At 44.7% G+C, this 57,671-nt stretch carries 46 protein-coding genes and 1 tRNA gene (2 of these 47 only partly in view); 10 read left to right on the top strand and 37 right to left on the bottom strand.

Annotated elements, in window-relative coordinates; genetic code table 11:
- From HXT46_RS04855 to HXT46_RS04935, 17 genes are all read right to left on the bottom strand, one after another.
- Nucleotides 1-925 carry the 5' portion of a CTP synthase gene (locus HXT46_RS04855; RefSeq protein WP_004114673.1) on the bottom strand. 743 nt of this gene lie to the left of the window's left edge, so only the first 925 of its 1,668 coding nucleotides appear in the window; it begins with the start codon at nucleotides 923-925; the stop codon falls past the left edge of the window.
- 60 nt (nucleotides 926-985) lie between these two features.
- Nucleotides 986-1,453 (bottom strand): type II 3-dehydroquinate dehydratase, encoded by a 468-nt coding sequence (aroQ, locus tag HXT46_RS04860; protein WP_004113352.1) that lies wholly within the window; start codon nucleotides 1,451-1,453, stop codon nucleotides 986-988.
- Nucleotides 1,454-1,456: 3 nt separating this feature from the next.
- Nucleotides 1,457-3,199 carry a bifunctional shikimate kinase/3-dehydroquinate synthase gene (locus HXT46_RS04865; protein ID WP_004113354.1) on the bottom strand — a complete coding sequence of 581 codons (1,743 nt, stop codon included), beginning with the start codon at nucleotides 3,197-3,199 and terminating at the stop codon, nucleotides 1,457-1,459.
- Nucleotides 3,196-4,383: a chorismate synthase gene (gene aroC / locus HXT46_RS04870; protein WP_421786341.1), complete on the bottom strand. Its 1,188-nt coding sequence runs from the start codon at nucleotides 4,381-4,383 to the stop codon at nucleotides 3,196-3,198. Before aroC ends, HXT46_RS04865 begins: the two co-directional genes overlap by 4 nt.
- Before the next feature lie 534 nt (nucleotides 4,384-4,917).
- Nucleotides 4,918-5,433: a peptidase A24 gene (locus HXT46_RS04875; protein ID WP_421785788.1), complete on the bottom strand. Its 516-nt coding sequence runs from the start codon at nucleotides 5,431-5,433 to the stop codon at nucleotides 4,918-4,920.
- 362 nt (nucleotides 5,434-5,795) lie between these two features.
- Nucleotides 5,796-6,953 (bottom strand): endolytic transglycosylase MltG, encoded by a 1,158-nt coding sequence (gene mltG / locus HXT46_RS04880; RefSeq protein WP_116437713.1) that lies wholly within the window; start codon nucleotides 6,951-6,953, stop codon nucleotides 5,796-5,798.
- A 98-nt stretch (nucleotides 6,954-7,051) separates the two neighbouring features.
- Complete coding sequence (gene ruvX / locus HXT46_RS04885; protein ID WP_004113362.1) at nucleotides 7,052-7,522, bottom strand: Holliday junction resolvase RuvX; 471 nt, start codon at nucleotides 7,520-7,522, stop codon at nucleotides 7,052-7,054.
- Nucleotides 7,523-7,579: 57 nt separating this feature from the next.
- The gene (gene alaS, locus HXT46_RS04890) at nucleotides 7,580-10,264 is read right to left on the bottom strand and encodes an alanine--tRNA ligase (RefSeq protein ID WP_421785790.1); all 2,685 of its coding nucleotides are present in this window, start codon (nucleotides 10,262-10,264) and stop codon (nucleotides 7,580-7,582) included.
- Nucleotides 10,265-10,451: 187 nt separating this feature from the next.
- Nucleotides 10,452-10,691: a hypothetical protein gene (locus HXT46_RS04895; protein ID WP_004121066.1), complete on the bottom strand. Its 240-nt coding sequence runs from the start codon at nucleotides 10,689-10,691 to the stop codon at nucleotides 10,452-10,454.
- Nucleotides 10,691-11,125 carry a DUF948 domain-containing protein gene (locus HXT46_RS04900; RefSeq protein ID WP_004113368.1) on the bottom strand — a complete coding sequence of 145 codons (435 nt, stop codon included), beginning with the start codon at nucleotides 11,123-11,125 and terminating at the stop codon, nucleotides 10,691-10,693. The genes HXT46_RS04895 and HXT46_RS04900 overlap by 1 nt, the downstream gene beginning before the upstream one ends.
- 160 nt (nucleotides 11,126-11,285) lie before the next feature.
- Nucleotides 11,286-11,960 carry a histidine phosphatase family protein gene (locus HXT46_RS04905; protein WP_048730128.1) on the bottom strand — a complete coding sequence of 225 codons (675 nt, stop codon included), beginning with the start codon at nucleotides 11,958-11,960 and terminating at the stop codon, nucleotides 11,286-11,288.
- A 117-nt stretch (nucleotides 11,961-12,077) separates the two neighbouring features.
- Nucleotides 12,078-13,472: a galactose-1-phosphate uridylyltransferase gene (galT, locus tag HXT46_RS04910; protein ID WP_410311462.1), complete on the bottom strand. Its 1,395-nt coding sequence runs from the start codon at nucleotides 13,470-13,472 to the stop codon at nucleotides 12,078-12,080.
- Nucleotides 13,473-14,527: 1,055 nt separating this feature from the next.
- Nucleotides 14,528-15,154: a 30S ribosomal protein S4 gene (rpsD, locus tag HXT46_RS04915; protein WP_004113375.1), complete on the bottom strand. Its 627-nt coding sequence runs from the start codon at nucleotides 15,152-15,154 to the stop codon at nucleotides 14,528-14,530.
- Between the two features lie 627 nt (nucleotides 15,155-15,781).
- Nucleotides 15,782-16,534, bottom strand: coding sequence for an ABC transporter ATP-binding protein (locus HXT46_RS04920; protein WP_244897398.1), 753 nt, complete (start codon nucleotides 16,532-16,534; stop codon nucleotides 15,782-15,784).
- Between the two features lies 1 nt (nucleotide 16,535).
- Nucleotides 16,536-17,747, bottom strand: a complete 1,212-nt coding sequence (locus HXT46_RS04925) for an FtsX-like permease family protein (RefSeq protein ID WP_421785794.1) — start codon at nucleotides 17,745-17,747, stop codon at nucleotides 16,536-16,538.
- A 21-nt stretch (nucleotides 17,748-17,768) separates the two neighbouring features.
- Nucleotides 17,769-18,194, bottom strand: a complete 426-nt coding sequence (locus HXT46_RS04930; RefSeq protein WP_004117420.1) for a DUF4418 family protein — start codon at nucleotides 18,192-18,194, stop codon at nucleotides 17,769-17,771.
- 378 nt (nucleotides 18,195-18,572) lie between these two features.
- Complete coding sequence (locus HXT46_RS04935; protein WP_162860830.1) at nucleotides 18,573-21,428, bottom strand: ATP-dependent helicase; 2,856 nt, start codon at nucleotides 21,426-21,428, stop codon at nucleotides 18,573-18,575.
- 449 nt (nucleotides 21,429-21,877) lie between these two features.
- On the opposite strand from HXT46_RS04935, the gene HXT46_RS04940 reads away from it, so the two are divergent.
- The 6 genes from HXT46_RS04940 (at nucleotide 21,878) to HXT46_RS04965 (ending at nucleotide 28,011) form a co-directional block, all read left to right on the top strand.
- Nucleotides 21,878-22,459, top strand: coding sequence for a xanthine phosphoribosyltransferase (locus HXT46_RS04940; RefSeq protein WP_004113391.1), 582 nt, complete (start codon nucleotides 21,878-21,880; stop codon nucleotides 22,457-22,459).
- 222 nt (nucleotides 22,460-22,681) lie between these two features.
- Nucleotides 22,682-23,932, top strand: a complete 1,251-nt coding sequence (locus tag HXT46_RS04945) for a thiolase family protein (protein ID WP_009994898.1) — start codon at nucleotides 22,682-22,684, stop codon at nucleotides 23,930-23,932.
- A gap of 191 nt (nucleotides 23,933-24,123) precedes the next feature.
- On the top strand, nucleotides 24,124-25,449 hold the full coding sequence (locus HXT46_RS04950) for a hydroxymethylglutaryl-CoA reductase, degradative (RefSeq protein WP_415681855.1): 1,326 nt from the start codon (nucleotides 24,124-24,126) through the stop codon (nucleotides 25,447-25,449).
- 141 nt (nucleotides 25,450-25,590) lie between these two features.
- Complete coding sequence (locus tag HXT46_RS04955) at nucleotides 25,591-26,898, top strand: hydroxymethylglutaryl-CoA synthase (protein ID WP_421785797.1); 1,308 nt, start codon at nucleotides 25,591-25,593, stop codon at nucleotides 26,896-26,898.
- 182 nt (nucleotides 26,899-27,080) lie between these two features.
- Nucleotides 27,081-27,842: a Bax inhibitor-1/YccA family protein gene (locus HXT46_RS04960; protein ID WP_101887666.1), complete on the top strand. Its 762-nt coding sequence runs from the start codon at nucleotides 27,081-27,083 to the stop codon at nucleotides 27,840-27,842.
- Nucleotides 27,843-27,926: 84 nt separating this feature from the next.
- A tRNA-Ser gene (locus tag HXT46_RS04965) sits at nucleotides 27,927-28,011 on the top strand.
- A gap of 148 nt (nucleotides 28,012-28,159) precedes the next feature.
- Here HXT46_RS04965 and HXT46_RS04970 read toward each other — a convergent pair.
- The 5 genes from HXT46_RS04970 to HXT46_RS04990 form a co-directional block, all read right to left on the bottom strand.
- Nucleotides 28,160-29,437 (bottom strand): hypothetical protein, encoded by a 1,278-nt coding sequence (locus HXT46_RS04970; RefSeq protein WP_421786343.1) that lies wholly within the window; start codon nucleotides 29,435-29,437, stop codon nucleotides 28,160-28,162.
- Between the two features lie 397 nt (nucleotides 29,438-29,834).
- Nucleotides 29,835-30,641: a GTP pyrophosphokinase gene (locus HXT46_RS04975; RefSeq protein WP_004574898.1), complete on the bottom strand. Its 807-nt coding sequence runs from the start codon at nucleotides 30,639-30,641 to the stop codon at nucleotides 29,835-29,837.
- Between the two features lie 237 nt (nucleotides 30,642-30,878).
- Nucleotides 30,879-32,009, bottom strand: a complete 1,131-nt coding sequence (locus tag HXT46_RS04980; protein ID WP_421785800.1) for a class C sortase — start codon at nucleotides 32,007-32,009, stop codon at nucleotides 30,879-30,881.
- 317 nt (nucleotides 32,010-32,326) lie between these two features.
- Entirely contained in the window at nucleotides 32,327-33,946 is a 1,620-nt protein-coding gene (locus HXT46_RS04985) for a SpaH/EbpB family LPXTG-anchored major pilin (RefSeq protein WP_421785802.1), read from the bottom strand.
- Nucleotides 33,947-34,240: 294 nt separating this feature from the next.
- Nucleotides 34,241-39,376 carry a Rib/alpha-like domain-containing protein gene (locus HXT46_RS04990; RefSeq protein WP_421785804.1) on the bottom strand — a complete coding sequence of 1,712 codons (5,136 nt, stop codon included), beginning with the start codon at nucleotides 39,374-39,376 and terminating at the stop codon, nucleotides 34,241-34,243.
- Nucleotides 39,377-40,148: 772 nt separating this feature from the next.
- Between HXT46_RS04990 and HXT46_RS04995 the strand changes: the two genes are divergently transcribed.
- Complete coding sequence (locus tag HXT46_RS04995) at nucleotides 40,149-40,430, top strand: DUF6725 family protein (protein WP_032836342.1); 282 nt, start codon at nucleotides 40,149-40,151, stop codon at nucleotides 40,428-40,430.
- Between the two features lie 301 nt (nucleotides 40,431-40,731).
- Here HXT46_RS04995 and HXT46_RS05000 read toward each other — a convergent pair whose 3' ends face one another.
- The 9 genes from HXT46_RS05000 to sufB form a co-directional block, all read right to left on the bottom strand.
- The gene (locus HXT46_RS05000) at nucleotides 40,732-41,571 is read right to left on the bottom strand and encodes a ParA family protein (RefSeq protein WP_004121099.1); all 840 of its coding nucleotides are present in this window, start codon (nucleotides 41,569-41,571) and stop codon (nucleotides 40,732-40,734) included.
- A gap of 53 nt (nucleotides 41,572-41,624) precedes the next feature.
- The gene (locus HXT46_RS05005) at nucleotides 41,625-42,632 is read right to left on the bottom strand and encodes a site-specific tyrosine recombinase (protein ID WP_192381950.1); all 1,008 of its coding nucleotides are present in this window, start codon (nucleotides 42,630-42,632) and stop codon (nucleotides 41,625-41,627) included.
- A 24-nt stretch (nucleotides 42,633-42,656) separates the two neighbouring features.
- On the bottom strand, nucleotides 42,657-43,742 hold the full coding sequence (locus tag HXT46_RS05010; RefSeq protein ID WP_421785807.1) for a prephenate dehydrogenase: 1,086 nt from the start codon (nucleotides 43,740-43,742) through the stop codon (nucleotides 42,657-42,659).
- A complete protein-coding gene (locus HXT46_RS05015; protein WP_421785809.1) occupies nucleotides 43,736-44,764 on the bottom strand; it encodes a prephenate dehydratase in 1,029 nt (342 codons plus the stop codon). The genes HXT46_RS05010 and HXT46_RS05015 overlap by 7 nt, the downstream gene beginning before the upstream one ends.
- 151 nt (nucleotides 44,765-44,915) lie before the next feature.
- Nucleotides 44,916-45,350, bottom strand: a complete 435-nt coding sequence (locus tag HXT46_RS05020) for a hypothetical protein (protein WP_004574855.1) — start codon at nucleotides 45,348-45,350, stop codon at nucleotides 44,916-44,918.
- Between the two features lie 9 nt (nucleotides 45,351-45,359).
- Nucleotides 45,360-47,282: a translational GTPase TypA gene (gene typA, locus HXT46_RS05025; protein ID WP_004114597.1), complete on the bottom strand. Its 1,923-nt coding sequence runs from the start codon at nucleotides 47,280-47,282 to the stop codon at nucleotides 45,360-45,362.
- A gap of 82 nt (nucleotides 47,283-47,364) precedes the next feature.
- Nucleotides 47,365-48,141 (bottom strand): Fe-S cluster assembly ATPase SufC, encoded by a 777-nt coding sequence (gene sufC / locus HXT46_RS05030; RefSeq protein ID WP_004113429.1) that lies wholly within the window; start codon nucleotides 48,139-48,141, stop codon nucleotides 47,365-47,367.
- Between the two features lie 9 nt (nucleotides 48,142-48,150).
- Nucleotides 48,151-49,452 (bottom strand): Fe-S cluster assembly protein SufD, encoded by a 1,302-nt coding sequence (gene sufD, locus HXT46_RS05035; protein ID WP_421785812.1) that lies wholly within the window; start codon nucleotides 49,450-49,452, stop codon nucleotides 48,151-48,153.
- Entirely contained in the window at nucleotides 49,452-51,011 is a 1,560-nt protein-coding gene (gene sufB, locus HXT46_RS05040) for a Fe-S cluster assembly protein SufB (RefSeq protein WP_004117361.1), read from the bottom strand. Before sufB ends, sufD begins: the two co-directional genes overlap by 1 nt.
- 232 nt (nucleotides 51,012-51,243) lie before the next feature.
- Here sufB and HXT46_RS05045 point away from each other — a divergent pair, with 232 nt between their 5' ends.
- On the top strand, nucleotides 51,244-51,507 hold the full coding sequence (locus HXT46_RS05045; protein ID WP_004113434.1) for a type II toxin-antitoxin system RelB/DinJ family antitoxin: 264 nt from the start codon (nucleotides 51,244-51,246) through the stop codon (nucleotides 51,505-51,507).
- Nucleotides 51,500-51,760: a Txe/YoeB family addiction module toxin gene (locus HXT46_RS05050; protein WP_004113436.1), complete on the top strand. Its 261-nt coding sequence runs from the start codon at nucleotides 51,500-51,502 to the stop codon at nucleotides 51,758-51,760. The genes HXT46_RS05045 and HXT46_RS05050 overlap by 8 nt, the downstream gene beginning before the upstream one ends.
- 9 nt (nucleotides 51,761-51,769) lie before the next feature.
- Here the strand turns inward: HXT46_RS05050 and HXT46_RS05055 are convergent, their stop codons facing one another.
- From HXT46_RS05055 to coaD, 6 genes are all read right to left on the bottom strand, one after another.
- The gene (locus HXT46_RS05055) at nucleotides 51,770-52,843 is read right to left on the bottom strand and encodes a tyrosine recombinase XerC (RefSeq protein WP_009994874.1); all 1,074 of its coding nucleotides are present in this window, start codon (nucleotides 52,841-52,843) and stop codon (nucleotides 51,770-51,772) included.
- A 42-nt stretch (nucleotides 52,844-52,885) separates the two neighbouring features.
- Nucleotides 52,886-53,782: a ribonuclease III gene (gene rnc, locus HXT46_RS05060; protein ID WP_004117354.1), complete on the bottom strand. Its 897-nt coding sequence runs from the start codon at nucleotides 53,780-53,782 to the stop codon at nucleotides 52,886-52,888.
- A 110-nt stretch (nucleotides 53,783-53,892) separates the two neighbouring features.
- Complete coding sequence (gene rpmF / locus HXT46_RS05065; RefSeq protein WP_004113441.1) at nucleotides 53,893-54,087, bottom strand: 50S ribosomal protein L32; 195 nt, start codon at nucleotides 54,085-54,087, stop codon at nucleotides 53,893-53,895.
- Between the two features lie 250 nt (nucleotides 54,088-54,337).
- Complete coding sequence (locus HXT46_RS05070) at nucleotides 54,338-54,982, bottom strand: YceD family protein (protein ID WP_421785814.1); 645 nt, start codon at nucleotides 54,980-54,982, stop codon at nucleotides 54,338-54,340.
- A gap of 2 nt (nucleotides 54,983-54,984) precedes the next feature.
- Nucleotides 54,985-55,914, bottom strand: a complete 930-nt coding sequence (locus HXT46_RS05075) for a hypothetical protein (protein WP_020760605.1) — start codon at nucleotides 55,912-55,914, stop codon at nucleotides 54,985-54,987.
- 73 nt (nucleotides 55,915-55,987) lie between these two features.
- Nucleotides 55,988-56,557, bottom strand: a complete 570-nt coding sequence (gene coaD, locus HXT46_RS05080) for a pantetheine-phosphate adenylyltransferase (RefSeq protein WP_014554409.1) — start codon at nucleotides 56,555-56,557, stop codon at nucleotides 55,988-55,990.
- 336 nt (nucleotides 56,558-56,893) lie between these two features.
- Between coaD and HXT46_RS05085 the strand changes: the two genes are divergently transcribed.
- A protein-coding gene (locus tag HXT46_RS05085; RefSeq protein WP_174142901.1) for a nicotinate phosphoribosyltransferase crosses the window boundary here: on the top strand, nucleotides 56,894-57,671 show its 5' portion. It continues 632 nt past the right edge of the window; 778 of the gene's 1,410 nt are visible here — the first part of the coding sequence; its start codon is at nucleotides 56,894-56,896; its stop codon lies beyond the right edge, outside the window.

The raw sequence follows: 57,671 nt of genomic DNA on the forward strand, positions 1-57,671 counted from the left end.
TGCCAACAATTGCAATGTTTAGCTCATGCTTTGGATGATGCACGCGCTCAAGCAAATCTTCCCACTCGTTCCAATCAACATCGTGGAATGGAAGCTCAAGCTCACGAACAACGTAAGCATCCAAGCCCTCGTTGAACAAAATCTTCGGCACATCGTAAATGCTTGGAGCGTCAACGCAGTTCACAACGCCTTCAGCGTCAACATCGCACATAAGCGAAATTTTGTCTTTAATGCCTTGATTAAGCGGACGATCCGAACGCAAAACAAGCGCGTCTGGAGAAATACCAAGAGAGCGGAGCATCATCACAGAATGCTGAGTTGGCTTAGTCTTTAATTCGTGAGCTGCGGCTATATAAGGCACCAAAGAAACGTGCACAAACATGCAGTTTTCAGGACCTAAATCGCGACGAACTTCGCGAGCAGCCTCCAAAAATGGCTGGGACTCAATATCGCCAACAGTACCGCCGATTTCCGTAATAATCACGTCTACATCGTCGCTAGCCTGCGCGCGCATACGCGACTTAATTTCGCCAGTAATATGCGGAATAACCTGCACGCACTGACCCAAATATTCGCCAGCACGCTCCTTACGAAGCACAGACTGATAAATCTGACCAGTTGTAACATTCGCTTTTTGACTTAAGAAAACATCGAGGAATCGCTCGTAATGACCAATATCAAGATCTGTTTCTGCGCCGTCTTCTGTAACGTAAACCTCACCATGTTGGAATGGGTTCATTGTACCCGGGTCAACATTGATATAAGGATCGAGTTTTTGTTGTAAAACGTGAAGACCACGACTACGCAAAAGTCTGCCTAATGAAGATGCAGTAAGACCTTTTCCGAGGGACGAAACAACGCCACCAGTGACAAAAATATGCTTTGTAATATGCTCCTGAGAGTTACCATGTTTTCTTCTAACCATGGAACTCCATAGTATCTTCGAGCCTCGACTCGGAAGAATAATTGAAAAGTCAAATCAAAGTCAAATCAAATGAGCAACAGCCTCGAGCGCAAGCTTATAACCGTACAATCCCATGCCTGTAATAGTTCCAGTTGCAACAGGACTAATCACGCTTATTTTCCGGAAAGAATCGCGGGCAGAAGGATTAGAAATATGCACTTCCATTAGTGGCACTCCAGCATCTAAAACCATGTGCGCAGCATCCGCGAGCGCATAACTGTAGTGCGTAAAAGCAGCAGGATTCATAACTACTGGCGTATGAGTATCAGCAGCTTCGTGCATCCAATGAACCATTTGCGCTTCGTCGTCGCTTTGGCGAACTTCCACTTGTAAATTAAGCTCTTGTGCCCACTTTTTGCAAAGCGCGCACAACGTTTTAAAATCTTGACTGCCATAAACGTCTGGCTGACGAACGCCTAATCGCCCCAAATTTGGGCCATTTACTACTAAAACTTTACGGATGTTTATAGTGTTTTCTGCATCTACCATTTTCTAACCTCTAATCTTATTAAACGCTTCGCGAATCGCCTCCAGCGGCGGATTATCTAAGTGAATCGGGTTTCCAATCCCGTCTAAAACAACAAATCGTAAGGTGTTGCCTCTAGCTTTTTTATCTTTATGCATCAAGTCAAGAACCTTAGCAAAAGCATCGTCATTATTGCCGCCGCCATTCCAAGATATTGGCAATCCAAGTGATTTTAAAAGCGAGCGATGATACTCAACGTCTTCTGGACTTAAATAGCCCAAAATTTGCGCAAGGCTCGCCGCAAAAACCATTCCAACAGCAACCGCGTTTCCATGACGCCAAGAAAAATGCTCGATTTGCTCAATCGCATGCCCTAAAGTATGCCCATAATTCAAAAACTCGCGCAAACCTTGTTCTTTTAAGTCGTTAGAAACGTGGTATGCCTTAACGCGCACGCTTTTTTCTATTAGATCGCAAACCATATTATTTAAATCTGCATCATCTAAAATAGAAGGACCATCAACAGAGCGCAACTTGATAGCATTTTGAGGATTTTCCAGAATTTTTAAGATGCTAGAATCGCCAATAAACCCTGATTTTGCAACTTCTCCAAGTCCTTCAACAAAAATATCGTTAGGAAGAGTAGAAAACGCGCAAGTATCTGCCAAAACGCCAACAGGAGTGTAAAAACTACCAACCAAATTCTTGCCAGCTGCAGTATTTACACCAGTTTTTCCTCCAGTCGAAGCGTCTACCATTGCAAGAAGCGAAGTCGGGCAATTTACGTAGCGGATTCCACGCATCCAAGTAGAAGCAACAAATCCAGCTAAATCCGTAGCTGCTCCACCACCCAAACCAACAATCGCATCTGAACGCGTAAAACCAGCGTTTGCAAGGCGCGACCACACAAAATCCGCAACCTTAACAGTTTTACCAGCCTCTGCGTCTGGAATAAGAATATCGAAAACATCGTAGCCAGATGCGCGCAAAATAGATCTTGCTTTATCGCTATGTCTTTGAACAGGCTGAGTGTGAATTAAAGCTACTCGAACAGGCTGTTTTCCAAGCATTTGAGGTAAAAGACTCATAGCGCCTGCGCCAATATGAACATCGTAATCTTCAATACCTTTACCATCTACATGAACGATTCGTTGCATAATCATATCTTTTACCTTTCTTGCGGCAGGTTTTGGCGTTAATCCGTAAACGCGAGCGTGTAAATTCGCCACTTTGCAAAACACAGAATCACGCTTATCAAACAAATCCATCCATCGTTTTGCGCCATCTTCGCCGCTTAACATAGGACGATTAGAATTCCAGCTTACGCGCTCAATTGCATCACTTGCATTTACTTGCAAATACACAACACGACCGCCTAGCTTTGTATATTTTCTTAAGACATCTTGCGTCTCCTTACGCATTGGAGCACCGCCACCTAGGGCGACTATTGGGGCGGATTGCTCAAAATCTGGGAAAATAGCATCTCTAACAATTTGAGTTTCAATATCTCTAAAAGACTCTTCGCCAAAATCCTTAAAATATTGAGCAATCGGCATATTGATTTTTTGCTCAATTAAATCGTCTGTATCTATAAAAGGAACATTCAAAATATGCGCTAATTCCTTGCCAACACGCGTTTTTCCAGCTGCAGGCATGCCGATTATAACGGCTAACGGCATTTGAGTTTGCGATACATCTTGCGAAATGTCTTTCAAAGAATCTCTAAGCGAATCTGGCAAGGAATCATGCAAAGAATCTTCTTCGCTCATCTCATATGCTCTTTCCAAGATTGAACGTAATTTATAGCATTTCTAGCGGTTTCTTCTAGCGAATCTCCACCAAACTTTTCTAACGCATACTTTGCAAGCGTTAATCGAACCATTGCCTCTGCAACTACTGAAGCGGCTGGGACAGCCGTAAAATCGGAGCGCTGATTAATTGCCTGCGCTGGCTGGCCAGTAAGCACATCTACCGTTCGCAAAGCGCGAGGAATGGACGGAATTGGCTTCATTGCAGCGCGCACGCGAATTATCTCACCATTTGACATTCCACCTTCAATTCCTCCAGCACGATTGCTAAGGCGCGTGATTTTGCCATCTTCGCCTGTTACGATCTCGTCGTGAGCAACCGAGCCAGGGCGATTTGCTTCTTCGAAACCGTCTCCAATCTCCACGCCTTTAATAGCTTGGATTCCCATAAGCGCCGCAGCCAGTGCCGCATCCAAACGGCGATCCGACTCTACATACGTTCCAACTCCAGCAGGCATGCCGTATGTCAAAACCTCTACTACGCCGCCAAGCGTATCTGCATTTGCTTTTGCTTCATCAATACGAGCAACCATGCGAGCTTCGGCATCTTTATCTAGAGTACGAACTGGCGAAGCATCCAACGCATCAACATCGTCTGGAGTTGGTAGGGGTAAACTTTTGTTTATATATTCACCGCCAATTCCAATAACATGCGCAACTGTTCGCACACCCAACGCTTGGTGCAAAAACGCATCAGCTACAGCGCCTAAAGCCACGCGGGAAGCCGTTTCCCTAGCGCTCGAACGCTCCAAAATCTCGCGAGCATCACTAAAACCATATTTACGCATGCCCGTTAAATCCGCATGCCCTGGGCGAGGCCTAGAAAGCGGCGCGTTACGACCTTCCACACTTAAATCATGGTCTAACGGGTCTGCGCTCATCACTTCCACCCACTTTGGCCACTCGCTATTTGCGATTTCGATTGCAATTGGAGACCCAAGAGTAACACCGTGGCGAACGCCTGTAAGCAAACGCACTTTGTCTTGCTCAAACTTCATTCGCGCTCCGCGACCATATCCAAGTCGTCTACGCGCAAGAGCAGAAACAATGTCTGCGCTAGTAATCTTAACTCCTGCTGGCACGCCTTCAATCATTGCCACCAGTGCTTCACCATGCGACTCCCCTGCCGTTTGCCATCTAAGCATGCCTTCTCCAATCGCGTTGTGCGTCATATTTATTGTTATACTTCTTGCACTTAATACTGTACTTTATTTTAAATCAATACTCGATTCTAAATTCTTTATTCTACTAACCACTAAGTATTGCTAATAATCTATGAAATAAATCGCAAAAAGCCTTTAACCACATTGAGTAAAATTTGTTGCATGCTTTCCTATTTAGCGTTGCGCGAGGGCTGGGTAATTCTTGTCTCACAACGCTCCGCCTATTACGTGTAGTCTAGAGTTGCGGTTGTTCCGATTTGGTTTTGATTTTGTTTTTGAGTTGAAGTTTGTTTGTAGTGGTTGATCATTTGGATTATTTGGTATCGGCTGCCGCTCTTATATTGTTCGACCAAGAATCACACAGCCCTCTTACGTGCTTGAACAATTGCGTAGTTTTCATCACCGAGATTCTCGATTTTTTCTTGCTGCTTCAGCGAATCACCATTTCATGCTGAGGTTCGCTTCATTCGCTGCGAAAAATCTCGAATCTCTACCTAGCTTGGCGTATTTGTGTAATTACAAAAAACCGCAAAGCATAACGGCGATTATGGAAGATGCAGCTAATACGGGTACAAACGGGATTTTATTTTGTTCATTTTGCACAAGATGCCCGCGGAAAAATCGCAAGCAGACTTTAGAGCAGATTTTCCACACTAAAATCCAAATTAATCCAAATATTCCGATTGATGCAAACCAGTAGATTATGCAATCAAATCCAAATAGCGCCAAAGCTTGAGCGATCATAGAAGCGCACGTAACATCGCCAAATCCAAGTGCTCCGCGCACGCAAAGTTTTTGCGTCAAAACGTAGATTGCAAAAACTGATACTGCAAAAAGCCAGCCACGTAAAAGAAAATTAACATTATGAAAAGTAATAAGCGAAAAAATAAGGTTTGCGGCAGATTGTGCAAAAGCAGCTAGTACAACCCAAAGTCTAGGAACAACGCGGCTGATTAAATCCGTTGCGCACACTGCAATCATGCATATAAGCGTTGGTGTTGCAAATAAACAAGTAACAATAAACTGACTCATTTGATTATGCTAAATAAGCGAAAATTGCATTGCAACAAATTTCACTCAATGTGGTTAAAGGCTTGTGTGGTTATGCAGATTGCACCAAGTATGGTAGAGATTCGAGATTTTTCGCAGCTATTGAGGTGAGCCTCAGCGTCGCTAGATGGTGACTCGCCGAGAGAGCAAGAAAAATCGAGAATCTCGGTGATTAAGATATACGTAAAAGTTTTAGATATTCAGAAGGTTTGATGTATTTCTATACGAGCAATAAAAGAGGAGCGTAGCGACGGGACTTGCGAGGAGAGAAATACTCAAACCTCGCGCAACAACAAATAAGGGGAATCGTTCGCGCGGTCTAAGCGCGAAGGTAGGTCGTCGCGCTAGTTGGCGTTTTCGTTGGAACGCTTATACTCGTCGCGAATCTTCAAGAAATCATCGTAGTTATCCGCAAACTTAGTTTCGCCGGTCTTTAAGTTAGTGGTAACAAAATAAATCCATAATCCTTTTTCTGGATTAAGCGAAGCCAGAATAGCATTATCTCCAGGAATACTTATAGGAGTAGGCGGCAATCCTTTGCGAATCCTAGTGTTGTATGGATTACTTGCATCATCTAATTGTGCTTGCGTAAGGTTAATTGCCTTAATTCCAATACCGTAAGCAACCGTAGTGTCCATTCCCAAAGGCATGTCTTTAGCTAAACGGTTTAATATTACGCGCGAAACTTTACCATAGTATTCACGATTATTTACTTCCGCTTCCGCAATAGACGCAATTTTGAGAATATCTTGACGCAGTTTTCCTTTAGGAACTCCCAATGAATCAAGTTTCTGAATACGCTTATCTACCATTTTGGCAAGTATTTTAGTAGCAGATTTCATGGATTTTACGTTGTAAACTCCAGGCTCCAACCATCCTTCAAAACTTCCACCTGCTTCTGGCGGCAAAATCCCCGCTCCGTCTGTTTTTTGAATCGCGTTAAATTGAGCAATGTCAATTCCAGAGATTTGTGCAGCCTTACGAATAACGTCTGTTGATCGTTCTCCTGCTTTAACGTCTAAGAATCCGCCTGCTTTACTTTGATCTGAAAGAATATTTACAACATCAATTGAGTTCATATACTTTTTAAGCGCATAAATTCCTGGGTATAAAATCTTGTTGTTCGCAGCAACAATATTAGAAAAAGTTGATTGTGACTTTACAACTTGCGCTTTAACAAGATTGTTCCCAACTTCTACAGATCCTTGACCTGGCTCAATCGTAAACTCAACGAATCCGTTTCCAGGTCCTGGCCAATCGTCCATAATCGTAGACTGATTGTTGGTTTTTATGTAAACCGCAACCCTATATAAGCCATATCCAAGAACAAATAGTATTGCAAAAATTAGCGTAAGAATAAACGCTATTATACGTTTTCTCTTACTTTTACGTCGTTTTTGTGCTTTTAAATCTTTGCGCGATTTTGGAGGCACAGGTGGATTAGGAGTTTCGTGACTCCACTTAGCGTTTCGATCGAAAAAATCGTCGATATTCTCAGTCATTAAACGCTTCCTCCCGCTTGGACTGCTGGTTACTATTTCACAGTGACATTATTTCAGAATAACATTATTTCACAATATTGTCGTAGCTATTGTCTGCTTTAATTATTTTTGCAATCATTCTTATAATCGTCAATCGCAGATTGCAAAATTAACACTGCTGACTGCTGATCAACCATAGGACGATGCTTCCTAGTAGAAAAATCTGCATCTAACAGTTGTTTATGCGCCGTAACAGTTGTTAGTCTCTCATCTTTCCAAACAACTTCTGGAATAAAATCGAGAGACCAATCTCCATAATCAAAAAGCGACTTCATTCTTTTGACTAAATTAGTACCCCAACGACGCGCTTTTTTAGCAGATTTTCCTTCAGTTCCGTCTAATTGCAAAGGAAGACCTATTACAACACGACTAACACTATTATCTTCGATAATGTTTAAAACATCTTCAATCGCATTAAACGAATCACCATAGGATTGAACATTCCCAGCAGGATGAGCGAAAGTGAGCTCAGGGTCGGAAAGAGCTGTTCCGACCCTTGCATCACCTAAATCAATACCTAACCACACCATTTTTTGTGCCGCTTTTGGTAAAGATCGCATCGTTTTATTTAAGCTGATAGAAACACGCTAAGCAAGCTGCGCAACTTGCGCCTTAACAGCCTCAAGCGCTTCGTCAATCTTAGAAGCGTCTGTGCCGCCGCCTTGAGCGAAGTCTGGCTTGCCGCCGCCACCGCCACCAAGCACCTTGGAAGCAGTACGAACAAGATCGCCAGCCTTAGCACCAAGACCACGTGCGGCGTCGTTAGTCGCCACCGCCACCATTGGACGATCCTCCTCATTCACGCCACACAGCGCCACAATCACAGGAGCATCCTCACCTAAGCGAGAACGAACATCAAGTGTTGTTTTGCGCAATGCATCGAAGGAACCAAAGTTTCCAACATTCTTTACAGCAAGCTTAACCGTTGCGCCACTTTGTTTAGCCGCCTCAACCAATTCTGGAACAGCATCATTAAGCTGAGCCTCATACACCGAAGAAAGCTTGCGGTCTGAATCCTTCATCTTGTTGAGCAAGGACTCCAAGCGCTCAGCTAACTCATCTGGGCGTGCATTAATCATGCCAGCAAGTTGCGCCACCAAAGCGTGCTCACGAGCACCATATTCATACGCCTCTTCGCCGCACAATGCATCAATACGACGTACACCAGAGCCAATGGAAGATTCCGAAAGGATTGTAACCATACCAATCTTTCCAGTGCTCTTAGCGTGAGTACCACCGCAAAGCTCGCGGCTCCAACCGTCGCCAATCTCAACAACGCGCACAATATCGCCATACTTTTCGCCGAACAAGTGCATTGCTCCAAGCTTGAAAGCGTCGTCGATTGGCATTTCCTTTGGAACAACCTGCAAATCGTCACGAATACGCTCGTTTACGCGAGCTTCTACACGGAGCAGCGCATCTTTATCAACAGCCTTTGGCCACTGGAAGTCAAAGCGCAAGCGGTCTGGATCAACTACAGAACCGCGCTGAGTTGCCTGCGGACCAAGCTCTTCGCGCAAAGCCTTGTGAAGAGTGTGAGTAGCAGTGTGGCTTCTAGCCAAAGCAGCACGGCGAACCTGATCAATATTCGTGTTCACTGGAGCACCAACACTCAAAGTACCTTCAGTAAGTCGGCAGCTGTGAACAATCAAATCCTTAATTGGACGCTGAACATCGTCAACTTCCAAAATTGCGCCGTCGTCGGAAATAATCTCACCCTGATCAGCAATCTGACCGCCGCGCTCAGCATAGAATGGCGTGCGATCGAGAATAACTTCAACGTTTGCAGGAGCGGTAACGCTTTTAACAGAGCCCTTACCTGCTTCAACAATTGCTAAAACGTTTGAACGGCTTGAGAAGTCAGTGTAACCGAGGAAGTCGATTGGCTTTTCAAGCTCCTTCTTAATGTCGTCGTAAACACTAACGTCCACATTGTGACGCTTCTTCAAAGCATCAGCGCGAGCGCGACCTTTCTGCTCGCTCATAAGCTCACGGAACTTAGCTTCATCAACCTTAACACCCTGCTCAGCGGCCATCTCAAGAGTCAACTCGATTGGGAAGCCGTAAGTATCATGCAAAGTAAATGCGTCGGAACCACCAACAATAGGGTCATCCTTGTGTTCTTTCTTAGCTTTTTCAACAGCCAAGTCAAGAATAGTTGTGCCCTTTTCAAGAGTTCTGCGGAACGCGTCTTCTTCACCATATGCAGCTTCACTGACTTCATGGAAAGTATTATTAAGCTCTGGATAGCTTGGTTCCATTGCAGCCTTAGAAACTGGGAACAAGGTTGGAAGAACTGGGTCCTGAACGCCGAGCATGCGCATTGCGCGAACAGTTCTGCGGAGAAGACGACGAAGTACATAGCCGCGGCCAACATTACTTGGGCGCACGCCATCACTCATAATCATCAAAGCAGAACGCACGTGATCTGCTACAACGCGGAAACGCACATCAGCATCATTATTATCGCCGTACTTTACACCGCTAAGCTTTTCTGCAGCTTCAATAACTGGGTAAACTTCATCGGTTTCGTAAATATTTTCCTTACCTTGCATAAGGTAAGCCAAACGCTCCAAACCAGCGCCGGTATCGATATTCTTCTGGTCAAGCTCACCAACAATATGCAAATCAGTCTTAGACTTGACGTTATCTACCTGGAAGTTTTCGAAAACCAAATCCCAAATCTCAATAAAACGAGATTCATCAGCAGCAGGACCGCCATCCTTACCGTATTCTGGGCCGCGATCAACGTAAATCTCGGAGCATGGGCCGCCAGGACCAGGACCACCAGTAGTCCAGAAGTTATCTTCCATGCCGAAAACTTGCATGTGCTCTGGGTCGAAGCCTTCGTTCTTCCAAATTGCGCGAGCTTCATCGTCGTCTGTAAAAGTAGTTACCCAAAGCTTTTCCGGGTCAAATCCGTATCCGCCCTTATCTTGCGGAGTTGTTAAAAGCTCCCAAGCGTAGTGAATAGCTTCTTCCTTAAAATAATCACCAAACGAGAAGTTACCAACCATCTGGAAGAATGTGCCGTGACGAGTAGTCTTGCCGACTTCGTCAATATCAAGAGTACGAACGCACTTCTGGTTAGACGTCATTCTGCGAGAAGGAGGCGTTTGCTCTCCCAAAAGATAAGGTATGAATGGAACCATGCCTGCAATCGTGAAAAGCGTCGTTGGATTTGGTGAAATCAGCGATGCTGAAGGCACGACCATATGACCATGATTACCAAAGTAGTCAAGATAACGCTTTGCAATTTCTGCTGTGCGCATAGGTACGAACTCCTTGTGTTATATTAAAACGCCATGCAACAGGGCGGCACAAAAGAATATCATACCATCATGCTTTAAGGCGCGAGTCGCAGAATGATTAATCTGCAAGACCAATTTTTGATTATAAAACTTTACCTATAAAAACTTTAGTTATAAAAAACTTTCAAGACTTATTAGCAAGCTTATTTTATTTAGCATACTTATTAGCATACTTAGAATTAAGCTGCGACTCGTGAGTTTTTCTGCTGGAATTAAAATCCTTAAATAAAGACAAAATCGTGGTTAAAGTAAGATTCTTCGGATCTTTATCAAAGAAAAAATCTCCAACACTTTCTGGGAATTTTCCTTTAATATAAGCGCGAGCCTTAGTAACAGACATCACGCCTATTACTATTCCTATGCAAAGCCAGAATAAACGCTTAAACATCACTCCCCCTTGGACTCACTCGACTCACCAGAATTAGCTGCGTGGCGTGCAGAAGATTCTGAAAAATCCGTTGGAACTGTAGGCTTATTGAAGAATGCGTTAATAGTGTCCTTAAGAGCATATCCAGCTGCAGCAATCTTAATAATAGGTTTTCCAAGAAAAGCACCATACAAATCTGTAAGAGCACCAACATTAGTCGCAGTGGTGCGAGCAGCATCCGTAACAGCATTAACATCTTCTAAGGTTTTGTTTACTTGCTTTACTGTAGTAACAGACTCATCAATAGCAGGCAAAGCATGTTCACCTGATTCCTTAACGGTTTGAGCAATCTGATTAAACATCTTACCCAACCTAATCAGAGGATAAATCATAAAACCAGAAAGAACCGCAAACGAAATCGCGGCAATTAGAGCAGCTATGTCTCCAACGCTCATCGTAACCTCTTTCCTGCTGTTTTTACGCGCGACTAACCCACGCAATGTATTTAAAAGATTAACGAAGAGTAAAGACTCTTCGAGTAAACCACTAACACATATCTTTCTTAATATATCAACCTTAATATATCAATATATAAAAGTAGATTTACAGTACGCTCTACTCGTTGTAACCCTTAATAGTTATAGACTGATCAAGCGGCTTAGAAGTGTCAAAATCTAAACGAGTCACACTACCATTTTGCGGACGCTCACTCAAATCGTAACCAGCAGGCGCAAAACGATGCATAAGACTTAAAAGCGTGTTCCCGTGAGATATTTGCAAAACACTATCCCCATCTTTTAACACTGGATTGCTGGCGATTATTTTAAAACCGCCCTCAACACGCTTCCAATACTCAATATCCGACTCAGCATCATGGAATGGATCCGCCTCTTTGAGCATATCTCGGGTAGCCGAAAGCCCAAACTTTTCAACGATTTCATTATATGTTTTTGCTCCGTGAGGAGCACCTGCTGCCCACCAAGCCATATTCATGTCTTGGCCTTCAAAATAGCCGTAGCATTGCTCACGAAAATGCATATCGCTTATGAGTTGTGGTCGAGCATGAGTGTGTTTTTCGTTTTCGCTTAAAATACGCTCAGCAGTGATTTGAGCACGAGTTGTATCTGAACAATATGCTGCAGCAAAAATGACATTAGCTAATTTTTCTGCTGCACGATCTGCGTCTGCAAGTCCTTTATCGGTAAGAGGAGAATTTGACCAACCTTGAAGACGATTGTAGCAATTAAACATGGTTTGACCATGACGAACTAAATAAAGATGCAGCAACATAACTTAATCATCTCACTTTTAATAAATTGTTCTACACAATGTTTTATACAATGCTTTAAACAATGCTTCACACAAATTGACTTTGTTATTTGTTTAATCAGACTAATACAGGTAAGACTAATCCAAATCAACATCGCCTAATTCTTGGAATCTACTTGCAATCAGCTCTGGCGTTGTATCAGAAATCCAAGATGCCATCCCAGCTTCCGACCCAGCCAAATACTTGATTTTGTTAGCATCTCGCATAAACGAGAAGAATTGTAAATTAAGACGATAATGCGCACGACGAGAATCATGCACAGGAGCCTGATGCCATGCTGCAACATAAGGCAAATCAACAAATTCGCTAGAATTTGCAGCACTCATACCAGAAGATAAGTCGAAAGCAGCCGAACCTGCAAACGATTTAGTACTAGAGTCGCCATTAAAACCAAAGAACTTATTAGCACGTCTAAGAAGTGTTATATAAATTTGTGCCAAATCCCAACGCTCTTGGTCGTCAAGCTGATCCAAAGTAAGAACATCACGAACAGGAGCAACATGCACTTCTAGAGGCCAACGCGCTGCTGCTGGCACATACGCAACCCAACTATGATTATGCATAATCACACGCTTTTTAGCCTCAATCTCCGAATTCATCAAATCCTTAAGAAGATTACTGCCAGTGCGCTCAAAATAAGCCTCTGTGTGGCGCAACTCCTGCTCCAACCTAGGAGCAATAAACGGATAAGCGTAAATCTGACCGTGAGGATGATTCAAAGTCACACCAATTTGGCTGCCGTGATTTTCAAAAGGATAAATCTGCTTAATGCCATCAATTTGGCTAATTTCCGCGGTTCTAAACGCCCAGGCTTCAACAATCGTACGCATGCGCAAAACAGAAAGATTAGCTGGAAGCATGTTTTCGTTGGAACTAAAGCAAATCACCTCACAACGACCAGCTGCAGGAGCCTGCTTCCACAGCGGATTGCCGTCAACGTAGGTTGTTGTGTTTGGCACTCCTGCAACCTGAGCCATAGCTGGATAACGGTTTTCAAAAACAACAACGTCGTAGTCTTCGTCTGGAATTTCACCATCTTGATACTCAGATTCTGGCTTTCTACCAGCGAATGGGTCGATTCTTGATTGCTGATTACTATCACTATTTAAGCTATCGCTATTTGAACTCTCTCTAAGAACAGGGGCTGGTCGTTTTGCCCACAGCCTAGACATAGGAATCCAGTCTCCTGTAAGCGGATCCTGACGCATTTGCGGAACTTCGCTAGGAACCTCATTACCTTCGCTATCAAAATGAGATGTAAAGCGATACGCCAACTTTCTAGGGTCGATCAGCTCCCTTGTTTTGTGCCCGCTAACATATTCTGGGTTGTCGTCGATGTAGAAAAAGTCACGACCGTCGGAAAGCTTTGTTGCCGTAATACGAATATGCTCACGTGCGTATGTTCCTGGACGATACAACTTATACGGATACTCTCCACCGAAATCTCGAATAGGAGTTTGAACAGTCGGAATTTGTTGCGTTTGGTAGAAGGAATTATCTCCTATCGAAGAATGCATTGGTGACTGTAATCCTTGGTATGAGTCCGAATGCATAGTGGATTGCGCAGACTGCACGTTTTCAGCCGCCTCTTCTTCTGCTTGAGCTACAAGACTACTCAGCGAAGAATCTCCAACACCCGTGCTGGTTATTTTGTTAATAACCGAGTGGTTTGCGCCGCCAGCCTTGTTCCTAGCGCGAATTGCATTAATGTCTATTGCATCAAAAGCATCTGTGTCTTCCAAGCTTTTTTCAACTTGACGCTCATCTGCCTTCTTATGCGTAGTGCCGTCTTCATCAATTTCAAATCCTGCTGCAGCGCCACCTTCAAATCCACCACCAGGACCAGCGAAACCAGCTGTTGTTGGAATATTGTGAAGTCCTGCAACTTTTTTAGGCTTTTCCACAAAATCATCCCCTTCAAAAACGTTATTGCTTAACACGTCTTTTGCGTCTCTTACATCTTCTGCATCTTCTGCATACTGTGCGTTGTGCGCAGTCATATATTGCTGTGCTTCTTGCACCGCTTTCACATCTTCTTCATTGCTAATTTGAGACATCTTTGACTCCATCGTCTCTTTATTCTTCTTTATCTTCTTTTATTTTCGTATAACTTCTTATTCTTGTATCTTCTTACTTACAACGCTTACTAGACGCTCAGTTATCTATTATATATTTTCTGATTCAACACTCGCAGAATGTTATATTTTGTAATATAACGAATATTATTGTGAATAATTATATATGATTTTGTTTTTTTATTAAACTGTTTTGTTACAAAATGTACGGTTGCTGGCGACTAATCCCAAACAAAAGTTAATACATCACAACATATCACTATTTTTAGCATAATTCATATTGCTTTTTATACAAACACGCTATAACTTCCTGCTTTTGTTTACCATTTGACCCAATACGTAAACAAACACGGGAAAATTACAGCAAAAATCGCAAGCAAAACGCATTGACCCCCACTATGCAATGCACAGCAGGGGTCAAGCGGTATGTCCTTAAGAATGAAATCCAGAATTTAGCGAGCGTAGTACTCGACGACGTACTGGATGTTGACTTCAACTGGAATCTGATCGACTTCCGGCTTACGAGTCAAAGTAGCCTTCAAAGAGGCAAGATTCACATCGAGGTAACCAGGAACTGCTGGCAAAACGTCACGATGAACGCCTTCAGCAGCCATCTGGAATGGCACCATTGTCTGGCTCTTAGCGCGAACCTGAATGGTCTGGCCTGGCTTAACACGGTAGGATGGGCGATCAACAAGATTGCCATCTACCAAAATGTGACGATGCACAACAAACTGGCGAGCCTGAGCGGTTGTGCGAGCAAAACCTGCGCGCAAAACTAAAGCGTCAAGACGGGTTTCCAAATCGGTGAGCATTGCGTCACCAGTCTGACCTGCAGTGTGCGTACCCTTTTCGTAAGCTGCACGAAGCTGCTTCTCGGAAAGACCGTACTGAGCGCGAAGACGCTGCTTCTCGCGAAGACGTACTGCGTAATCGGACTCGGTACGACGACGAGTGCGGCCGTGCTCACCTGGAGCATATGGACGCTTCTCGAAAATACGCTGAGCCTTTGGGGTCAAAGCGATGCCGAGGGCGCGAGAAAGACGCACCTGACGGCGAGAACGCTGAATATTAGTCATTACTAATCCTTTATTCTGTCGTTATCTGAACGGAACGTGAACCAAACATTTACGATTGTTCACGCTGAGCCAGCCTCTCCAGTGCTTCTTCGTGCTAACACACGAACGCGAAAGCATTAAAACGCTGAAATAACGCCATAATTCTTGCGCGCCGACCCACTGATGGGCTAAGGCTCCAGATAATGCCTACAAAAAATAGGCATCGTTCCTTATACTACTCCGCGCCGTAGATACTCGCGCTCACATCAACGTCATCTTTTGCACGTATATTACACCAAGCTAGGTGAAGATTCGAGGTTTTTCGCCGTGAACGAGGTGAGCCTCAGCGCCGAAGGTGGTGACTCGCCGAGAGAGCAAGAAAAATCGAGAATCTCGGTGATAAAAACCACGCAATTGTTCAAGCACGTAAGAGGGCTGGGTGATTCTTGGTCGAACAGTATAAGAGCGGCAGCCGATACCAAATAATCCAAATGATCAACCACTACAAACAAACCTCAATCCAAAAACAAAATCAAAGACAAAACGGAACAACCGCAACAACAACCAACACGTAAGAGGCGGAGCGTTGTGAGACAAGAAACACCCAGCCCTCGAACAACATCAAATAGGAAAACCGCGCAACAAAGCTCAGTCACAGAGTGCACGAAGTATGCCAGAGTCCATTGTGTAAACACTGTTAGCGCTTGCAGCAACCGATTCATCGTGAGTAACGACTAAAACGGCCGCGCCAGAATCCGCACAATCGCGCAGCAGAGACACCACAGTTTGAGTGTTTTGCGAATCCAAATCGCCCGTAGGCTCATCCAACAGCAGTAAACGTGGGTTGTTAATCAAAGAGCGCGCAATCATAACGCGTCTCATTTCTCCGCCAGAAAGCTCACGTGGATAACAATGCGCAAGATCGTCCACGTTAAGTCGCTTAAGCAAATCCATAGCGAAGGAAGTCACATTCACACAATCTTCTGGATGAAGTTTTTCCGCTGAATCGCCTATTCGCTTAGAAGAAGCATCAAAAATCTTAACAGGCAAAATAACGTTATTTATCACATTCAAATTAGCAAGCAGCGTCTGCGATTGCGTAACAAAACCAATGTTTTTTGCGCGAATCGCAGAAATTTGCTCGTCGCTTATAGAAGGCAGTGAAATATTGCATCCAAAAATCGTAACGTTTCCACGCGTCGGCTTTAAAAGACCTGCAATCATGTTTAAAAGAGTAGATTTTCCATTGCCAGACTTGCCCACAATCGCAACAAAGTCGCCAGCTTTAAGCGAAAAATTAACATTGTCTACAGCAATAAACTTCCTATTTTTGCGTTTAAATTCGCGAGTGACATTTTTAAGATTTACTACTAAATCGTTGCTAACAACTTTATTCGCCATTTTATTCGCCATCTCTTAAAGTCAAATACGCTTCCCTGCTTGCGATTCGCCCCACAATAATCGCAGAAGTTACCAAAACACTAGCGAGAGAAAACGCTACAGAAACTGCCGCAATCGCGCACACAAACCAAACATTCGACTCCAAGTACGGTAGTTGCAGCTGTTGAGAAATAACAACATTATATGGGAACAAAATAAGCGAAGCAAAAGCAACGCCAATCACGCCTCCACCAAAACCAATCGCCGACGATTCACGCGCGACCATCTTTAGAAGCATGCTCTTATTGGCGCCCAAAATCCTAAGAGAAGCAAATTCTCTTTTGCGCTCCGATGTAGAAGACGCAAAAACGCACACAAGAATCAGCACACCCACAAGCCAAAACGCAAGAATGCCAAGAAAAATCGCCTTATTTAGCACCTCTAAGCTCTTTTTAGTCTGCTCGGTAATTCCGCTTGGAAAGACAACTCCAAGGCTTTTAATTCCGCTAGTTTTACGAATATTTTCCGCAACTTTTTGAGCGCTAAAACCCTTGCTCACTTTTACAAGAACAGCGCTAACTGCCTTGCGTGCGTATTTTGCAGGAATCGCAGTGTGCCCAACTTTAGAAGAATATTTAATAACCGCTGGAATCGTGTCTCTGTTTACAAACACTGAGTTGTCTAGGCTAGTGCCCGTTTTAGCAAGTTGCGCAACAATCGGCCATTCGTGCCCATACAAGCGAACCGTGTTTTTGTAAGACACAAGCACGTTTGCGCCTGCAATCATCTGCCCTTTTTTAAGCTCGCTTTTGTGTTGCGAATAAATCCATGGCGCGATTACAAAGTCACTCGTAGGGTCAAAACCTATGATTTGCAACTTTTCTGCGCAGCATCCAGCAGATAGAGAAGATATGTAAGTTTGTACGCTTGCTTTTTCAACGCCTTTTGATTTTCGCACAAAATCCTCAATATTGTTCGTAAAGTAAAACGTGCTCGATCCGCCATTAGTTAGCAACGCTTCCGCACGATTGTATGTGTTTTGCGGAATAACCATAATATCCGCGCCAAGGCGAGCGCGCATACTACTTAAACCATTAGAAAGATTAAGGGAGATTAGCGAGCCGCCAAAAAACACTGCAGCTAAGCACGCGGAGACCACGATTAACGCGGCGGTTCTAAGCGGCTTTTGCTTTAGGTTTTCTAGCGGCAATCGCTTTAATGTAATAGTGTGCATAGTAAATTACTTAGATGCGCACTAGCAAGCAGATTTAGTGTCAAGATACACGCTAACAGATGCAAACACCAACGCTAGTACAGATAGCACAATCAACGTTGGACGCATAACAGATGCGCAATGCATCATTGGACTTTTGCAAACACCAATAAGGAATGTTGTAGTAGCGATCATAAACAGAGAGTTAGCGATTACAGCAATATTTAAGCCAGCGCGAACGTGTTCTTTAACAAATAGCGCAATAATGCCTAGAATTGCAATAACTACGCCAATTCCAATAGCCACGCGGCTGGTGTAGTAGCATGCCATAGGTTGCATCATCATAGGCATTTTTTGCATTTTATGCATGCCTCCTGTTGAGCATGGTTTTGCAAATGTCAATGGCGCTATAGCAATAAGAATTCCAAAAATAATTGCATGAAGCGATGCGAATAATTTGTTTTTCATAATAAATACCTCATTAAATCTAGTTATTATTTTTTAGTGTTGCTTTTTGTTTAATGCAACACGCTTTACGGCACTTATGTTTGCAAGCGCCACGCCTTTTAAAATCTCTTTATAAATACAATCGCAATGTTTAAGAGCTTAATCGACTTACTCTTGAGTCACGAATCTTACACATTTGCGGTTTCGTTTACTTCTATATTTTTCCTACTTTTATATTTTTTCGTATAGCTTAATAGAAAACAAGTCTTGAATATTTTGTTTTAGTGTATATAATCGCGCACTAGTTATAACAATATTACAATTAACAATTTAAAGTAATCTCCAATAGCATTCCATTATTTTAAGTGCAACATTTATAAAACGAAAAATTTTACAATTTTACAATTTCTCAATTGGTGCAACTCTTAACATGAGTCTTTTTACACCATCCGAACCAAAGTCAACTGTAATAATTGAGTTTCTTCCCTTGTCTTGCGTTTTAAGAACAGTTCCAAGACCGTAAGTGTCGTGCGAAATTTTATCGCCTTCATGAAAATCGTTGATATTTAAGTGATTGTCCTTTTCTTGCAAACCCTGTTTTTTATAAGACAATGATGATGCAGATGACTGCAAATTTGAAGTGAACGATTGATGCTGGTATGATGCACTCGATTTTCTAGCGATACGAGTGGTGACTTTGCCAGACTTTGAACCATACGACTTGCCATATGAATTGCCATATGAATTAGAGCCATAAGACTTTGAGCTATACGACTTGCCATAATGCGATTTTCGGTAACTCGATCCGCCGTAAGTGGTGTACGAATCGTCGTCCCAACCACCATCGCTTCCAAAATCACTGTCAAAATCGCGGTCAAAAACACTGCCCGCTCCCCTAAGCCCAGCACGCATAACATCTGCTTCCTTGCGCTTCCAAGAAATCAAATCGGCAGGAATCTCGTCCAAAAACTGGCTTTGTATCATTTCCGCTGACTTGCCCCATTGCGATCTCTCAGCCGCCCAAGTGACGTACAAAATCTTCTTAGCGCGAGTTATGCCAACGTATGCAAGACGACGCTCCTCGCAAAGCTCCTTTTGATTGTCAACACAGCGCGAATGAGGAAAAGTGCCCTGCTCCATTCCAGTCAAAAACACAACAGGATATTCCAAACCTTTAGCCGTGTGAAGCGTCATAAGCGTAACTTTTCCAGTATCTTCGCCCTGGTCTGGAAGCTGATCAGAATCCGCAACCAAAGCCGTAGTCTCCAAAAAACCAGCAACATTAGCATCAGGCGTATTCTGCTCATACTCAGCTGCAACCGATTGTAATTGAGACAAGTTATCTACTCTAAATTCGTCTTGAGGGTCCTTAGACTCTCGCAAATCCTGCAACAATCCGCTCTCGTTAAGCACGTTCTCCACAACCTTAGAAGGCTTGGAATCGTTAGCTTTCATAAAGTCAATAAGCGAAGTCATAAGATCCCTAAAACTCTTAAGCGCATTAAAAGTTCGAGATGAAATACCAATTTGTTCTGCAATCTTATCTATTTGACTAAGAGCAGACCAAAAACTTATAGAATTTTCTTTTGCATAAGACGTAATCTGCGACTCAGCACGCGCACCAAGACCACGCTTTGGAACGTTTAAAATGCGGCGCATATTGACATCGTCATCAGGGTTTGCGATCGATTGCAAGTAAGCAAGCGCATCTTTGACTTCGCGGCGCTCGTAGAACTTAGTTCCGCCAACAAGCTGATAAGGCAAGCCCGACTTAATAAGCGCATCTTCTAAGCTTCGAGATTGCGAATTTGCGCGATACATAATCGCAATATCTGAATAGTTTACGCCATCTTCGCCTGCCAAACGCGCGATTTCTTGAGCAACCCAAGAAGCTTCACCTTGCGCGTTATCTGCTACATAACCGACAATCGGCGAGCCTTTGCCTAAAGATGTCCACAACTTTTTAGGTTTTCGATTAGCATTGTTGGAGATCACAGCATTTGCAGCATCCAAAATGGTTTGCGTAGAGCGATAATTCTGCTCCAACATAATTGTTGTAGCGCTTGAAAAATCCTGCTCAAAGTCTTGAATATTGCGAATATCTGCACCGCGGAAAGCGTAAATTGACTGGTCGGAATCGCCAACAACCGTGATTGAAGATTGCGGAAGTTGAGTGGAATCTGGTGAAACTGATGAAACAGTGGAATCAGTGGAATAATCATCCACACCTGCAAGCTCACGAATCAACACGTATTGCGCGTGATTGGTATCCTGATATTCGTCAACCAAAATGTAACGGAACTTTCGCTTGTAATACGCGCTAACTTGCGGATTTTGGCGCAAAAGCTTAACCGTTAACATAATCAAATCGTCAAAATCAACAGCATTCGAAACGCTAAGCCTATTTTGATACTCCGCGTAAACAGCAGCATAAAGCGCATCAGCATTGCCAGCAGCATTAAAGCTAGATGCACCAGATACAGACGCGCCTGGCTTATAATCTGGTGCGTAATTTTTAAGATTTTCCTGCCAAGTAACCAAATTATTTTTAAACTCAGATATCTTAGACAATAAAAGTTTAGGAGTAAACTTTTTAATATCAATATTCAATTCGGATGCGATTATTTTAACAAGACGCTCACAATCGGAAGAATCGTAGATAGAAAAACCTGATTTTAAGCCGATTGAATCGCCATGAGCGCGAAGAATTTTAACGCAAGCGGAATGGAAAGTGGAAACCCACATGCTATTTGCACTATTGCCTATTAAGCTCGCCAAGCGCTCGCGCATCTCCGCAGCCGCTTTATTTGTAAACGTGATTGCAAGAATTTGGCTCGGCCACGCCTTGCGATTAGCCAAAATCCACGCGATTCGGCGCGTAAGAACACGCGTTTTGCCGCTGCCTGCGCCAGCTCCGATTAAAAGCGCTGGGCCAGTGTATTGAACAGCCTTGGATTGCTGTGGATTTAAGCCTTCTAAAAGCGATTGTGGGTTGATTTCAGGAATGTTGGAAGATTGTGCGGATGTTTGAGCGTATTGGGCAGCGGCAGAAGATTGAGCTGTTTGGGAAGATTGTACGGAATTTGAATATTTTGCGGAAAAATCGCCAGCAACCGTAGAAGCAGAAACTTCGCTCGTCATATCTTTATTAATAGGTGCATCGCTAATAGAAGCATTGCTAATAGAAGCATCGCTCTGCTCGTCGGCATCTTCTGGATTGCCAAACAAATCAAAATCGTAACCGTACTTGCTCAAAAGCCCCTCACTCCCGTGTTCCAAATCGCAAAAATTAAACTCTAACCAATTTTAACGAACGGCAGCCAAACACAAATCGTGCGTTTTGCACTATACGCATTACGCAACTTACGCACTTTGTAGCACATTTGACCCAAATCACGTACAAAAAGCGGAAAAACTGACGCACTTTGTAGCTCTAAACAACGTTTTGCATCGTTCGCGCGCTACGCTCTAAGCGAAAAGGTAGGTCTTGTCGCTCGCGCGTTACAGCGCGCTCACGTCCTCGCTTGCGTTGAAAGCACACTGTGCTTTCAACCTTGAGCAAGCTCAGCGCTCCGAATTACCTTTTCGCGCTACGCTTCTCAAGCGAAAAGGTAGGTCGTCGCGCAAGTGAGTCAAAGCTGGGGGTAAGCTATACAAATACACGCTACACACGCAAAATGCGGCGCAATTTGAAAGGAATAATCGTGCAAGAACTTGAAGAACGTATCCAAAAAGAAGGCATTGTTAAGCCAGGAAATGTTTTGAAAGTTGACGCATTCCTTAACCACCAGTGCGATTGCGCGCTTTTTGACGCAATGGGAGCTGCATGGGCGCAGCATTTTAAAAACACGCAAATCAACAAAATCCTAACAATCGAGTCTTCGGGAATCGGAATCGCGTGCGTTGCTGCGCGTCATTTTGGCAACGTTCCAGTGGTTTTTGCAAAGAAAGCGCAATCAATCAACTTGGATGGTGATCAATACGTGTCTACCGTATTCTCGTTCACAAAGCAACGCGAATTCCCTGTAATTGTGTCTAGAAAATATTTGAGCGCAGACGACCGCGTTTTAATTTTGGACGATTTTTTGGCTAATGGCAAAGCTTTGCAAGGGTTGATTGACATTTGCGATCACGCTGGAGCCACGGTTGCTGGCATTGGCATTGCGATTGAAAAAGGCTTCCAAGGCGGCGGAGATGCGTTGCGCGAAGCTGGATATGACTTGGATTCGCTGGCGATTGTGGAGTCGATGGATCCTAACGATGGGTCAATCACCTTCCGCCAATAGCCAAGTCAATATGATTGTGCGCAAATTGTGAAAAAATTAAACATAATTCTTCACAAATCGCAATTTTGCGTAAAAATACGATAAAGTAGTTCGGTTGGTGTTTGAAACCTATTACTCTAAATGTGCTAGCTTTCAACATGCAATTTTTAATAATTTTCAATAAGATAGCTTGATCAAGATAGCTTTAATCGGCTAGTTTTCAACTGATTGGCGGCTAAACGTATGAGTGATGTTGTGATTGTAAGCGCAGCGCGCACACCGATAGGAAAATTCGGAGGCGCGTTGAAATCGCTCACATCTGTTGAGTTAGGAACAATCGCAGCAAAAGCCGCAATCGAACGCGCAAAAATCAGTCCAAAATCTGTAGATCAAGCGATTTTTGGCAACGTACTTCAAGCAGGCAGCGGTCAAAACGTTGCGCGCCAAATCGCCCTTAGCTCGGGGCTTGACGAGTCAAGTTGCGCAATGACAATCAACGAAGTTTGCGGATCTGGTCTTAAAGCCATTCGCCTTGCGCAATCTGCGATTTGCATGGGAGATGCAAAAGTGGTAGTTGCTGGAGGCACGGAAAGCATGAGCAACGTGCCGTTTTACGCGCAAAACGTGCGATTTGGTGGCCTTCGCTACGGCAACAGCGCACTGGTTGATGGACTAAAAAAAGACGGACTTTGTGACGCTTTTACTGGCAAAGAAATGGGAGTTACTGCCGAAAACGTGGCCGCGAAGTTTGGCATAACGCGCAAGCAGCAAGACGCTTTTGCGCTAAAATCGCACCAGAAAGCCGTTTTCGCGCAAAATAACGGCGATTTTGACGCGGAGATTGCACCCGTGCAGCTTTTGGACGGAACTGTGATTAACAGAGACGAGCATCCGCGCGCCAACACTTCTATAGAGAAGCTTTCTAAGCTTAAAACGTTGTTTGAGGCGGATTTTGACAGGTGCGAAACTGGTGGAATGCGCGAGGCAGATGAAACTCGCGAGGCGTATTCTGGAGCAAAACACTCGCCTACTGTGACAGCCGGAAATGCAAGCGGCATCAACGACGGCTCAGCAGCACTCGTCTTAATGAGCAAAGACTACGCAATCGCGCACGGAATCGACTATTTGGCAGAAATCGTAGGATTCGCAGAAGGTGGAATCAGTCCAGACCTTATGGGCTACGCGCCAAAACACGTTATGGAACGCATGCTAAAAAACACGGGCTACACCGTTGAAAACATTGACCTTTTTGAGATTAACGAAGCGTTTGCCGCACAAAGCATAGCCGTGTGCCAGCAGCTGAACATTAACGAAAGCAAACTGAACATAAGAGGCGGCGCGATTGCGCTCGGGCATCCTTTGGGCGCTAGCGGAGCCAGGATTTTAACAACACTTCTTTACGCACTTAGAGACAATCACATGCAAAACGGTGTTGCAGCTCTGTGCGTGGGAGGCGGAATTGGAGTGAGCATGCAAGTTAGGATGCGAAAGTAGACGTGTGATAGACGTGCACGTGTTGTGACACGCGCGAAGTAAGTCGCAGAACGCATACGGAGTGTTGTGATACGCGCGGTTGCTGGCGGCGAATGTGGCGGTTGCCGGCGACTTGAATAGCGTCAATAGCATCAAAGCAACATTGCAAAAGTGAAAATCGCGAAAATGACGTCAAAAAAAAATGGAGAAACATGGCAGCTTTTCGAGAATTAAGCGTGGAACAGCGCATAAAAACGCTGGAATCAGAAGGCGCGCTTAGCGGCGATTACGCGCAACTTCTGCTCGCACAACTCGCTCAAAGCAGCGAAACAAACATTCCTGCAAGCGTTGCAAACAGCATGATCGAAAACCAAATCGGACGATTCAACCTGCCAGTAGGCGTTGTGCGCGGTCTAAAAGTAAACGGAGTTATGCAAAACGTGCTGATGGCTACAGAAGAGCCATCCGTAATCGCTGCCGCATGCAACGGTGCAAAAATCACATCAAAAAGCCTAGAAAACGGCGTTGTAGCACACAGCGCACATTACGTTACGCGCGCACAAATAGTTTTTGAAGACGCGGACGGAAGCGTAGCCAAAAAACTAGATAGCATAATGCGTAACGAGTCAAAACGCACGGCGATTAGTGAGGTTGCGCGCTCCGCACACCCATCAATATACCAACGCGGCGGCGGATTAGAACGCGCGCAGGCGGCGGCGTTAACAGGCTTCGCCAAGCTAACACTAGACATAAACGCATGCGACGCAATGGGAGCAAACATAGCAAACACCATTGGCGAAGCTGTTAAAACCCAGCTGGAAAGCTGGGTTGGACGCAAGGCGCTGGTGGCAATTCTTGCCAACTCCAGCCGCGCAGCAACAGTCGCCGAAGTGCGCATACCCGTAGAAGCGCTTGTGACTAGCGCAAAAACAGCCGCGGCTGGAGATGCCGACGGAATGCGCCTTGCGCGACGCATCGCCGCCTTAAGCTCCCTGGCCGCCGTAGACGCGGAGCGCGCTGCAACCCACAACAAAGGAATCCTAAATGGAATAGTTGCAGCAGCACTCGTATCTGGTAACGACACGCGCGCATTACAAGCCGCCGCACACGAATGGGCAGCAAAATCTGGTCGTTACATGCCTCTTTCAACCTGGACCTTGCAAAATTCAGGTCAAATCCTTTACGGTCGTATCGAAATCCCGTTGCAAATCGGCACAGTGGGCGGCGCAATCGCCTCGCTACCAATGTCAAAAGTCGCGTTGCAAGTTTCTAAAGTCAATAACGCCAATGATTTCCGTAACGTTCTAGCAGCCGTAGGACTCGTGCAAAACCTGGCGGCCCTTCGCGCACTCGCAGGTCCTGGAATCCAAGCTGGTCACATGCGCCTTCAAGCCGCAAATATCGCTATAGCATCTGGAGCGCGCGGAGACGAAATTCAAAAAGTTGTGCACGCGCTTCTAAACGAAAATTCTTCCGATTTAAACACGAATTCTGCAAGGATGATTCTTGATAATTTGCGAAAAGACAAAAATACTTAGAGTTTAAAATGATAATTACACGTGTTACTCGGTTAACTGCGACTTCCTTCTGTTTGGGATAAGTCGCCAGCAACCACGCCGTAAAATTTACACCACTAAAATCGTCCTTAAAAAAATCGCCTTAAAAAAAAATAGGAAATCATGAGCAATACTTCAAAAAACACGCCAAAAGTCGGAATCGACCGCATAACTTTCGCAACTCCAAATTGCTATCTAAGCATGCGCGACCTTGCGATTGAGCGCGGAATAGACCCGAACAAATTCACAATCGGAATCGGTCAAAGCCAACAGGCAGTGCCACCAAACCACCAAGACATCGTAACACTTGGCGCTCAAGCTGCTCTGCCGCTTATGCAGTACATCGACAGCAACCGCCTCAAAATGGTGATCGTTGGCACAGAAAGCGGCGTCGACGCCAGCAAATCCAGCGCGCTTTATATTCACAAACTTCTAAACCTTAGCTCGTGGGTGCGCTGCGTGGAAGTAAAAGAAGCGTGTTATGGCGGAACTGCGGCGCTTATGATGGCTCGTGACTACGTTTTGACGCATCCTGGCGCGCAAGTTTTGGTGATTGCTGCAGACATTGCGCGCTACGGCGTTGGCACTCCTGGCGAGGTGACGCAAGGCGCTGGTGCTGTGGCGATGCTTGTAAGCGAGAATCCGCGCGTGTTGCAAATCAATAACGACAGCGTCGTAAAATCAGCGGAAATCCAGGATTTTTGGCGGCCCGTATATCAAAGCACGGCGTTGGCTCGCGGAAAGTTTTCAACCGAACAATACATTCGCATGTTCTGCGACGTGTGGCAGCGGTACAGTGCGGAAAACGCCTGCAATTTCAACGATTTTGAGGCGATTTGCTTCCATCTTCCATACACAAAAATGGGGCTTAAGGCGCTTCGTGCTGGGTTGGAGGAAAATTCGAGCGCGCCTATTACAAGCGATACGCGCGAACGTCTTCTTGCGCGATACCAAGACAGCACACAATACAGTCGCCGAATCGGTAATATTTACACTGGTTCACTCTATTTAGGATTAATTTCTTTACTTGATTACGATTATTTTAGGAATTTTGACGATTCTGCGGTTGATGGCGATATTGAGGTTTCTTGCGACTTATCTTCCGCAACACACACAAACGAATCGCCGACATGCCTGTCTCCCTTACTCTCAGGTCAAAAAATCGGCTTGTTCTCCTACGGTTCTGGCGCTGTAGCAGAATTCTTTAGCGCAACACTTGTTCCAGACTGGCGTAGCGCGCTGTTTTCTAATCAGCACTTAAAGTCGCTAAACAATCGCACGCAATTAAGCGTTTCGCAATACGAGGAGATGTTTAACAGCGCAGCGCCTTATTCTCCGCAGGATTTTATAAGCAGCCAGAAGAATCGAAGTGACGCGCGATTCGTACTTGACTCCATCACATCTCAAGAGCATAACTATCGTTCTATCTAGTCTCTCCGCATTTTGTAGCTCAAAACCACGTCTCAAACAACAAAAAGCGGAGTTAATTGACGCACTTTGTTGTCAATATTTTGATATTGCGCGTTTCGTACAAATGTACTACAATCAGATTTTCAAGTGTTTATATAGTTGTATAGAGTTATACAGAGTCTTACAGAATTTTAGGAGGATTTATGGGAGATTTTGGAAATTTTAACAGCAATTATGCTGGCAATTTTGCGCAAAACCCAACAATCGTAGACGCGCAGGCTACTTATGTGCGCGAGCATGCTGAGCGCGTGAGCGTGCGTCGCGTTTACGCAGAGATGACCGTTGGCTTAATAGTTACAACGCTTGTGGCAATGTTTACACAAAGTACGGGTGCGCTTTACTCTTACTTGTATGCTACGGGTCGATTTGGATTCTTCGGCATTATCATTGCGCAAGTGGTGCTTGCTGTTGTTCTTGGAATGCGCGTTATGAAAATGAGCGTTTTTGCTGCGCGTGCGATGTTCTATGTGTATGCTGCGCTTACTGGTTTTACGCTTAGTACGATTTTTACTGTGTTTAGTCTCGGCTCTATTGCAATGGTTTTGGCTTTAACTGCTGGATTCTTCCTGTGCCTTACAATGCTTGCGCTCACTACAAAAGTGAATATGCTTAAGGCTGGCCCGATTCTTATGGTGGCTTTGCTGGTGTTGTGCGTGAGTCAGGTAATTCTTATGTTTGTTGCTCCAAGTGCTGGAACAATGCGATTTATTGCTGCGATTGCAGTGCTGATTTTTGCAGGTCTTACGGCTTACGATGCACAGAAAACTCGTGCGATTTTTGAAGCGTATGCTGATCAGCCAGAAATGATTAAACGTATTTCGATTATTTGCGCGTTTAATCTTTATTTGGACTTCATCAACATGTTTGTGTACTTGCTGGAGTTGCTGGGAAATAGGCGCGACTAGATACGAGTATGTGCGTTTTCCTAGGGATTATGGTAGGCTATTCGCTTGTGTGATTGATGCGCATATTGCGTAGCAATCACACATGGATGGGTGTCCGAGCGGTCTAAGGAGACGGTCTTGAAAACCGTTGTAGGGAAACCTACCGCGAGTTCGAATCTCGCCTCATCCGCGAACGGGGTTTCTAGCAATTTGCTAGAAACCCTTTTTTGTTCTTTCCATTTATAACAACAAAAAGCGGAAGATTTTCCCGTTTTTGTAGCTCTAATCAGCGTGTTGAGCAACAAAAAGCGTAGATGATTAATCGAGAATGTTGTAAATCACGCAACGGCCACAGGAACTCCCGCAGAAAGCAGCTTCTTCTTAAACTCAATCGGATTCAAGATATCGCAATAATCAAATCGCACAACCCTAACAACTCCGCAATCCATAAGACACCGCTCTCTATTGCGTTCCTTCCTAACTGCATCACGATTATATCTATATAAGTTATTTGTGCTGAAGTTGTTGACATTTTCAACACTTCCATCAAAATACTCAGTACGCAAGTCGCAAGCAACCGAGCGGCTATCAAGCAAAGTTCTATCTTCAATCAAATATTTATCAGTGCCATCAAACTCTCCAACAATAATTTTTCCGTTAACTTTCCACATAAAATCTGCGCGATATGGACTCTGTGGATAATTCGGGTTTGGAAACTCGTGCTGCAACTCTGGCTCCACAAAACCAAGCTCAAGCATTATCGCCCGCGCAAGTGACTCTCCGCCGTTTTCGCTCTTAGGGTTCGCATAGTTTACCAAAGTCTCCATTCGCGACAAAACATCAAATTCATCGGTGCCAAGAAAATTTGGATTGTTAATAGGAGAATAATTTACACCATAAAAATCCGCGTTTTTTGGATTCTGAACACTGTTCAAGAACTGCGGCGTATCGCTACAACAATCCATGGAGCCGTAAAATTTACGACAAACACGCAAAATTTTGTTAAGATCTTCACCTTTTCGAGCAGCAGAATCGAAAGTTGCTAGCGACTCGGAGAACGACCCCTTCCAAGCGCACACGTAGAGAACGTTGTAAATGCTGGCAACATGACTAATCGCAAGCTCTTCAGCAGTCGGAATATGCCCAAAAGTATGGCCAAATGACGACGCCGCCTCATTTTTATAGCTGTTTTTATTAAAATCATCAAGCCTTATGCCAGACTCATCCTCTATCATGTCTGAAAGTTTTAGTCGGTTATATTTATGTCTAAATGCACTTCGCACCGACTTTTTCTTGTCCAAAGCAGATTTTTTACAATTCGAAGCAAATTTTTCCGCATAACTAGACGACACATATATTTCGGTAAGCGAATGATGTATGTAAGGCAAGTGAACCACCTCCAGCCCCAAAAGCACAGCGGCAGTTTCGCCAGTAAAATTCCACTTTTTTATCTTTATCTTATTTGTAAGAGTGACTGCAATACGCTTGACTTTATCTTTGTACAGTAATCGATTCCAGTGATCGCGAATAGCGTAGAAGCCATTGTAAGGCTCAATCAGCTCTCCAGACTTAAGATATCGGCGCAGAATTGAGCGATCGTTGAAACGCGACGCCATTAGGCATGAATTATTTCGCTCCGACTCAAGTAAATTGTTCATGAGTCTGGCAGGGAGATTTGTATTTCTACAAGATTCCTCTGCACCATATGAGAAATTTTTGTTAGTAAACATAGACCGATAATAAGTGGCGGCGTTGCGCTTGTAAATAGATTTTTAGCAATGTGGTTAAAGGCTATAAACCGTTGAAAACCGCGCGTTTTGTAGCGATTCATGGCGTGTCGAGCAACAAAAAGCGTCAAGTTTTCCCGATTTTGTTGCTCAAAACGGCAAAATCAACAACAAAAAGCGGACGATTTTCCCGAGAATGTTGCTTAAAATGGTGTGTCGTGCTACAAAAAGCGGAGATAGCGCTCGCGCGCTTTAAGCGAAAAGGCAGGTCGTCGCGCATTAGTTGTTACGACTCAGGCGCATCCTCCACGCGCGGCGCACCATTAATATCGCGATGAATACCCTGCATTTGCGCCTCAATTGCCTGCAAATTCTGCGCGCACTCAAGCAGCGTCTTAGAATGCTCCGCCAACTTTGCGTCCGGCAAATCAGCCTTATAGCGCAATGCGTGCTCCAAACTCGCCCAATAATCCATTGCGATTGTACGGAATTGCACCTCCACCGGCGTGTAATGCGCACCCGACGACAAAAACACTGGCACAGCGTAAATTACATGCAAACTGCGGTACCCATTCGGCTTTGGGTTTTTAATATAATCCTTAACCTGCAAAACTTGAATATCCGTTTGCTTGGAAAGGTATTGCGCAACCGCGTACACGTCGTCGCGATAGTTGCAAATCACGCGAATCCCAGCCACGTCGAACAGATTGTCGCGAATCGAACGCGTTGATATGCTTAGGTTTCTGCGGCGTAGCTTCTCAAAAATCGAGTGCACGGATTTTAGTCGCCGCTCCATGTGATGCACGGGATTGTGCGAAAATCGCACCTGAAACTCGCCGTCCAAAATCTCCAGCTTCGTGCTTATTTCGTACATCGCGCCTTCGTACACTTGCATCATGTTTACGAATTCGTCCATTTGATCGGGCGGAAGATGCGGCGTTTCGCTTTTTATAGGTGATTTTTGCGCGGACTTTTCGTCAGCGGTTGCTTGCGACTTTTCCGCGGTGGCGTCTGGCGCCCCACCATCTCCCGCTCCTTGCAAGCTGGCGTAAAGTTCGGCCAAATTTAAACGATTATGACGATCAAGTATCACGGTTCTTATTCTACTCGTAATTTTGTTATAAGTCTGATAATCGCCTGAGAATATGCGCGACGACCTGCCTTCGCGCTTAAAGCGTAGCGAGCGAAGGCAATTCGGAGCGCTGAGCCGCTCAAGGCAGAAGCACTGCTTCTGCGCGGCGAAGACGTGAGCGCGGCTAATCCGCGCGAACGATGTGACGCACTTTCTAGCTCTAAACAGCGTGTTGGACTACAAAATCGGGAAATAGCGCTAGCGCAGTTTAACCACGCCGCGCCCAACCCACAGTATGTGCTTGCCGCGAATATCCCACTTACGCCGCCTCTTACCAGCAACCACAGTGATCATCATGGCAAGAATCGCCGCCGAGAATATCATCGCAATAACAAACAACGTCATCCATAGCGGCCATTGCACATGGTCTTCTGGCGGCGCAACAGGGTCCGGCAGCACACGATACCCCGTAACCAGCAACCTATGCGAGTTCACACCATACGGCGTACAAGTAAGCAGCGTAGCTAAATCGCGCCCCTTCTCGCGCTGCAGCAAACTTATATCGTGCGGATCCACCACGTTTATACGAAACACCTTGTAACGCAAGGTCTCCCCTTGCACATCAAGATAAAAGTAGTCACCCTTTTTAAGGTCTGTTAGCGAATCAAACATGGTTGCGTTCGGCAAACCAGTGTGCGCGGTAATCACAGTATGCCGCCCCTTGCCACCCACTGGCAAATCCGTGCCATACAAGTGCCCCGCGCCTCGCGCAAGCGTATCTTCTTTTGTACCGTGGTAAATCGGCAGCTTTACGCCAATCTTCGGAATTTTTACAATGCCAATAATGCCCATCGGCTCCTCAAGCGTTTTAAGATAACGCTTGTATCCAGGCGTGTTAGTTATATCTTCCTGACCGTCGCCGCCGTACGGGTCGCGCGTGAGCATATCCTTGCGCGTTGCGTTGTAGCGCTTTGCGCCGCGAATGTGCGCGCGCCGCACGTCGCCAGCCTGATCGTGATTATACTTGTCGTACGCTGTCGATATCTCCTTCGAAACGTGATTGTTCCACAGCGTTGAGCACACAGGGTAGCTAAAGCACAAAATGCCTGCAAGAACCAGCGCAATCGGCTCTAAGATACGCATCAGTGTGCTTTTCTTTTTAGTTATTTTTTTAGTTTTAAGTGTATTTTGGTTTATATTTTTGCTTGAGTTGGATCGTGGAGTTTGCTCTTCGGTTGCTTGCGATTCTTCCGCTATCAAATCACTCGCACCAGCCACATTGCTCATGCTAGCCACACTGGAGGTACGCTTCGCCTTATTCTTAAACAATTTAGCAACAGTGCGCTCGCTCAACGAGTGGCACCAATTGCTAATATTGGCTAGCTTCATAACTCCTCCAAGCTCAAGCTATTGAATTAAAGATAATATTTGGTTTGATTTTGCTACAAACGCAGTGGGATTTTGCGCTTTTTGTTGCTCAAAACGGCAAAATTAACAACAAAATCGGGAAAAACTTACCGAAAATGTTGCTTAAAACCACAAAATCAACAACAAAAAGCGGAAAAACGACGGGTTTTGTTGTTTTAACAGTCCACATAGGATTGAGTCTAGGGTTTTTGCCCTAGACTCAATCGTTATAGACTCAATCGTTTATAGATTTAATCTTATAGACTCAATCTTTATGATTTGCTAATCAACTGAGCAAATCACGCAGCCTGCTGCTCTTCTTCCTTCTTGCGATTCTTAAGGAATACGAACATACCAGAGCCCACAAGACCAAGACCCACGAGAGCGAAGATAATCACGCCAGCAGCACCAGTCTTTGGAAGCTTGAACCAATTCTTACCATTCCCATCAGGACCACCATTTGGAAGATCCTTGAAAGTATAGGTATAAACATTATCAGTTGATTCAGCAGCTGGGATGGTCACTTCGTCTATAGATGGAGACAAAGCAAAACCATCAGGAGCTTTAGTTTCTACAACGTAGAAAGTTTCGCCAACCTTTGCCTTAAATCCAGCTTTTGTTAAACCAGTGTTTTCAGCAGTTTCAGTATCAGTATCAAAACCCTTGGAAGACTTATTCTTGCAGTTATCGGCAGTACGAGATGAATCGTTCTTGCAGGACTCTGCATCAGCCTTCTTAGCAAAGATTGCAAACTTTGCGCCCTTAAGAGCTTCACTTTCCTTTGCTCCATTAACCTTCTTAATCTGGAACTCGCGAAGAGTTACCTCGGATTTTGTATCAGGAGTTGGGTTTACAGGCTTTGGCTTATCCGTGTCAGGAGTACCTTTCTTATATCCTGGTTGGAAGCCATACTTGTTGATAAGCTTTCCTGAAGCAACACTATCTTTAAGTGTAAACTTAAGTTCTACTTTCACTTTCGTAGATACATTTGTTTTATACGCTTCTGCAATCTTTTCTAGACCAGCATCTTTAAATGTGATCTTAATGCGCTTACGCGTCGCTTTATCAACGTCACTATCGCTTACACTAACCTCGTAATAGGTTTTGCCTCCTTCATTCTTAATCTCAGTATCACCAATAGAAACTTTCTTGACTACGTTTGCATCAATAGAATCGTATGCACTAATTAATGCATCATCCCATATTGCAAAACCATCAAAATCTTCCTTTGTCACATTTGCAGAAGGTGTATCGCTATTTGTCTTTATTGCGCTTTCAATGGTATATGGCAAATCATCTTTTACGCCAACCATGCCTTTAGTATCAACGGTCTTCTTAACAGCATCCTTAGTGTAAGCGTTCTTAGGATCAACAGTTACGTTATACTTGTAGGTATTATCTGTTGAATTATTAACACGAGTGACTTCTGGAATAGTCATATAGAATGGCTTCGGAAGCTTTTCGTATCCTTCTGGAACTTCAGTTTCTTCTACTTTATACAAACCAATTGCAAGATCACCGAATTTTGCTTCACCTGTATCATTAGTTGTTGTGGCTGTTCCAGCATCAAATGTAAAACCATTAGCTTCTTTTGGATTTGTGTTAACAGATTCAACCTTGCTTGCAACAGTCAGCCAATTCTTATAATCAGTTAAATCAAAGTTCGTTACTTTGTAAACCTTGAATTTTGCATTCTTAAGAGGTTTAGACTTATCATTATCACCTTTATATTCATACTTAGTGATCGTGATGGAACCCTTCTGAGTCTTGCAAGCATCAGACCAAGGTGCACCATTATTGCATGTAGTCTGAGCAGCCCAAGCGGAGCTGCCAGCAACCACGGCGCCAGCAACGCACAGCGTGCCAGCCATTGCAAGCGAAGCCACCGCGGCAACGCATTGTTTAGTGAACTTATTCACTTTCTTCTCCTTTATATCAGTGCCCTTTTGGGCAGGTTTTTGAGGAAAATACGGTTATTGTTTAATGTTTATTGTTTATTTTGTGTTGCGATATATAGGCAAGCCACAATCTGTAAGCAAGCCACGGTTCGTGATCAATCCACAATTTGCGAACGAGCCACAATTATTCATCGCGCTAATGTTTACGCGAATCGTAGTACGCAACAAGTTTTAGCGAGAATCGCACCGCAAGCTTGCAAGCCAGCGCTACTCTTTCGACTAGCCGACTAGCAGGATTGCGTGCAAATTTTTTCATCAGCATCGCCACCTTTCGCTACGTCGCCTTAAAGCGCGAAGCTTTTTGGCAGTTTTGCAGATAAAATCTTTAATCAGTGTCTTACGCAACAACGCATCAAGCATCGCGCGCCCCCACTTGGTCTGATCAAGGAAGAACCCAGCCGCCATGGCGCCCGTGCCAATCACGCACACTACGCTCAGCAGCATGTTCCAGTTCACGCAATCTTCCCCGCCTGTCTTCGGCAGCTTAAATTGTTCGACCACGTGTACTGGGAAATACTTGACAGCCCAATCTTCATCCCTATTACCAGTTGGATTAATCGTTGCTGCAATGTCGTTATTTGTAACGTCAATTTTGTGATCGTCACCAACAGCCGCTTTGTATGTATCCAAAGCATCAGGCTTCAACGCAAACACAGCGCAATAGTATTCTCCAGTTTGAGTAGGCGCTTTGCTGCTCGTAATAGTTCCGCTTGCGCGCTCTGTTGTATTTCCAGTGCTGTCAAACAAAAGGTACTTACCTGCAGGATTGCAGCCATCACCAGCTTTACCACTCTTACGGCACTCCTGTTGTTCCTGGAAGCTTGCATGATCCCATGCCTTCTGCCAATCAAGTTTGAAGAACAGCTTATCGAGATTTTCACTCCACTGTTGCGAATTACTGCTGTTAGAAGTAGCACTACCTTCCCTACACAGTAATCTAAGAGTAATGCCGCCAATTTTATGAGATGACCAAGAGTCAATACCCATATTCTTCAGCAAGCCAATACCCTTCATAACAGTAATGCCATTAATATCGTCTACAGGTCCAGTAAACTTGCCATTTTCATACTGCTTGTATACGTTAAGATGCAAATCACCATTCAACTTCCATGGTCGCAAAATATTCACAGACGCATAAATAGGCTTACCATTGTTACCAGAATCTTCATCTTGAGAAGTGGAACCATCTGGATAGTGAACAACAACAGGCACTTTATCAGGATTATTCTCTGTCGTGGCAGGCATCCACTTATGAGGATAAAAAGCTACTTTGCCGAATTTACCAGCTTGGGTTTTATCCTTAGCATTCTTTTTATCATCGGTATTATCTTGGCCATTTTCAAACAAAGCGTAGGTTAACAATGGAATATTTGCATTTTCAGATTTATACTTCTTAATCTCAAACCAAGTTCCAGCAGGCAAATCGCCTGTTTTAATATCATCCTGATTGTAGGTAGCTTCATTTGCATTCTTGGTACTTTTAGGCACTTCAGAAGTTCCGTGAGTACCAGCATCAAGGGTAATGGTCTCATACTTTGGGTTATAGTAGTGAGAATCTGGATGCACGGAAATATTTAACGTACTTACTGACCAGTCAATACCATTTACAGTATCCAGCTCAGGATTATTTGCATTTGTTTTATTATTTAAAACAGTTTTAATCTGATCGAAAACATTACCTGAAGAAAGGTGCTTTCTTACAATTCCATCGAACTTATCTTGCAGTTTTCCATGCTTACCTTTAATGACAAGATCTTTAATAGCGTATACTTTGCAAACAAAGTCACCGTAATTCTTAGGAGTACCTTTAATATACCCATTAGTACGCTCAGTAGTTTCATTATTACCATTGACATTCACGTCATAGTCATAAAGGTAATCTGAAATATTACATCCACTACCATTAGATTTATTACACTTCTTACGCAAAGCATTATCCGTAGCATGCAACCACTGTTTTGGAGAAGAAGCGTTCCCTGGACCAACAAGAGTTAAACCATTAATTCCTCCAAGTTTGTAAGAATTAGGTTTAGCTTTACCAGTCTTAGCATCTTTCTCATAGCAAATCATGCGTTGGTAAATAAGACCTGGCTTATATGTTGACCAAGAGTCAACAAGCTTATCTTGAATTTTTTTATTCTTCTTATACTCGTTACCTCCAAGAATATGGAGCTTTAAATCACCATTACGTGGAGTTTCTCGAACAACATGTACCTTCGCGTACACGGGGTTTCCAAGATTACCTGAATCTGGGTCTTCAGAAGTAGAACCATCTGGATAATGCACAACTACAGGCTGATTATAATCACCATCTTCCATCCACTTATGAGGTCGGAACGTAACCTTACCAAATCTACTTCCAGATCCCTCAGACGAATCATTGCCTTTATTTCCGCTCTTTGGCTTATTACTTTGATTTTCAGGTTCCCAATCAGCCCAGTTTAACTTATTATCACCAGTTTTATATTTTTTAAACTCAAACCATGTTCCGTCAGGAAGTGGGCCTTGCTTAACATCACCCTGATTCTTATTGGCATTGTTAGCATTTTTCTGGCTTGTAGGAGATGAAGTTGTATTCTTGTACACTTTACCATCAATAACTTTTGTACTGTTAGTAAAGTTACCAGCTCTAGCAGTTATAGGCACATAACTAGGGTTGTATCTGTGAGACAGTGAGTAAACAGTAAAGCGGAAAAGAGATGAAGCCATATCTCCGGAGTTATAATCCTTCATAAGAGACGGAGAATCTTTAGCTAATTTATCAAAGTTTTCTAATAATTGGCTACCTTGATGGAACGCAAACACTCTGCAACCAAAGGTACCCTTAGAGATAGGAGTACCACTGATTGTTGCGCGAGAACGCTCCATAGTATCTTTTTCATAATCTTTTTTATAAAGATACTTATTAGTTTCACACTTAAGATTATCTCTTGTACATAGTGCTTCTTGCTTTTCGCTTGCACGTTCCCATTGCACTGGATCTCCAAGATGCAATCCATTAAAACTATCAGAACTACTTTTTATAAAAGTGTGATTTGCTGTGGTATTATTCTTCTCTTCGTAACAAATAGAACGAAATACAATCTTGCCCTGATTAACATTAGACCATGAGTCAAGAATCAAATTTGGTTTCATTTGTTCATTGATAGTGAGACTCAGCGGCCTATTCGAATCCACTCCAATACCACTTAGACTATAATTATCGTTACCTTTATTTATTGCTAAATGTAAGTCACCTTGACCTGCAATAATTTTTTTTACAGTAACTTTGGCATAAACAGGAGCACCATCATTCGCTGAGTCAAGTTCTGCAGACGTAGAACCATCTGGATAGGTAACAAGCACAGGCGTCTGTTCGCTTTTGCCTTGATCAACTTTACCTGGAGTAAAATGTACCCTACCTGTGTTTGAATCATTATTCTCAATTTTTGACCAACTTAATACATTAGAGCTAATGTCAATAGTGCTATTGCCTAATTTCTTAGTATATTTTTTTAAGACAAATGAAGTACCTCGAGGAAGAGGACCCTCTTGAATAATAACGTTATTTTTTCTATTTGAATCTTTAGCACTAGCAGGTGGATTTGTATAAGCATTCTTCGCAGTAGGCTCAACATTTTCTAACGTCTCATACACAGGGTTGTATATCCACGATTGAGGTATGACCTTAACCTTCGTATTGTGAGTGTATTCAAGAGTCTTAGAATTGTTGCAATTGTACAATTCGGGATTAGGATATGTAATTTTTGTGCCAAAAGTAAAAGTCTTATCTTTATCAGATTTACGAGGATTATATGTTATGTATCCTGAATTAGGATTAATATAAACAGACCCTTCAGGCATCTTATTAGGAGAATTTACTGTTTGAATACTACTATCAGACTTGTTTACAATTGAGTATCGTATACCAATATCATCAGGTAAATCAGTGGAAGTTTTTCCATCATACACAAATTTACCCTTAGAACTGTCACCCTCCCATTTACCCGTTTTGATAAAAGGCTTTACTGTTACTGGACGACCATAAGTAGTAAGCGGAACATTATCCTTACCGTAATCTTTCAGCATAGAATCGTTATACTGTGGGTAATCAATGTAATTCACACCTTTAGGGTTCATGTTATGCAAGTGTTCCACATAATCAGGTATGCCATCACCATCAGTATCAAATGGACCAAAAACCGCGTACTTATTTCTACGATAATCACTTCTAAAACCAGCAGCAACAGGCATTTTTGTATACACATCTTTTTCAGTGTATCCATTTGCTAGGTAGGCAGTAACAATCCACGTATAACGTCTATCATTAGACCACTCCCAGCTCGCGAACATTGTCTCAAAAAGATTTCTATCATTCCACTTTTTTATTTCGCACATAGAATACTGACAATCCTCAGTATTCCCTTGTAATCGCGAGTATTTGTAAGGATTTGGAAGGCCACCGCCAACGCCATTGTCTCCACTAGAAGGACCAAGATTATCATTCCAGTTATTGTTGAAACCATTAAGCTGACCATTATCATTAGGATTTTTAGTATATGTCCAAGCTGTCCATTTTCCTCCATATGTTTTAAGAGTACCAATACGCATATCATCTTGATCTTCACGAACAAGCTGTGCAGAAGTCTCACCGATGTTTATCTTACCGCTTGAACCTTCCCAATAACGTTTAACAAGTATTGAACTTTTATCTAAACCCTTAGGCAGGAACAATGAAAGCGTAGGTCTACCCAGATAAGCAGTACCGTCTTTAGGTTTATTTCCTTTAGGCTGCATCTCACCTGAATCAAGCTGCCTAGCAAACTCAGCATTCCTGTTGAAAATTATTTTATAAGTTACTTTCGTTCTTCCATTTTCTTTTTCAATAACAGGATCTTCAATCCTCATATCTCTAAATGCATCAGCAGCATCATAAGTATGCTCTTCATCTTTTCTACCTTTATTATCTTCAGTTGTAGCAGCAACATAACCGTTACCAGCGTAATCCCACCAAACACTTGCCGCATTAGCCCTATTCACTGGCGGCACGATGAGCATGGTTACTATGGTGGCAAAGGTGACAATTATTGCAAGAATCATGTTTCGGAAGATATGCGATTTTCTTGCTGTTTTACCTACGTATGAGCTTAATGAATCATTCTCAGATGATGAAGATAAAGAAGATGATGAAGAATTTACTTGAATATTTGAGTACGAATAAATTGGCGCACTGTGGTAATCGGAATCTGTGCGCGTTGAATAGGTAGAGTCAGAACCAGCAGGCGCATCTGCCACACTATTCACATTGTCAGTATCGCTCACAGAAAAAACCTTCTGCGCAATGCGGCACACGCGAGATGCGAAACGAGCAAACTTTGCAGGTATCATAATCGACTCACCTTCGATTGTCATTTTTGGCTAGTTTGTACATCCCAGCCATTTTGGCAATTTCGGCTATTGCATAAGCAACACCCTGCTTTTACACGAATCCCAAAATTGGGCAGAATACTACACGTATCAAGTACAGAAGTACTAATAGCATTCAAATACATGAACTAGCATTTAGCAATTGCAACATTTACAAACAACGCCTAATGCAATTCCACATGTGAGCACAACAATAAAGCAGCAGAACGCGCAGCTTTACTAAAGTACTCAAGCAAAAGCATTTAGCAAATATACCCCCCCCCCCATAACGAATTGCAAGAAAAAATAGACTTTAACAGAACTTTAAGGAAAAGTTTTTACAATCGTTCTCTTTTACAAAAAAATCTATTGATTGATTGCTAATAACAGAATAGTTTTATGTAGTAGGTGAAGTGTTTTGCGTGACCTGCGTGTCGCGAAAACCACAACATCTTGTGGTTCTGATGCGCGCTGACCACAAGCGCCAGCTATGTAGTGCGATTGTACCTGATTTCGGTGTTTTTGATACAAACGCACTACATAAAAGCGCTCAGGCAGGTCGTCGCGCAAACTCGGGAAAGCAGATCATTCGTTCGAGCACTGCAGAGTATTGCAAAACGTTACGAGTTTGATAGCACTGCGATACAATTAACAAAGTCAAAGCAAAACACACGGCAAATAACGCGAAGACACAAATAACACGGAAGGCAGCACTACGATTAGCTTAATTAGGCGGCAGATTCTGCCAGAGTTTATACCAGTTGGCGCACGAATTGTTGTGCGAACATACAAAGTCGCGCAATTAGGCGGCGACGAAAGATTGCAAACAGCCACTGGCAGATCGCAAGCAACCGACGCCAGCGAAGAAACAACCGACGCCAAATCGCAAAAAATCGAATACCACGACGCGATTGGTCACGTAATCAGCTGGGACGGAGCAACATTGCATCTTATGCGAGACGCGGCAGCAAACGGAAGCCGACCCGAGCAAGAAATGTTCATTGACGCGCGCACAATCGTAAGGCTAAAGCCAATACCCGAGCGCAAACATCGCGACTAATCTGCGTGACGAACTGCCTGAGCGCTTAAAGCGTAGCGCGAAAAGCGCTTTGACTGAGCTTGAAATTGCATAACGCATTTCAAGCTCCTTCAAAGCGTGATTTGGCTTAAACATAAAGTCCAGTGGACTTTATGTGCCAAATCAGCCGAACGGCTACTAATAGCCGTGAGGAATAGAGCGCTGAGCTTGCTTAAAGTTGAAAGCACGGTGTGCTTTCAACGCAAGCGAAGACGTGAGCGCGTTGTAACGCGCGAACGATTCGACGCACTTTGTAGCTCTAATTAGCATTTTGAGCAAAAAATTACGCAACAACGCCGTTAGAAATCAGCTCGCGCGCAACCTCGCGATACTCCTTAGCAGTCTTATGCTCAGGAGCAAAAATCGTAATCGGAACCGCCGCAACAGTGGAATCTGGCAGCTTAATCGAACGCGAAATAACAGAATGCAGCACGCGCCCCTGGAAAGCCTCGTAAATCCTTTGCAAAACCTCTTCGCTATGCAAAGTGCGCGTAAACATAGTAACGAGCACGCCAAACACTTGCAAATCTGGGTTAATTCTGTGCTGCACTTTTTCAATCGACTGCATAAGCAGCGCCACGCCTCTAAGCGCAAAGAACTCCGCAGCAACAGGAATAATCACACCATCCGCCGCCGTAAGCGCGTTTACAGTGAGCAAGCCAAGCGAAGGCTGGCAGTCAATAATAATAACGTCGTATTCGTTACGAACTTTGCGCAACACGCCAGCCAAAATCTGCTCGCGACCAACCTCGGTAACAAGCTGCACCTCTGCAGCAGAAAGATCAATGTTTGCAGGCATAACGTCAATGTTTTCGGTGGCAGTGTGACGAATCACATCGTGCACGTCTACAGAAGAATCAAAAAGCGCCGTATAAACCGTGTTATCAAGCGCGTTCGCATTAATCCCAAGCCCCACCGTTGCAGCGCCTTGCGGATCGAAGTCAACAATTAAAACTCGCCTACCGTATTGACTCAACGCACCAGCGATATTGATGGAGCTGGTGGTTTTACCAACGCCACCCTTCTGGTTACACATAGCAATAATGCGCGCAGGACCGTGCGTTGTAAGCGCATCGGGCGCGCGGAAAGTCTCATATTCGCGTCCAAGTAAATCAGTAGGCATAAACTTCAGTCTATCAAAAGGTATGTTCAGTGAATCGATGCGTCGTTGTGTATCTATCTCGCGCGCGGATGACTCATAACATACGCCTCCATAAGCGCATCTGGGCTTATATGCGTATAAATTTGCGTTGTTGTAACGGACGCATGACCAAGCAGCTCCTGCACAGTGCGCACATCGGCTCCGCCCGAAATCAAATGCGTTGCAAATGAATGTCGAAGCGTGTGCGGATGCAATTCTTTGCCAATTTTAGCCATTTTGCCAGCACGCGAAATCGCCTCCCACGCGGATTGACGAGATAGCGATTTGCCACGTTTGTTGAGGAAAATCACGTGAGTATTAGCAGATTTTGACGATGAGTTTAATGGCGACTTGAGTCGCGACTTTGCGGTTGCTGGCGACTTTTGCGCGCGACTTGCAAGAATAGGTCTTGCGTTAGCTAAATAATCGCGCAACGCACGTACCGCGCACTTTCCAATCGGCACAAGCCTCTGCTTTTGACCCTTGCCACTAAGCCGCACAACTGATTCCGTCAAATCAATATCCTCGAATTTTAGTCCAACCGCCTCGCTCACGCGCGCGCCAGTCGCGTACAAAAATTCCACAAGCGCACGGTCTCGAAGCGAGACGGCATCCGTGCTACCAAATCCGCCAGCAGCATCGATTACGCGCTCCACTTCGCTAATGCTGAGCACGTCTGGAAGATGCTCCGCTTGCTTTGGCGCTTTGACTTCTGCAGAAGGGTCGCTTGCGATTTGCGCGTTGGAAAGCATGAATTTGTTCCACTCGTGGATGCTTGCGATTCGCCGCGCAATCGTGCGAGGTCCTAAGTTTTGCGATGACATTGCTTGTGATGACATTGCGCGCACGTATTCTTCAATATCTAGTTGCGTGATTTCATTAACATCGTTTATTTTTCGGGCTTCGCGCAGCCAGTTCGTGTATTTTGTAAGATCCGACTCGTAAGCTTCAACGGTTTTTGGCGAAAGCCCGCGCTCCACGCTTATGTGGTTTAGAAACTGCTGGATTTTTGGGGAAAATGGCGATTGCTGCGATTCGGTCATATGTCAATTATATGCCGCTCGAATCTACCACTTCGAGTTGCGTAATGCGCAAGCAACCGCAGAATCGCTAAACGCCACGCCAACAATCTGCTCGCCGCTTTGCGCGCTTTGAATCAGCTGACTTTGCCAATCACCTGCACAATCAAGCGCAAATCGAAGCTCGCGCAAATCGCCAGCCGACTCATCGCAAGCAACCGCGCGCTCCTTATACTTATATTCGCGCCAAGAATCAGCCTTAGCAAAAAACGCGCGCTCATCACACTCATCGCGCTCATCGCAAGCAACCGCCGAATCGCCATCGCTCCTCTCAAGCATCTTCTTCGCAAAACTCAACTCCTCAATCACACTACCCAGCAAATCCGCCACATTTCGCCGATTTTCCTCAACCATTGCACGCGTGCGATTCGGGTCTGTAAGTGCAACTCGCGTCATATCTCGCCAAGAACCAGCCGACATTTGCAACGCAACATTGCGATTTTCGCTTCCGCACAAAACGTTCGCCAGCGCTGTAGAAACAACGTGCGGCATGTGCGAAATCAGCGCCGCCGAAGCATCGTGTATAGAATCGTTCAACACAAGCGCGCGATTGCCACACAACGCCACAATAACGCGCAAAACCGCGCAAAACCGCCAAAAATCACTGCTCTCATCAACGCTAACTGCCCAAAGCGCGCCGTCCAGCAGCTGCGCGCTAGACGCCTGCCAACCCGTAAACTCGCTTCCAGCCATAGGGTGCGCACCAATGTAGCAATCGCCAAGCCCCGCGGCCTTAACCTGCTCGCGCACAAGCCCCTTAACGCTACCAACATCCGTCAAAGTTGTGCGCTGCTTGTTGATTCCGCGCGAAATCTCGCCAAGAACTTCTGGCATAGAGGCAAGCGAATTGCATAAAATCAAAACATTTGGCTGCATGCGCGCAAGCTCCGCAACGCTTTCAACGCAAGTGATTCCAAGCGCCCTTGCTTCTTTATACATTGTTTGATGGCGATTATATGCGTACACTTTGCAGGAGCCAGTCGCAGCCAAACGCTTTGCGATTGATCCGCCAATAAGTCCAAGTCCAACAATACCAACAGAAAATTTTTTAGAAAATCCAGCATCTTCTACCATAATAATTCTCTTTCTGCACGCATTGTGTTCAAAGCGCTCAAAGCATCAACTAGAGCATTGCCTGGAGCATCAATACACACTCCGCCATTAGGCAGCATCCAATCATTCATAACCGGATTATCTCTATTATCAGAAGGATACACTGCTAAAACTCGCACCCAATCACCATGTTCAACAACTTCTTGAATCATAGCTTTGCACGTAGAATCCCAAGGAGCAGCATCAACAGTGGCAATAAAACTATATAAACCATCTTGACCTTTAATCGGCCTAGACATAAAAGAAGTCATATTAAGACCATGATCGCGCACAACGTCAAGCAAATTTGCTAGCACTCCAGCACCTGTACAACGCGGAATAAAAGCAATAATCGAAGAAAAAGATGAATAGCATTCGCGATGCATACTAACAAAATTTAAAGCTTCATCTCTAGGAGCTAACACTAAAAACTCAGTGCGCGCGCCAGAAAAATCTTCAACAGCTTCACTCACAATTTTCCTATTGTATAAATCAGCACAAATTTTAGGGCACAAAGCAACTTCGCCAGGAACTAAATCCCTACAAGCAGCAGCGTTTGAAGACGCAGTTTTTTCTTTCAATCCATGCTTTTGAGCAAACTTACGGCATTGTGCCAACGCGTGAGGATGAGCAACAATAGTCGAACAGTTATCGATTGAATCCGACTTGCAAACAACAGCATCAAAACTTATATCAACGCCCACGCGCGCAATGCCAACCATATTTTTTGCATTAATTAATAAATCTAAATTAGGTATTACTACTCCTTCAATATTGTTTTCCCACGCAATAATGCCTAAATCGTGACAATCTTCAATTTTGCTAGCGATATTACAAATATTCTCACACGCAGTTGGAATAAGACGCGAAACACCTAACGATTTACATTGCTCTTTAACTTTTAAAGCTGCTTGATGAGTAAAAGAACCTTCTGGCCCTAAATAACATAATTTGCGGTCACTACTGCTGTTCTTATTGCTATTCATGACTATATTGCTATTCATGACTATTCCTCAAACTACTTTAATATTGTAAGACTTTAAGACTCTAAGACTGTAAGTAAGACTACTGCATAATGCTATTTTTGCACAAACATGCAGCAAATTCACCTATAAAAATTCACCTATAAACTAACTTACACTTATTTAGCACCGCTTATTTAGCATCAGAGATAACAAAGAATTTATTAGGGATAAAAAGCAAAACTACGTGAACAATAATAATGCCATAAAGCCAAAAATATCCAGCATTTTGCGCAATCCACGGAAGATTATCCGCGCCAAAACCAACGGCAACAAGCACGCCTCGAAACGCGCCAAAAATCCTAAACCATCCAAGCGCAATCATCCACACAACCGAACAGCACACAATTGCGTGCAAAATAAAGCCAAACATGCCACAAAGCATGCGAGCAAAACACGCGCTCAAAGTAACAAGCAAAAGCGCGATTACAAGACCGTACGGAAAGTTGTACATAGCGCCCATTCGATGCGCAAAAGTGCCCAAAACCGCGCAAAATGCCGCCAAAACGCATAAAGCCGCACACTTGCTAGCAAATAGCACGGAATGCGACTTTATGTTAAACATCATTTTAAGGAATCACGCAGCATTATTTTGACGACGCTGCTTAGCACGCCACTTATACCATTCATCACGGCTCAAAATGATCTTGCGCACGCGAATCGACTCAGGCGTAACTTCCACACACTCATCTTCGTTAGCAAAGTCAAGCGACTCTTCCAAGCTCATCTTAATTGGTGGAGTCAAAGTCTCAAGCACATCTGCTGTAGAAGAACGCATGTTAGTCATATGCTTAGCAAGCGTAATGTTAACGTCCAACTCGTCTGGCTTATTGTTAATACCAACGATTTGACCTTCGTACACAGGGCTTTGCGGATCCACAAAGAACACGCCACGCGCCTGCAAACGCTGCATAGCATAAGGCGTTGCAACACCCTTACGATCGCAAACCATGGAGCCGTTTTGACGAGTTACAATCTGACCAGCCCATGGAGCATAGCCTGCAGAAATAGAGCTTGCGATTCCCGTTCCGCGAGTCGCAGAAAGAAGAGCTGTGCGGAAGCCAATAAGACCACGCGAAGGAACAGTAAATTGCAAGCGAATCCAGCCAGATCCGTGATTGCTCATAGAATCCATGCGACCCTTGCGATCCGCCATAAGCTGCGTAACAGTACCCATGTATTCTTCTGGAACATCAATCGTAGTGTTTTCCATAGGCTCGTTAATTTGGCCGTCAATCGTCTTAGTAACAACTTGAGGACGACCAACTGTAAGCTCGTAGCCTTCGCGACGCATTTGCTCCGCCAAAACTGCCAACGCCAACTCGCCACGACCCTGAACTTCCCAAGCATCTGGGCGGTCTGTTGGAAGAACCTTAATAGACACGTTACCAATAAGCTCGCGATCAAGCCTATCTTTAATCATGCGCGCTGTAAGCTTGTGATCCTTACCTTCTGTGCCAGCAAGCGGCGAATCGTTAATGCCGAAAGTCATGGAGATAGCTGGGTCGTCAACGTGAATCAATGGAAGAGGCTTTGGATCGTTCTGATCTACAATCGTCTCGCCAATCATAATGTCATTAACGCCTGCAACTGCAACAATATCTCCAGGACCTGCAGATGCAACAGGAGTTCGCTCCAAGCCTTGCGTGCGCAAAAGCTCAGAAACACGGAAGTTTTCAATAGAGCCGTCTACACGAGAAAGCCCGTAAGTCTTACCCTTTTCCAAAGTGCCATTGTAGATTCGCACTAAGCCGAGGCGGCCAAGGAAGTCGGAAGAATCAATGTTTGCAACGTGAGCCTGAAGAGGTGCGCCTTCCTCGTACTCTGGTGCTGGAATGTTGGAAATAATGGAGTCAAAAAGCGGCTCCAAATTATCATTGTCTGGCAAACCGCCGTTTTCTGGCTGATTCAAGGATGCATAGCCAGCTTTTGCAGCGCAATAAATAACAGGCAAATCAAGAAGCGAATCAATATCTAGGTCGATTCCTTCTTCAACAACGTCTTGTGCAAGACCGAGAAGCAAATCTGTAGCTTCGCTCACAACCTCGTCAATACGCGCGTCTGGACGATCCGTTTTGTTAACGCACAAAATCACTGGCAACTTTGCCTCAAGAGCCTTGCGTAGAACGAATCGAGTTTGTGGAAGTGGACCTTCGGAAGCGTCAACAAGCAGCACAACGCCATCAACCATGGAGATGCCGCGCTCTACTTCGCCACCAAAGTCGGCGTGACCTGGGGTATCGATTACGTTGATTGTAATTCCCTCTGGGTGACCGTACTTTTCTGCGAGCGGGCCAGTGTATTGCACAGCAGTGTTCTTGGCAAGAATGGTGATGCCTTTTTCGCGCTCAAGGTCGTTGGAGTCCATTACGCGGTCTGGCACTTCTTCTCGCTCAGAGAATACGTGCGACTGCTGAAGCATGGCATTTACGAGCGTTGTTTTACCATGGTCAACGTGCGCTACGATTGCCACATTTCTTATATCACCGCGAACAGTCATTACAAACCTCTTCCGTTTTATTTAGCCAAACCTAGACGAGTTTACTCGCGGCTTTAGACACGCCGCTCACGCAATCGCAGACTCACGCAATCGCAGATTCGCTGGCACCTTCTGGCAAATACTTGTCGTATCCTTCTTCTTCCAACTCGTCTGCAAGCTCCGGTCCTGCCGTCTTTACAAAGTGACCTTGCGCAAAAACGTGAACAATATCTGGCTTAATATACTTTAAGATTCGCGTGTAATGCGTAACCATCATAATACCCAAACCAGTGCTTTCTTTGGCGCGATTTACGCCTTCCGAAACAATTCGCAAAGCATCCACGTCTAGACCAGAATCCGTCTCGTCTAAAATCGCAAACTTTGGCTTTAAAATCTCTAGTTGCAAAACTTCCGCGCGCTTTTTCTCGCCGCCCGAAAATCCCTCGTTTACAGAACGAGATGCAAACTTTGGGTCCATTCTTAAGCGCTTCATTGCTTCGTTAAGCTCTTTAACCCACGCGCGCAAAGTCGGAGCTTCGCCGCTCACTTCTGTTTTTGCTGTGCGCAAAAAGTTCGTCATCGAAACGCCAGGTACCTCTACCGGGTATTGCATTGCAAGAAACAGCCCAGCTTTTGCGCGCTCGTCTGGAGTCATCTTCAAAATATCTTCGCCGTCTAGAAGCACCTGACCCGAATCCACTTCGTACTTTGGGTGACCTGCCAAAGTGTATGCGAGAGTAGACTTTCCAGAGCCATTCGGACCCATAATCGCGTGCGTTTCGCCAGAATTAACTGTAAGATTTACGCCCTTTAAGATTTGCTTGCGCCCCTCCTTTGTTTCTACAGACGCGTACAAATCCTTGATTTCTAAAGTTGACATGTTTATCTCCTATTCTTCGGTTGCTGGCGATTTTTCCGCATTTACAGATTCTGCGGCTGCTTGCGATTCTTCCGTCTTAGCTAAACGCCTCTCAATCGCAGCCATCAAATGATCTACGATTTGCGGCACGCCAATCTCATCAATAAGCTCGTTAAAGAATCCGCGCACAACAAGCTTTCTCGCATCCGCTTCGCTCACGCCGCGAGATTGCAAGTAAAACAGCTCCTCGTCGTCGAATCTGCCGACAGAACTTGCATGACCTGCGCCAATAATATTTCCATTTTCGATTTCTAGATTTGGCTCCGAATCGGCAATCGCGCCAGGAGTTAGCACCAGGTTTCTGTTCAACTCGTACGAATCCGTGCCTGGAGCTTCTGGCTTAATAAGCGCGTTTCCAACCCATGTAGAATGCGCTCCTTTGCCGTAAAGCGCGCCCTTATACACTACTCGCGACTTGCATTCTGGGTGATTGTGCACAACCATCGTACGATGCTCAACATGCTCGCCTGGATCCACAAAATACATGCCAAGCATGTTTAAATCGCCCTTTTCGCCACCAAAATCCTGATCCATGCGGATTCGCACAACATCTCCTCCAAGCGTGACCATTGTGTGACGAAGAGATGCACCAGCACCCACATGAATCCTATGATTTCCAACGTGTTTGCTGCCTGAATCCCACTCTTGAATGAACGTTGTAGAAACATGCGCGTTATCTCCAAGAATGATTTCTACGCCTTCAGCAAGCTTTGCAACTCCTGTGTGTTCTACGATAATATCCGCGTTTGTGTAAGAATCAGCTTCAATCACTAAGTGCAATGCGTCTAGTGGCAATGCATCTAGCGATTGCAAAGTACTTTCATTTTTAAGATTCCCGTGAATTTGCAATATTATTGGCTTTGTAACTTCGCCACAAACATGCAAAACGTACGCCGACTTTGCAGAATTCCACGCAACAGCAGCCACGCGATCCGAAGGCTTCATTTCTGTATGCGGAGCCTCGTTTTTAGGCAAAATTTGCATCGTTACATGCGAATCGCCATCAACACCTTTTAGCTCCACAGCAACGTTGTTAGACGGCTTAAAACTATCAAAGAACTCGGAAATTCGCTCAACTGGAGTGTATCGCCAATCTTCCTGCTTCCTAGTTGGAATCGTAAAGTCTTGCACGTTAAAAGAGCGCACGGATTTATCTGCACTAGAAGGCATTGCAGCAGGAACCGCGTAAGGATCATTAGGGTCTGCTACAGGAATATTAATTTCTTTTTCCGTCATTTTATTGCCTAAATTCTTTTTCAGATCTTCGCTCATCACCCCACGGATCCTTCCATTTGCAATTCCACAAGACGATTAAGCTCCAGAGCATACTCCATCGGCAGCTGGCGACTAATCGGCTCCACAAAGCCGCGCACAATCATGCCCATAGCCTCTTTTTCTTCAAGCCCTCGACTCATCAAATAGAAAAGCTGATCTTCGGAAACCTTGGAAACAGTGGCCTCGTGAGCCATCGAAACGTTATCTTCGCGCACATCAACATGCGGATAAGTGTCGGATCTAGAAAAATCGTCAACAAGCAAAGCATCACACACAACCGAAGAGCTAGAGCCGCTCGCTCCCTTAACAATCTTCACAAGACCGCGGTACGCAGAACGTCCGCCGCCGCGCGAAATCGACTTAGCAACAATCGTAGAACTCGTGTGCGGAGCCAAATGAATCATCTTCGCACCCGTATCTTGGTACTGACCGCGGCCCGCAAAGCTCAAAGACATGGTTTCTGCTTTTGCGTACGGCTCAGCAAGAATGCATGCAGGATACTTCATAGTAGCCTTGGAGCCAATGTTTCCATCAACCCACTCCATTGTGCCGCCTTCGCGCACGTAAGCTCGCTGAGTTACCAAGTTGTACACGTTATTTGACCAATTTTGCACGGTTGTGTAGCGCACGCGCGCATGCTTTTCTACAACAATCTCAACGTTTGCAGCGTGGAGCGAGTCCGTGGAATAGATCGGAGCTGTGCAACCTTCAACGTAATGCACGTACGATCCTTCGTCTGCAATAATCAACGTGCGCTCAAACTGACCCATGTTTGGCGTGTTAATGCGGAAGTAAGCCTGAAGCGGAATATCTACATGCACGCCTTTTGGCACGTACACAAACGAGCCGCCACTCCAAGCCGCTGTGTTAAGAGCCGCAAATTTGTTGTCGTCAACTGGAATCACAGTTGCAAAATACTTTTTTACAAGCTCTGGATACTTTTGCACTGCTGTATCCGTATCAACAAAAATCACGCCTTGAGATGCTAAATCCTCGCGAATCGAATTGTAAATAACTTCCGACTCGTACTGTGCTGCAACGCCTGAAACTAAACGCTTTTTCTCCGCTTCTGGAATGCCAAGCCTATCGTAAGTTTTGCGAATATCTTCTGGCAAATCATCCCAAGTTTTCGCTTGATCGTGAACTGGACGAACGTAGTATTTAAAATCGTCTGCGTCAAAACCGCTTAAATCCACTCCCCAATCAGGCATCGGCTTTTGCAAAAACGCGCGGTAGCCTTGCAAACGAAGGTTTAGCATCCATTCTGGCTCGTGTTTGTCTGCGGAGATTGCGCGAACAACCGACTCGTCAATGCCCTTCTTTGCAGCTTCGCCTGCAGCATCCGAATCATGCCAGCCGTAATTGTACTCGCCAAATTCGGCAACAATCTGCTCGTCTTGGCGAATTTTATCTTCGTTTACGCGAGCGCGATCTGCCACGTACTGGCTCATTTCAACGTCTGCCGCGCTGGATTCTGGCGTGCTGGAGTCGTTTTGATTCGCTGCATTCTCATTCAATGATGCGCTTGATTCAGGCTTATTTGAATCATCAACCACTGTTTTACCCTCCTATCAAGCTTATAAATCGATTATACATTTAGCCACGCAACGCACGCTCCGAGATTTTTGACTTTGCGCGATTTTGCCACCATTTTGCCACCAAACGTGACTCAAATCACATCTTTGTATTCTCTGTATAAACCTTGTCTGTATAAATGAAAATAAAGAAAAATACTTTATTTTTTATTGCATTTTTATTAAAATCTTATTTAGAAAGGTGGTAATTTAGATGACAACAAATACAGTGAACATTAATTTCAAGCTAAATGCAGACGATAAACGACTTATGGAAAATGTTTGCCGAGAACTAGGGCTTTCAATGAGTGCAGCATTCACAATATTTGCTAAGAAAGTTGGAAGAGAACACAGAATACCATTCGAAGTTTCAGCAGATCCGTTTTACAATCCGGAGAATATAAGTCGTCTTAAAAAATCCATAGCACACATGGAAGAAACAGGCGGCACTATACACGAGGTTCCGCTCGATGATTAAAGCCTGGACAGATGAAGCGTGGGAAGACTTTGAGTACTGGTCTAAGCAAGATAAGAAAACTCTTAAGAGGATCCTTCAGCTTCTTAAAGATATTGATCGCAACGGATATAACGGCATAGGTAAACCAGAACCTCTGAAAGGTGATTTTTCTGGATACTGGAGTAGACGGATTGATGACTGTAACAGAATAGTTTACCGAATCGATGGAAACATAATGAGAATAGTTCAGTGCGGTTCACATTATGATAGATGATCGCAAAATCTACGCACGCGGGAAGGCTTGCGAGTAACGCTGTTTAAGAGCCTGAATAGAAACGTGCGTGTAGCGCTGCGTTGTGTTAAGCGACGAATGCCCCAAAAGCTCCTGAACCTCGCGAAGGTCCGCTCCCCCGTTGAGCATATGCGTTGCAGCACTGTGACGAAGCGCGTGCGGCGCAACGTCTGGCACGTTTGCAGCAGCTGCAGCCTCGTGAACAATGCTCCTAACAATGCGCTGGTCAATGCGCTTTGCTCGCACGCCCAAAAACAACGCTTGCGAGCTTGCGGCAGATTTTTCTTGCAGCGCACTTCTCCCACAGTCAAGCCACTTTTTACACGCTTTCGCAGCAGGAACACCGAATGGTACTACACGCTGCTTGTTTCCCTTACCTGTAACTTTTACAGTGTGATTTTCAAAATCCATATCTTGCACATTAAGACCCGTAAGCTCCCCCACACGCATGCCCGTGGCATATAAAAGCTCTAAAATCGCAGCATTTCTGAGTGCGATTACATACTCTTGTTTCGTTTTTGTTTGAGATTTTATTTTAGATTTTATTCGCATTTTTATTTGCGACTTTAGTGGTGTATTTTCTTGATGCTCGGTTGCTGGCGACTTATCCACAGCATAATCTTCAGAACGATCCTCAGCACAATCCAATAACTTTTCCGCTTGCGCCTCGTCTAAAACCGTAGGAAGCTCATTAACAATTTTAGGTGTATTAAGAATTTGCGCAGGATTTGCGCTAATCAAACCAACGTGTGTAGTCCATGCAAAAAAGCCGCGCACAGCCACTACTTTGCGAGCCAAACTAGAGCGCGCGTGATTCTTATTAAGCCAATACATCCATTGACGCAGAACGCTTGTAGACACAGAATTTAAATCAGAAAGATCGTTTACACCACACCATTCAAGGCATTGCAAAACATCTACCCTATATGCGCGAAGAGTGCGACTTCCAAGGCCTTTATTTGAACGCAAATAATCAATATACCGATCGGATAAGTCGGAAGCTTCCGTTGACGATACCAAACCATCGTCAAATAATAAATCATTATTATTACGACTGCTAGCCATAGAACCGCCTCAAATCGCCTATATCACAGCAATCAGAAAGCTCTAATTACCGCTTTCTCCGCTAGACTTACGCCTTCTATCCAACACGTGCCAAGCTTTATCTGCAGCAGCAAGCTGAGCCTTGCGCTTGCTAGAGCCATCCGCCTCACCCAACAGCTCGTCGCCGCTTTCGTGTGCCAAAACCGCGCGCGCATGGAACACGGGCGCATAATCTGGGCCAGAAACCGACATCCTATATTGCGGCTCGTCAAGCCCCATCTCGTGCGCCAAAACCGTAAGCGAAGTCTTCCAATCCAGAGCAGGACCTTCTGTAAGAACCTCCGCCAAAGTGTCGTCAATCAAACGATGCACTACAGCGCGCGCCTCGTCAATGCCATGCTCAACAAAAGTCGCGCCAATAAGCGCCTCAACAATATCGCACAAAATCGAGTCTTTTTGAGCGCCGCCATGCTCCATCTCGCCATGACCCAAAAGAATATACGGTCCAACGTGCAACTTATCTCGCGCAACCGCGCTCAAAGCCCACTCCGAAACAGCCTTAGCGCGAAGCTTAGCCAACTGACCTTCCGTCATATCTGGGTGAGCAGAAAACAGCGTTTCTGTAGAAACAAGCTCCAAAACAGCGTCTCCCAAAAACTCTAGACGCTCGTAGTTTTTAGTGCCTGGATGCTCGTGCGAAAACGAGCGATGAGTGAGCGCCTCAACAAGTAAATCTGGCGAAATCGTAGTACCGAGCGCGCGTAAAAGCTCCTGAGTAGGGTCACCATCATGAGTATGTCCGTCTTTAGAACGCGTAACACCTATGCTGCTAGTTCTAGCATTTTCTGGATGATTTGGGTTCTGATAATTGCGATTTTGAACGTCATTTTTTACATCATCTTGAATGTCATGCTGATCTTTTGTATTGTTCCCACTCATATTTTCAACATTATAGCGCATGCGTTGAAGTCGTTGATTTACAACCTCATGCAATTTCAAGCTCAATAAAAGCGTGCAAAAACACAAGAACCCTGCCACCCGTCGATGGCAGGGTTCTTTTAAAATACAACCTACTTGGTGTGCGCAGAGCGAATTGCTTCGCGATACACGCGACCGCGGAAGTTACCGCAGGTTGGGCAAGCCATGTGAGACAACGCTGGCGAACCGCAGTTCGGGCAGGTAATAGTCTGCACGGCAGAAGCCTTCCAATTGGCGCGACGCGAATGAGTATTAGCGCGCGAGGTCTTGTACTTTGGCAGTGCCATAATCTTTCCTCTATTTCGTTCAACCGATTGAGCTTAAGCGTTCTGTATATTACAGCAAGCGCCATACATTATTCAGAATCGCACTACATGGCAGGTCGTGTCGTTCGCGCAGATTAGCTGCGCTCACGCCTTCGCCGCCGTAGAAGCACACCGTGCTTCTACGCTAAGCGGCTCAGCGCTCCGAATTGCCTTTTCGCGCTACGCTCTAAGCGAAAAGGCAGGTCGTCGCGCACTACGTAATTAGTGTAAATCAGCCGCGATTTTGCGAGTTTTCAAGCTTTTGCTTAAGTACTTCAAGCGCCGCAAACCGAATATCCGTAATATCGTGATGATGATCTGGATGTTCGTTCAAGTTTTCTCCACATTGCGAGCAAAGACCCTTGCAATCTGGCTCACACAAAGGTTTAAGCGGCAGCTCGCTAACCATTGTGTCCCTAATCAATGCCTCGATATCAGCAAAGTCGCCTCCGCCAACCAGTGGATACACGTTTCCAGAATCGTCGCCCTCGTCCCAAATATCAGCATCTTCTAAATCATCATTATCGCCATTAGATCTATTAAATTTGGAATTATTGGAACGCGCACCACCCTTGCTTTCCACCTGTGCAAAGAACGCGCACACATCGACGCTCCAATCCCTATGCAACGGCATCAGGCATCTAGAGCACTCTGCGTGTACGCGCGCTGTAATCGTACCCTGGAACATAAGCCCATCCACTACGGAATCAAAGTTGCCGTCTACTGTAACATCGCTCCCTGGCTTCACGCCAATAACGCTGTCTCCTATACCTTCTGGCGCCGGGAAAACGCGATGCAATTGCATGCTACTTCCTGCTCGTGCCGCCATTTGCGCAACTGGTACCGCCCATAAAGACTGGGAGGGATGCGATGCCATTTTTAGTTCCTTTCTTCGCTTTCGTTTACAACTTCTCCATTAACTTGTCTGTTAATCTCGTCTTGCACATGCGCCGCCGCACGCCTGCGTTCTTCTAGAACTCGCTGACCTGCTTGAACATCCTGCTCTAGCTTGTCTAACTGCTGTTTTAAACCTTCCATAACCGTAGCACTGTACTGATCCGCACCACGCGTGAGTTTATCAGCCTTTGCCTGCGCCTCGTTTACGATTCCTCGCGCCTGATTTCTTGCAATGGCGACCACGTTTTCTTGCCCAGCCAAGAATTTAGCTCTCTCTTGTGCTTCTTCAATCATCTGAGCAGCCTGGCTTTGCGCAGAGCTTACGATTGAATTTGCTTGAGCCTGAGCCGTGCGCAAGCGCCTCTCTGCCTCTCGCATTAATGCACTCGCGCGCTCAAGTTGCACTGGTAGCATGTCTTTTAACCTAGATAAGTAGTCGCCGAATTCTTCGCGATCAATCTTTGCCATTCCAGCAGAAAACAGCACGCCTTTTGCTTCATTTAACGTAGTTTCCATTGTGTCGATTATGTCGTAAACCGTTGTGAATTCTTCACGCGACTTTGTTCGCACTTCTTCGCTTACTGTTTGCGGATTAGCGGCTTTAAACACGTTTTCTTTTTCATCTTCAAATTCTATTGCACCACCGTCTTCGCGTTCACGCAAATCTGGCATTGGGAACAAGTTTTGCGCATTATCGCCAGCAGCCGCAGAATCAGCAGAAGAATCGCCAGCAACCGTAGAATCGCCAGCACTATCATCCTTAGTCTTATTTGCCGCAGGCACTGCGTCGTAAGCTTCAAAAGCAGCACTGGGCGAATCATCGTTGTTTGCAATCACTGGATTTAATGGCAACTTTTGGCTGCGATTTGCCGATACTTGGCTTTCCATTGTGTCGTCTTCGTTTTCGCTCATTTTTTCTCCTTCGCTAAGTAGCTGCTCTCTGTTTCTCCTAATAATTTTATTTTATTATTTTAATTTTATGACTTTATTGTACGTATTTTTGTGATATTGCAATTGTTTTAGAAAAAACGTTCTGTAAAAGTGGAACCACATTATCTGGCACCATTCCCGAAACGTCTCCGCCGTGACGAGCAACATCTTTTACAACGGAGCTAGAAACATGTTCCAAAATAGGGTCTGCAGGCAGGAACATGGTTTCTATCCCAGCAAGCTTGCGATTAACCAGAGCCATTCCAAGCTCCGCCTCATAGTCACCATTTTGGCGCAATCCCTTAACTATTACGGTTGCGCCGACTTTTTTGCAATAATCTGTGATAAGACCATCTGTTGAGGCAACAACTATTTTGCACGCTGGCGACTGTGCTGCTCCGCATAAAGGTGGAGCAAATTCCCCGACTGGAAAATCATTTTTTAGGTTTTTAACAGCATTGCGAATAATATCCACACGCTCCGATTCGGAAAACATTGGCGTTTTTGCCGCGTTAACAGCCACCAAAACATGCACTTCTTTAAAGAGATGCGTACAACGTTGTATCACGTCTAAGTGTCCGGCTGTAACGGGATCGTAGGAGCCTGGGCAAACAGCTATAGTCATGCTTTTAGATTACCACGAATCTGCCACTATCCAGACACAAGCCGCAACTAGCATATTTTGCACGAGTTTGTACTGGATTTACTGCGTATTGTGTCGTTCGCGCGTTACAGCGCGCTCACGTCTTCGCCGCACGTAAAGTCCACTGGACTTTACGTTTGAGCGGCTCAGCGCTACGAATTGCCTTTTCGCGCTACGCTCTAAGCGAAAAGGCAGGTCGTCGCGCACTAATCGTAGATAGGCATAGGACTATGATTGGCTGCAGGTAAAAGTCGCTTATAAAAGTCGTAAAGAACGCGCTTTAAGTTTGATTACTAAAATCGCAAGAAAGGATTGAAAATGCTTGATTCTTTTGATTTCTCAAAGTCCGAAGCAAAGTCTGAAGTAAAGTCTTACACAAACTCTTCCGTACTCATGACAGACATGTACGAGTACACAATGCTCGACGCAGCACTAAAAGACGGCACAGCAAATCGCAAATGCGTTTTTGAGATTTTTACTAGGCACCTTCCTCAAGGCCGCCGCTACGGAGTGGTAGCAGGCACAGGCAGAATCCTAGAGGAGCTAGCGCGATTCCACTTTAGTGACGATGACTTGCGATTTTTGCAAGACCGCAAAATCGTTAGTAAAGACACCATTAAATGGCTAGAAAACTACCATTTTAGCGGCAAAATCCGCGGTTACAGAGAAGGCGAAATGTTCTTCCCAGATTCGCCGATTTTGCAAGTTGAAGGCACTTTTGGCGAGTGCACGTTGCTAGAAACGTTGCTACTTTCCGTGCTTAACTACGATTGCGCAGTGGCGAGCGCCGCCGCACGCATGGTTTCCGCGTCTGCTGGAAGGCCGTGCATGGATATGGGTGGCAGGCGCACAAACGAGTGGTCGGCTGTGGCTGCTTCTCGCGCGGCGGTAATCGGCGGTTTTAAAGGCACGGCAAACCTGCTTGCGGCAAAGCTTTACGGGCTTAAGGCCATTGGAACGGCCGCGCATTGCTTTACACTTGTGCACGATTCGGAGCGCGATGCCTTTGAGTCACAAATTGCAGCACTCGGAAAAGGAACAACATTGCTTGTAGACACATACAACGTAGAAGAGGCTGTTAAAACCGCCGTGCAAG

The sequence above is a fragment of the Gardnerella sp. DNF01204 genome, from assembly GCF_049244145.1.
Classification (GTDB): domain Bacteria; phylum Actinomycetota; class Actinomycetes; order Actinomycetales; family Bifidobacteriaceae; genus Bifidobacterium; species Bifidobacterium vaginale.

Bases quoted from the DNA above. Each gene is read 5' to 3' on its own strand.
- HXT46_RS04955 (WP_421785797.1), top strand. From the start codon at position 25,591: ATGAGCAATACTTCAAAAAACACGCCAAAAGTCGGAATCGACCGCATA.
- HXT46_RS05010 (WP_421785807.1), bottom strand. From the start codon at position 43,742: ATGGTAGAAGATGCTGGATTTTCTAAAAAATTTTCTGTTGGTATTGTT.
- HXT46_RS04895 (WP_004121066.1), bottom strand. From the start codon at position 10,691: ATGTTTAAGCGTTTATTCTGGCTTTGCATAGGAATAGTAATAGGCGTG.
- sufD (WP_421785812.1), bottom strand. From the start codon at position 49,452: ATGAGCGAAGATCTGAAAAAGAATTTAGGCAATAAAATGACGGAAAAA.
- HXT46_RS04950 (WP_415681855.1), top strand. From the start codon at position 24,124: ATGGCAGCTTTTCGAGAATTAAGCGTGGAACAGCGCATAAAAACGCTG.
- HXT46_RS04980 (WP_421785800.1), bottom strand. From the start codon at position 32,009: ATGAAGCTAGCCAATATTAGCAATTGGTGCCACTCGTTGAGCGAGCGC.
- rpsD (WP_004113375.1), bottom strand. From the start codon at position 15,154: ATGACTAATATTCAGCGTTCTCGCCGTCAGGTGCGTCTTTCTCGCGCC.
- aroC (WP_421786341.1), bottom strand. From the start codon at position 4,383: ATGCTTAGATGGCAAACGGCAGGGGAGTCGCATGGTGAAGCACTGGTG.
- alaS (WP_421785790.1), bottom strand. From the start codon at position 10,264: ATGCGCACAGCAGAAATTGCAAAGCGTTATCTTGACTACTTTGGTAAT.
- typA (WP_004114597.1), bottom strand. From the start codon at position 47,282: ATGACTGTTCGCGGTGATATAAGAAATGTGGCAATCGTAGCGCACGTT.
- HXT46_RS05015 (WP_421785809.1), bottom strand. From the start codon at position 44,764: ATGAATAGCAATATAGTCATGAATAGCAATAAGAACAGCAGTAGTGAC.
- HXT46_RS04960 (WP_101887666.1), top strand. From the start codon at position 27,081: ATGGGAGATTTTGGAAATTTTAACAGCAATTATGCTGGCAATTTTGCG.
- HXT46_RS05050 (WP_004113436.1), top strand. From the start codon at position 51,500: ATGATTAAAGCCTGGACAGATGAAGCGTGGGAAGACTTTGAGTACTGG.
- HXT46_RS04905 (WP_048730128.1), bottom strand. From the start codon at position 11,960: ATGTTGCTGCATCTTTATTTAGTTCGTCATGGTCAAACCATGTTTAAT.
- rpmF (WP_004113441.1), bottom strand. From the start codon at position 54,087: ATGGCACTGCCAAAGTACAAGACCTCGCGCGCTAATACTCATTCGCGT.
- HXT46_RS04920 (WP_244897398.1), bottom strand. From the start codon at position 16,534: ATGGCGAATAAAGTTGTTAGCAACGATTTAGTAGTAAATCTTAAAAAT.
- HXT46_RS04945 (WP_009994898.1), top strand. From the start codon at position 22,682: ATGAGTGATGTTGTGATTGTAAGCGCAGCGCGCACACCGATAGGAAAA.
- HXT46_RS05070 (WP_421785814.1), bottom strand. From the start codon at position 54,982: ATGGCATCGCATCCCTCCCAGTCTTTATGGGCGGTACCAGTTGCGCAA.
- mltG (WP_116437713.1), bottom strand. From the start codon at position 6,953: ATGACTGAGAATATCGACGATTTTTTCGATCGAAACGCTAAGTGGAGT.
- sufC (WP_004113429.1), bottom strand. From the start codon at position 48,141: ATGTCAACTTTAGAAATCAAGGATTTGTACGCGTCTGTAGAAACAAAG.
- HXT46_RS04970 (WP_421786343.1), bottom strand. From the start codon at position 29,437: ATGGCGTCGCGTTTCAACGATCGCTCAATTCTGCGCCGATATCTTAAG.
- coaD (WP_014554409.1), bottom strand. From the start codon at position 56,557: ATGACTATAGCTGTTTGCCCAGGCTCCTACGATCCCGTTACAGCCGGA.
- HXT46_RS04930 (WP_004117420.1), bottom strand. From the start codon at position 18,194: ATGAAAAACAAATTATTCGCATCGCTTCATGCAATTATTTTTGGAATT.
- HXT46_RS04875 (WP_421785788.1), bottom strand. From the start codon at position 5,433: ATGAGTCAGTTTATTGTTACTTGTTTATTTGCAACACCAACGCTTATA.
- aroQ (WP_004113352.1), bottom strand. From the start codon at position 1,453: ATGGTAGATGCAGAAAACACTATAAACATCCGTAAAGTTTTAGTAGTA.
- HXT46_RS05020 (WP_004574855.1), bottom strand. From the start codon at position 45,350: ATGATGTTTAACATAAAGTCGCATTCCGTGCTATTTGCTAGCAAGTGT.
- ruvX (WP_004113362.1), bottom strand. From the start codon at position 7,522: ATGGTGTGGTTAGGTATTGATTTAGGTGATGCAAGGGTCGGAACAGCT.
- HXT46_RS05045 (WP_004113434.1), top strand. From the start codon at position 51,244: ATGACAACAAATACAGTGAACATTAATTTCAAGCTAAATGCAGACGAT.
- HXT46_RS05075 (WP_020760605.1), bottom strand. From the start codon at position 55,914: ATGAGCGAAAACGAAGACGACACAATGGAAAGCCAAGTATCGGCAAAT.
- HXT46_RS05000 (WP_004121099.1), bottom strand. From the start codon at position 41,571: ATGCCTACTGATTTACTTGGACGCGAATATGAGACTTTCCGCGCGCCC.
- rnc (WP_004117354.1), bottom strand. From the start codon at position 53,782: ATGCGCTATAATGTTGAAAATATGAGTGGGAACAATACAAAAGATCAG.
- HXT46_RS04865 (WP_004113354.1), bottom strand. From the start codon at position 3,199: ATGAGCGAAGAAGATTCTTTGCATGATTCCTTGCCAGATTCGCTTAGA.
- HXT46_RS04990 (WP_421785804.1), bottom strand. From the start codon at position 39,376: ATGACAATCGAAGGTGAGTCGATTATGATACCTGCAAAGTTTGCTCGT.
- HXT46_RS05055 (WP_009994874.1), bottom strand. From the start codon at position 52,843: ATGGCTAGCAGTCGTAATAATAATGATTTATTATTTGACGATGGTTTG.
- HXT46_RS05005 (WP_192381950.1), bottom strand. From the start codon at position 42,632: ATGACCGAATCGCAGCAATCGCCATTTTCCCCAAAAATCCAGCAGTTT.
- HXT46_RS04900 (WP_004113368.1), bottom strand. From the start codon at position 11,125: ATGAGCGTTGGAGACATAGCTGCTCTAATTGCCGCGATTTCGTTTGCG.
- HXT46_RS04925 (WP_421785794.1), bottom strand. From the start codon at position 17,747: ATGCACACTATTACATTAAAGCGATTGCCGCTAGAAAACCTAAAGCAA.